Source organism: Streptomyces sp. NPDC055103 (assembly GCF_053607625.1).
In genome coordinates this window covers 77,464-121,602 of record NZ_JBSGTX010000001.1, presented here as the reverse complement: position 1 = coordinate 121,602, position 44,139 = coordinate 77,464, and the positions used below count along the sequence as shown (strand labels likewise).

Below are 44,139 nucleotides of genomic sequence, written 5' to 3'. Positions count from 1 at the left end.
GGAGGGCCTGGAGGGCCTGGAGGGCCTGGAGGGCCTGGAGGGCCTGGAGGGCCTGGAGGGCCTGGAGGGCCTGGAGGGCCTGGAGGGCCTGGAGGTCATCGAGGGCGGGGAGGTCCTCGTGGGTGAGGGAGGTGAGGAGGGGCGGTCAGGCCGTCAGCAGGCGGGAGAGCACGCGGCAGGCCGCGGGGATCGGGGCGACGAGCTCGACCGCGCACCGGGTGCGCAGCTCCTCGGCGGCCTCGCCGAGCGGGCCGCCGCCGATGACGACGGCGCGCGCCCCGTCCCGTTCGGCGCAGGCCAGGACCGCCCGTTCCAACCGGTCGAGGAGCAACGACGGGTCGGCGGAGAGGCGTTCGGGGGCGCCGGCGGTGAGCCGGATGCCGGTGTACCGGCCGGCGAGGCCGAGCGTCTCCACCCGCTCGGCGATGGCGTCGGCCAGGAGCGGTGTGGTGGTCGCGATGCCGAACGGCCTGCCGCCGACGGCGGCTTCCAGGAGGGCCGCTTCCCCGAGGCCCGCCACGGGGAGTCCGGTGGCGGCGCGCAGCGCCTCCAGGCCGGGGTCGCCGAAGGCTCCGACGAGGAGCGCCGCGCAGTCGCCCGCGGCCGCGGCGCGGAGTCCGGCGGCGAGCACCTCGGGGGCGGCGGCGCGCAGGGCGGCGGGGTCGGTGAGCATGCCGGAGCCGCGGGGCACGGTGACGCCGCGGACGGAGAGGGCGCCCGATGTCGCCCCCAGTGTCCGGCGGGCGATGGCGGTCATCATCGCGGTCGTCGCCGTCGAGGTGTTGGGGTTGATCAGCACGACGGCCCCGGGCCCCGCGGCGTGCGCGGGGACCGGGGCGGTCGGTGGGGTGACGAGCGGGCTCAGTGGACGTGCGCCGCCTTCGCGGTGGCGCTGCCGGAGATGTCCTCGCCCGGCTCCATGGGCGCGGTGACCTCGTCGTCGTCCCGGCCCCGGCCCAGGTGGTTGAAGACCACGTTGAGCAGGACGGCCGCGACACAGCCGGTGGATATGCCGGAGTCCAGGATGATCTTCGCGGTCTCCGGGAAGGCGTGGTAGAACTCCGGCGCCGTGATGGGGATGATGCCGACGGCCAGCGAGACGGCCACGATCAGGACGTTGTTGTCCTTCTCCAGGCCGGCCTTGACGAGCGTCTGGATGCCGCTGGCGGCGACCGAGCCGAAGAGGACGACACCCGCGCCGCCGAGGACCGGCCGGGGCACGACCGAGATCAGCGAGGCGGCGACCGGGGAGAGCCCCATCAGGACCAGGAAGCCACCGCCGCAGGCCACGACGAAGCGGCTGCGGATCCTGGTCATGGCGACCAGACCGATGTTCTGGGCGAAGGCGCTGCACATGAAGCCGTTGAAGAGCGGGCTGATCGCCGAGCCGAGGGTGTCGGCGCGGAGGCCGGCCGCGATGGTCTTCTCGTCGGCGGGGCGTTCCACGATCTCGCCGAGCGCCAGCATGTCGGCGGTGGACTCGGTCATGGAGACGAGCATGACCACGCACATGGAGATGATCGCGGCGAGCGCGAACTGCGGGGCGCCGAAGTGGAACGGGGACGGGAAGCCGACGATGTCCGCCTCGGTCACCGGGGAGAAGTCGGTGACGCCGAACGGTATGGCGATGAGCGTGCCGATGACGAGGCCGACCAGGACGGCGACCTGCTTGAGGAAGCCGCGGGTGAAGCGGCGCAGCAGCAGGACCACGACGAGCGTGATGGCGGCGAGCGTGAGGTAGGTCGTCGAACCGTAGTCCTCGGCCCGGGGGTTGGGCCCCTGGGCCCAGCCGAAGGCGACCGGGAGGAGGGAGACGCCGATGAGGGTGATCACGGTGCCGGTGACGACCGGCGGGAAGAACCGCACGAGGCGGGAGAAGAAGGGGGCGGCGAGGAAGCCGAGCAGTCCGGCGACGATGATCGCGCCGAAGATGACGGGCAGCGCGTCGCTCTTGTCGTCCGTGGTGTCGACGATGGCGAGCATCGGGGCGACACCGGCGAAGGTGACGCCGTTGACGAACGGCAGCTTGGCACCGATCTTCCAGACGCCGAGGGTCTGGAGGAAGGTCGCGAGTCCGGCGGTGAAGAGGCTCGCGCCGGTCAGGAAGGTGAGTTCGGTGCCGGAGAGGCCGACGGCCGCTCCGACGATCAGGGGCGGCGCTACGACGCCCGCGTACATGGCGGCCACGTGCTGGAGGCCGCTCGTGAGCATCTTCAGTGGGGGCAGCGTCTCGTCGACCGGGTGCTTCTCGCGGTCTTCGGGGGCGGAGCCTGCGTCTTGTGCATTGCGAACCTGGGGCTTGGCGGCCACGGCGGTTCCTCCGGTCGGTTACACGTCGGCGGTGACGCGGGGTTCAGGGAGGTGGTGCGATGCGGTGCGAAGTACAGGAGGTGCGGCTCGTTGCGGGGCGGAGCGGTGCGGGCGCCGGGTGGAGAGGTGCGCACGCGGGGTGGGGAGGTGTGCGCGGGGAGGAGGCGCTGCGTGGGGACGGTGCCCGGTGGGGGTGCGGGCAGGTTTCACCTTCCCGGGAGGTGCCGTACGTCTTCTGCGTACGGCACCTCCCGGTCGGGCTGCCGCGGGCCCCGCTCGGGTCCGCGGCGACCGACCGAGGGCCGTCCCCCTCGGTCGGACTCCATGGGGAGGGTCAGCTCTGGGCCGTGATCCGGGCCAGGCGCTGCGCCTCCGCGCGCGCGTCACGCGCGATCTGCTCCTCGTCGGCGAACAGCAGTCGGTTGTTCTCGACGATCTGCTTGCCGTTGACGAAGGAGGCGGTGACCGGGGCCGCGGCGCCGAAGACGATCGCGGTGACCGGGTCGGCGATCGAGGAGTGGCCGAGGCCGTCGATCTTCCAGAGGACGAAGTCGGCGAGCTTGCCGGCTTCGAGGGAGCCGATGTTGTCGGCGCGGCCGAGGACCTGCGCGCCGCCGTAGGTGCCGAGGCGCAGGGCCTGGCGGGCGTTGAGCGCGGCCTCGCGGTGGGCGCCGAGGCGGTTGATGAGGAGCGCGTTCCGCAGCTCGGTGTGGAGCTCGCCCGACTCGTTGGAGGCGGTGCCGTCGACACCGAGGCCGACCGGTACGCCCGCCTTCAGCATGTCCGGTACTCGGGCGATGCCTGCGGCGAGGCGCGCGTTGGAGGACGGGCAGTGCGCCACACCGGTGCCGGTGCGGGCGAAGGCGGCGATGTCGGAGTCGTTCATGTGGACGCAGTGCGCCATCCACACGTCCTGGCCGAGGAAGCCGGTGGACTCGAAGTAGTCCGTCGGGCCCATGCCGAAGAGCTCGTGGCAGAACTTCTCCTCCTCCACGGTCTCCGAGCCGTGGGTGTGCATGCGCACCCCGAGCCGGCGGGCCAGCTCGGCGCCCTGCTTGAGCAGCTGGGTGGAGATGGAGAAGGGGGAACAGGGTGCGACGGCGACCTGGGTCATCGCGTCGAAGGAGGCGTCGTGGAACTTCTTGACGGTCTCCTCGGTCGCGGCGAGCGCGCCCTCGGTGGTCTCGACGGCGAAGTCGGGCGGCAGGAAGCCGTCCTTCTCGCTCATGTCCATCGAGCCGCGGGCGAGGGTGAAGCGGACGCCCATGTCGGAGGCGGCGCCGATGATGGCGCCGGACAGGTCACCCGAGTTCTTCGGGTAGACGTAGTGGTGGTCCATGGCGGTGGTGACACCGCCGCGGGCCATCATCGCCAGGGAGCCCTGGGCGGCGACGCGGACCATCGACTCGTCGATCCGCGACCAGGTCGGGTAGAGCGCGACCAGCCAGTTGAACAGGTTGTGGTCGGTGGCCAGGCCCCGGGTGATCCACTGGTAGAAGTGGTGGTGGGTGTTGACCAGGCCGGGCGTCACCAGATGACCGGTGGCGTCGATCCGGCGGACCACGTTCTCCAGGCCCTCGGGCGCCTTGCCGGCACCGATGGACTCGATCCTGTTGTCGGCGACGACGAGGTAGCCGGAGGCGTACTCGGTGTCGTTCGCGTCGACGGTCGCGATCGCCGCGTTCTCGATGACGATGCGCTGGGCTGCCGAAGGTGCTGCCATGGCGGTGCTTCCTTCATTCCTCGGGGGTGGTGTGGGCACGGCAGGACCCTAGGAGGATTTGAGTGCCGGAGCCGTGTGACGGCTCCGGGTGCCGAGATGGTGAAAGAACAGGTTGAGCAGGACGGCGACGAGCGCGCCCGCGCTGATGCCGGAGCCGAGCACGGTCTGCGCCCAGGCCGGGAAGCCGGCGTAGAAGGTGGGAGCGGCGAGCGGGATGATGCCCGCTCCGAGCGCGACGGCCACCAGGATGATGTTGGAGCTGTCGTCGAGTCCGGCTTCCGACAGGGTCCGGATGCCGCTGACCGCGATCGAGCCGAAGAGGACGATTCCGGCGCCGCCGAGGACGGGCATCGGGACGGTGGAGACGACCGCGCCGAGGACCGGGAAGGCACCGAGGACCAGCAGGGCGCCACCGGCGACGGCGACGACGTACCGGGAGCGGACCCTGGTCAGCGAGACGACGCCGACGTTCTGGGCGAAGGCCGAGGTCGGGAAGCCGCCGAAGACGGGACCGAGCAGCGTCGCGATGCCGTCGGTGCGCAGACCGCGGGTGATGGTCTTCCCGTCGCTCGGCCGGTCGCAGATCTCGCCGAGGGCGAGCATGCCGGCGCTGGACTCGGTCATCAGCACCAGCATCACGATGCACAGGGAGAGGATGGCAGCGGGCTGGAACTCGGGTGCGCCGAAGGCGAAGGGTGCGGGCAGGGCCGCGACGGGTGCCTCGCGCAGCGCGGCGAAGTCGGCCATCCCGAAGGGGATCGCGGCGAGGGTGCCGATGAGGAGGCCGAGCAGGAGGGCGATCTGCTTGACGAAGCCCTTGCCGAACCGCTGGAAGAGCAGGATGACGACGAGCGTGAAGGCGGCCAGCGCGAGGTACTTCATGGCGCCGAAGTCGGCGGCGTTCTTGTCGCCGCCCTGGGCCCAGCCGACCGGCACGGGCATCAGGGTGACCCCGATGAGGGTGATGACGACGCCGGTGACGAGCGGCGGGAAGAAGCGCAGGAGCTTCCCGAAGAAGGGGCCGACGGCGAGGCAGAAGACTCCGGCGACCATCACCGCGCCGTAGATGGCGGGGAGTTGGTGTCCGGGGGCACTGGTCTCGGCGATGGCGAGCATCGGGGCGATGCCCGCCGAGGAGGCGGCGTTGACGAACGGGAGCCGGTTGCCGGCGAAGGTCCGGACGCCGAGGGTCTGCAAGATCGTGGCGCAGCCGGCGATGAGGAGACTGGCGGCGATGAGCCGGGTCATCCCCGCCGCGTCCAGGCCGACGGCCTGGCCGATGATGAGCGGAGGGGTGACGACGCCCGCGTACATCGCGGCGATGTGCTGGAGTGCCGCGGGGACGAGCCGCGAGGCGGGAAGCTTTTCGTCCACCGGATGGACCTGGTGTGTGGGGTCCGGTGGGGTGGAACACGGGCCTTCGGCGGTTGCCGGCCCCCTTGCAGACTGTGCCATGGGTCCCTCCGGGCTGGTGCGGGCCCCGCCCGACTGCGGGCGGGCGGGGCCGTCACTCAGATGGCGCTTAGAGGTTGGTCATGTCGACCGGGATCTGCGCCGTGGCTCCGTCACGCAGCACGGTGGCCTCGATGAGGCCGTACATGCGGTCGGCGGCGTAGTAGACCTCGTTGTCGTTCTTCAGACCGAAGGGCTCGAGGTCGACCAGGAAGTGGTGCTTGTTCGGGAGCGAGAAGCGGACTTCGTCGATCTCCGAGCGGTGGTTGATGATGCGCGTGGCCATCTGGTACAGCGTCTGCTGGAGGGAGTACGAGTACGTCTCCGAGAAGGCCTCGAGCATGTGCTTGCGCGTCTGCTCGTAGGACCGCTCCCAGTTGGGCATGCGCTGGTCGTCGTCGGTCCAGTTGAACCGCCACCGGGCGGACACCTGGGTCGCCAGGATGCGGTCGTACGCCTCCTGGAGCGTCGTGTACTTGTCCTTGATGTAGCCCCAGAACTCCGAGTTGGTGGAGTTCATGACGACGAGGTCCTTGAGGCCGGAGATGACCTCCCACTTCTCGCCGTCGTAGGTGACCTGCGTGACGCGGGTCTCCTGGCCCTTGCGGGCGAAGGAGTGGTTGACCTCTTCGGCGCCGATGAACTTGGAGTTGGCGTCCGAGGAGGCGATGCGCTCCCAGGAGTACTCCTCTATCCGGATGCGCGCCTGCTTGATCGGCTCCTGGCTCGTCACGAAGTGACGGGCAAGGTGGATGCCGAACTGCTCGGCGGACTCGATGCCGTACTCCTTGGCGAACGCGAAGATGGTGTTCTTCGTCGTGTCGGTGGGGAGGCAGTGGGCGTTGGAGCCGGTGAGGTGGACGTCGTCGAGGTCGCCGGAGAGGGCGACGGAGACGTTCAGGTCCTTGATGTGGTGGGTGTCGCCGTCCCGCGTGATCTTGACGACGCGGTTCTCTGCTTTGCCGTACTGGTTCTGGCCGAGAATCGTGGGCATGTCTGCTAGCTCCCTCGGTAAACGGAGTAGCCGAACGGGTTGAGCAGCAGCGGTACGTGATAGTGCTCGCCCGGCTTGACGGCGAACGTGATCGCCACCTCCGGGAAGAACGCACCGCTGTCCCTTACGCGGGGGGCGTCCTGCTGCGCCTCGGCTTGCTTCTTGGAGAAGTACTCCTCGACCTCGAAGTCGAGTCGTACGTGGGTGGTTTCTTCCGGCAGGGCCGGCAGGTCCTTGCAGCGCCCGTCCGCGTCGGTGGCGGAGCCGCCGAGCGCGATCCACTCGCCGTCGAGGCCCTTGCGGGCCGCGAGCGTGATGGCCACGCCCTCGGCGGGGCGGCCGATGCTGGTGTCGAGGATGTGGGTGGACACCGAGGCCGTGGTGTCGGTGCTCATGCGGAGCTCTCTTCCTCGGAGGTCTCTACGAGACGGGTCAGCCGGATGCGGTTGATCTTGCCCAGTTCGGTGCGGACGATCTCCCGCTCCTCCTCGGGCGAGTTGCCGATCCGCTCACGGACCGCGTCCCGCATCTGCTCGCCGGTCAGGCCGGTGGCGCAGATGAGGAAGACATGACCGAACCGGTCCTGGTAGGCCAGGTTGAGTTCGAGCATCTCGGTCTTGAGCTCCGCGGAGGCGCCGGCCATCCCGCTCTGTTCGCGGGAGGAGGTCGGGTCCCCGGCCTTCGGACGACCGATCGGCGGGTGGCCCGCCATCGCGTCGGCCAGGTCCTCGGCGGTCAGTTCGGCCATGGCGGCGTCGCTGGCGAGGAAGAGGGCTTCGGTGGTGGCGTACGGGCGCTGGGCGAGCAGTTTGCTCCCCCACGCCGAGCTGGAGCACACCTCGTGGAGCGCGGCGAGGGCCTCGCTGTCCGCCGAGGTGTTGAACCGGGTGAGACCCGGTGTCGTACCTGAAGTCACGGGAAGCCTCCGTGGCTGTTTTTCGCTGTGCGTCGGACGGGCTGCGGATAGCTAACGCCCTCCGCAACACAACGTCAACACTTTGTTGAAAACTCGGCCACACAAAAGCCGTCGTCCCGACATCTGGACGACGGCTTAGGGCCCAAGCAAGATCAACTAGCTGCTCTCGGCAGCCTTTTCCCTGTTCAGGGCGGTTTCTCTGTTCAGGTAGTTGTACACGGTGAAGCGGCTGACACCCAGCGCCCCCGCCACCGTCTCCACCCCGTGGCGCACCGAGAAGGCACCGCGTGCCTCCAGGAGGCGCACCGCTTCCTGCTTCGCCTTGCGGTCGAGTTCGGCCAACGGCATCCCGTGCCGTCGTTCCATCGCCGCGAGGATGTGGTCCAGGGAGTCCGACAGCTGCGGCAGCCGTACGGCGACCACGTCCTCGCCCTCCCAGGAGAGGACGACGTCGTCGCCCTCCGCCTGAGCGGGGCCGAGCAGCTCGGCCCCCATGGCGTCGACCAGCGGCTTCACTGCCGCGACCAGCGGGTGTTCGGTCACTTCTCGCCCTCCCCGATCACATTCACCTGGAGGGAGACCCGGGTGGCACCGGCCGCGAGCGATCTCCGCAGCAGCGCGTCGACGGCGGTGAGCACCTCGTCGGCACCGCCTTCCGCCGTGTTGCCGAAGGGGCCGACATCGACCGCGTCCAGTTCGGCCGACTGGATGACCTCTCGGGCCACGACCGCGTGCGCCGGCGCCTCGTCGAGGTCGAACGGCTCGGTCGTGAACTCCACTCTCAAACGCACCATGGACCCAAAGTACGGCCCCGCTCCGGCCGGCGGGAGCCCCGGACCTACGGGGACCTCTTGACAAGGAGGACAACCTGCTTGCAACATTCCGTCAGACAGAAACTTACTTCCGCGATACGGAAGGAGCGCACCCCTCGTGGGATTCTCGGACCAGCGCTTCGATGTGAACCTGTCGATCCTCTTCACGGAACTCCCGCTCCTGGAGCGCCCCGCGGCCGCCGCCGCGGCGGGCTTCACCGCGGTCGAGCTGTGGTGGCCCTGGATCGACACCGCCACCCCCGAGCAGAGCGAGCTCGACGCCCTCAGGAAAGCCCTTGAGGACGCCGGCACCCAGCTGGTCGGCCTGAACTTCTACGCCGGACAGCTCCCCGGCCCGGACCGCGGAGCCCTCTCTGCGCCCGGGGACGAGTCGGACCGCTTCCGCGCCAACATCGAGGTGGCCGCCGACTTCGCCGCCTCGGTCGGCTGCAAGGCCCTCAACGCGCTCTACGGCAACCGCGTCGAGGGCGTGGACCCGCAGATCCAGGACACCCTCGCCCTGGAGAACCTGGTCCTGGCGGCCCGCGCGGCCGACCGGATCGGCGCGATCCTCCTCGTCGAGACCCTCAACAAGCCGGAGTCGCCGCTCTACCCGCTGGTGAGCGCCCCCTCCGCGATCGAGGTCATCGACAGGGTCAACGCGGCCACCGGCCTCGGCAACGCCAAGTTCCTCCTCGACATCTACCACCTGTCGATGAACGGTGAGGACGTCGGCCAGGTCATCGCGGAGTACGCGGCCAAGACCGGCCACGTGCAGATCGCGGACAACCCGGGCCGTGGCGCGCCGGGCACCGGCGACCTCCCCCTGGAGCAGTTCCTCGACGAGCTGAAGAAGGCCGGCTACGACGGCTGGGTCGGCCTGGAGTACAAGGCCGCCGACGCCGCCGCGTCCTTCGAGTGGCTCCCGGCCGAGGCACGCCCTCCCCGCTGACCAGCGACTTCTCCCCGTACCACCTTGTTTTGAGAGGCACCCTCACCATGAGCACTCTTCCCAAGATCGCTTGGATCGGCCTCGGCATCATGGGCTCCCCCATGTCCGAGAACCTGATCAAGGCCGGCTACTCGGTCACCGGCTTCACCCTGGAGCAGGACAAGCTGGACCGCCTCACCGCGGCCGGCGGCACCTCCGCCGCGTCGATCGCCGAGGCCGTGAAGGACGCCGACGTCGTCATCACGATGGTGCCGGCCTCCCCGCAGGTCGAGGCCATCTCCTACGGCGAGAACGGCATCCTGGAGAACGCGAAGTCCGGCGCGCTGATCATCGACATGTCGTCGATCACCCCGCAGACCTCGGTCGACCTGGCCAAGAACGCCGCCGCGAAGGGCATCCGCGTCATCGACGCCCCGGTGTCCGGCGGCGAGGCCGGCGCGATCGAGGCCGTGCTCTCGATCATGGTCGGTGGCGAGCAGGCCGACTTCGACGAGGCCCTCCCGATCCTGGAGACCCTCGGCAAGACCATCGTGCTCTGCGGCCCGCACGGCTCCGGCCAGACGGTGAAGGCCGCCAACCAGCTGATCGTCGCGGTCAACATCCAGGCCTGCGCCGAGGCCGTCGTCTTCCTCGAGAAGTCCGGCGTGAACCTCCAGGCCGCCCTGGACGTCCTCAACGGCGGTCTGGCCGGCTCCACGGTCCTGACCCGCAAGAAGGACAACTTCCTGAACCGGGACTTCAAGCCCGGCTTCCGGATCGACCTCCACCACAAGGACATGGGCATCGTCACCGACGCCGCCCGCAACGTCGGCGCGGCCCTCCCGGTCGGCGCCGTCGTGGCCCAGCTCGTCGCCTCCCTGCGCGCTCAGGGTGACGGCGGCCTGGACCACTCGGCCCTGCTGCGCGCCGTCGAGCGCCTCTCCGGCCGGCAGGTCTGATCCCCGCCCCTCTTCAGGGGCCCCTGAATTCCGGTCGGCGGCGGCGCTGACAACTGTCCTGTCGCGCCCAGGCGTCGCCGCCGACCGGAACACCCACACTTCATTTTCAACAAACTGTTGACGTTACGTTCCAGCCGAATTTACGCTCCTCGGACCGTCAGCAGAGTTCCCGTACGGAAGGTCACGATGTCGAAGCGCGTGCTTACGACCGAGTCCGGCGCCCCCGTCGCCGACAACCAGAACTCCGCCACCGCCGGCGTCGGTGGCCCCATCCTCCTGCAGGACCAGCATCTGCTGGAGAAGCTCGCGCGCTTCAACCGTGAGCGGATCCCGGAGCGTGTGGTGCACGCCCGCGGTTCCGGTGCGTACGGCTACTTCGAGGTGACCGACGACGTCACCGCGTACACCAAGGCGGACTTCCTCGGTGAGGTCGGCAAGAAGACCGAGACCTTCATCCGGTTCTCGACCGTGGCCGACTCGCTCGGCGGCGCGGACGCGGTCCGCGACCCGCGCGGCTTCGCCCTGAAGTTCTACACCGAAGAGGGCAACTACGACCTCGTCGGCAACAACACCCCGGTGTTCTTCATCAAGGACCCGATCAAGTTCCCCGACTTCATCCACTCCCAGAAGCGCGACCCCTTCACGGGCAAGCAGGAGGCGGACAACGTCTGGGACTTCTGGGCGCACGCCCCCGAGGCGACGCACCAGATCACCTGGCTCATGGGCGACCGCGGCATCCCCGCCTCGTACCGTCACATGAACGGCTACGGCTCGCACACCTACCAGTGGACCAACGAGGCGGGCGAGGCCTTCTTCGTCAAGTACCACTTCAAGACGAACCAGGGCATCCGCAGCCTCTCCGCCGACCAGGCCGCCGAGCTCGTCGGCAAGGACGCGAACTCGCACCAGACCGACCTGCTCCAGGCCATCGAGCGCGGTGTGAACCCCTCGTGGACCCTGTACGTCCAGGTCATGCCGGCCGCCGAGGCCGCGGAGTACCGCTTCAACCCGTTCGACCTCACCAAGGTGTGGCCGCACAGCGACTACCCGCTCCAGCGCGTGGGCCGCCTGGTCCTCGACCGCAACCCGGAGAACGTCTTCGCCGAGGTCGAGCAGGCCGCCTTCTCCCCGAACAACTTCGTCCCGGGCATCGGTCCCTCGCCGGACAAGATGCTCCAGGGCCGCCTCTTCGCCTACGCGGACGCCCACCGCTACCGCCTCGGTGTGAACCACACCCTGCTGCCGGTGAACGCCCCCAAGGCGACCACGGCCGAGAACTACGGCCGCGACGGCTTCATGGCCACGCGGAACGGCTCGCGCCACGACAAGAACTACGAGCCCAACTCGTACCAGGGCCCGGCACAGACCGACGCCGCGCTCTCCGCGCCGCTCGCGATCCACGGCTGGACCGGCACCCACGAGGCGCCCGCGCACACCAAGGACGACGACTTCTTCCAGGCCGGTGAGCTCTACCGCCTGATGTCCGAGGACGAGAAGGGCCGCCTGATCGCCAACATCGCCGGCGGTCTGTCCCAGGTGTCCCGCGAGGACGTCATCGAGAAGAACCTCGCGCACTTCGCCGCCGCCGACGCGGAGTACGGCAAGCGCGTGGCCGAGGCGGTCCGCGCCCTGCGCGAGGACTGATCCTCCAGCACCACCCAGACTGCGTACGGCACCTGACGGGAGGTCAGTGCCCTACGCGGTCCGGATCGCCGGCCCGGATGAGGGGTGGTCGGCGGACCGGACAAGCGTGAGGACCGCGGCGGCGTCGAGCCAGTGCGGTGGTAAGGGCTTCGGGCCCCTCTTCTTGACCTGAAAGAAGAGGACAGCCTGCACGCCCGTCGCCGCCGCCGCGGTCCTATCGCCCAGCCCCCTTCCCCTCGGGGCCCCCAGACTCCGTCCGGCGGCGCGAACGTCCTGTCGCGCCAGCCTCGTGCCGTCGGACGGGCACAACGGGAGAGCGTGGAACCAGGTTTACGGTCCTTGGTTCCACGCTCTTCTTCGTCCGTACGGAGCTCCGCTCCGCACGGCGGCGGCCAGCGCATCGTTTCTGCGGTGAAGATCCGCACCCGCTCGGAGGAGCGCACCGCGATTCTCCGCCCGTGCGCCCCGCGACCGCCGCTATCCATCGGTACATGATCAAGAACCTGATGCGCGGTCTCGCGCCGCTCGCGCTGATCCTGTCCCCGCTCGCCGTCCCCTCCCCCGCCCTCTCCGCCGGCGTCGTCCTCTTCCCCGACGCGCTCGCCGAACTCACCGAGGCCTCCGAGGACCCGGACGGCTACAAGGAGTCGGCGTTCCGCCACTGGAACCAGGGCCTGGACGCGGCGGACGGCTGCGACACCCGCTCCGAGGTCCTCATCGCCGAGGCGGAGGACGCCCCGAAGTCCGGGAAGGACTGCGCGCTGACCGGGGGCCGGTGGACCTCGTACTACGACGGCCAGAGCGTCTCCGACCCGGCCGTGCTCCGCGTCGACCACATCGTCGCGCTGGAGGAGGCCTGGCAGTCGGGGGCCTCCGGCTGGACGGCCGCCCGACGGGAGCAGTACGCCAACGACCAGGGGGCCGCCGCGACCCTCGTCGCCGTCACCGCCCGCAGCCAGAAGGAGAAGGCCGGTCGCGACCCGAGCGAGTGGGTACCGGCCGAGGACTCCCGCTACTGCCGCTACGTCGGCGACTGGGTGAGCACCAAGCTGCGCTGGGGCCTCTCCGTCGACAAGGACGAGATGGAGGCGCTCAAGCTGTTCGCCGACGGCCCGTGCGAGCAGACGGTCGTGATGCGCTCGACGGCGCCTCGGTAGGCAGTGCCTTCGGCCCGCCGGTCCTCCGGTCGGCACGGGCGAGCGCCAGGGTCACGGTGAGCGAGGCGAGCGCGAGCAGCACCATCCCGGTACGCGCTGACGTGTACTGGGCGAGAGTGCCCGCGAGCGCCGCGCTCACCCCCTGGAGGGCGAGCATCCCGGAGGTGTGCAGCCCGAGCGCGTGACCGGCCAGTTCCTCCGGCACGAGGTCCATCAGCCGTTCCTGGTGCAGGAGGCTCGCCCCGTACCCGACCGCCGAGACGGTCACCGCGAGGAGCGCGAGCGGTGGCGCCGGGTCCAGGGCGAAGAGCAGGAACGGGGCCGCGAGCAGCGCCTGGAGCGGGAAGCGGAGCCGTCCGCGCAGCCGCGCCGGTACGAAGCGGCCGACGGCGGTGTCCCCCACCAGCATCCCGAACGCCGCGAACGCGAAGAGGAGTCCGGCGCGCTCGGGGGCGTACGGCACGAAGAGCGACTCGCAGCCCACGATCAGCCCGTTGGGCAGCCACAGCGCGAGGTAGCAGCGGCGGCGGGCGGGCGAGGAGAGCAGGCGCGCGTTGGTGCGCCAGGTCTCGGCGACCGAGGCCCGGCCGGCGGCCCGGGGCGGCCGCGCCCCGAGGCCCAGTCGGGCGAGGAGCGCGGCGGCGAGGTAGAGCCCCGCGCCGACGAGGACCGTGCCGCGCGGCGAGAGCAGGGCGATCAGGACGCCGCCGGTCGCGAAGCCGCCGATCTGGCAGACGCCGACGGCCATGTTCGTCACGGAGCGGCCGAGGAGGAAGTCCTCACGGGCGAGGATCTGGTTCAGGAGGCCCTGGCGGACGCCTCCGCCGAGTGAGGCCGCGAGCCCTTCGGCGAGCAGGATCGTGAAGACCGCCCAGGTCGGCAGCCCGGGGAGCGCCAGGACGGCGGTGCCCAGGGTGAAGAAGAGCGCGATCCCGGCGAGCGCGGTACGCGGCGGCAGCCGGTCGGCCGCCGAGAGCAGGGTGGTCGCGCCGATGAGCTGGGCGAGCGAGGGCCCGAAGAGGGCCAGGGCGGAGAGGACAGGGGAGCCGGTCGCGCGGTAGACGAGGGTGGCGAGCCCGAGCCCGGCGACCGTCTGGGCGGCGGTGTGCGCGGCGCCCGTCAGGAAGAGCGGGGTGAACTCGGGGGTGCGGAAGACGTCGCGGTAGCGGGGCATGCCGGGAGTCTCGGGGGCGCCCGGCCAGGGGGATAGTGTTTCGCTCGGGGGCGAAACCGACGGGACGGAGTGGCCGCGTGGGCTGGTGGCGGATCGGTACGGACTCGCTCGCGGGCAGCCGTTTCGTCGTCTCACCGCTGGCCGAGACCGTCGCGGCGCTCAAGATCCTGCACGCGGCGGCGGGCTCCCACCCCGGCGAGCGGGCCTGGCTGGACCGGCACCTCCCCGCCTACCGGGCGCGCCTGGCGGCCGAGCCGCTCGACGGGCTGCTCGTCGGTGCCGCGATCGGGCGGACGTGGAACGCGGACTTCCTGACCCCGACGCCGCTCGGCGAGGGCGAGCGGTCCTTCGAGGAGGAGGTCGAGGCCGTTCGCGCGGCCGATCCGGTCGCCGCCGTACCGCAGTTGGCCGTCGCGCTCGGCGGTCCCGTACCGGAGCCGCTGCGCTCGGCGCGCGACCTTCCGGAGCGGCTGGCCGGGGTCCTGACGTGGGTGTGGCGGGAGACCGTGCTGCCGGAGTGGCCGCGGCGCCGGCGGATCCTCGAAGCCGATGTGGTGGCGCGCACCGCCCAGTTGGTCCGGGGTGGCTGGGCGGCGGCCCTCGACGAGCTGTGCCCGGGGAAGATGCGCTGGCTCGGCGACGGCCGGCTCCAGGTCAACTCCCGTGATTATCCGCCGCGTTCGGTCGACGGCGGCCGCCTGCTGTTCGTGCCGGTGACGGCGAACACGGGATGGGTGTCCTGGGAGGGTACGGAGCGCTTCGCGGTGGTGTACGCGTGCGCGGGAGCCCTGGCGGACGGGGCGGGGCCGGTCGTCCCGCAGGCCTTGGGCACGCTGCTCGGGGCGGCGCGCGCGGGTGTGCTCGTACGGCTCGAATCCCCCAAGTCCACCAGCCAGTTGGTGGCGCTGACCGGGCAGGGGCTCGGGTCGGTGGGCCGGCATCTGAAGGTGCTGAAGGACGCCGGGCTCGTCCAGCGGGGGCGGGCGGGGCGTTCGGTGCTGTACGGGTGGACGGAGGCGGGCGCGGTGCTGGTGCGGGCGCAGCGGCCCGACGGGTCGTGACGTGAAGCGGCCCCCGTCCCGGTGCTCCTCGGGACGGGGGCCGTGTCACGGCACCCGGGATGGGACCTGGACCGTGAGGTCTTCAGGCGTTCGGGTCCGTCAGACCTTGAGCGGCTTGATCGCGGTCGGCGCGTGGCCGGGCTCGGTCGCGAGCTCCTCGAACTCGGTGACGTCGCTCATGTCGACCGTCTTGCTCATCGCGATGTTGGTGATGCGCTCCAGGATGGCCTCGACGACGACCGGGACCTGGAACTCCACCGCGAGCTTCTTCGCCTCTTCGAGGGCCTCGCCCAGCTTGTCCGGGTCGGTGACGCGGATGGCCTTGACGCCCAGGCCCTCGGCGACCTTGACGTGGTCGACGCCGTAGACGCCGATCTCCGGGGTGTTGATGTTCTCGAACTCGAGGTTGACCTCGAAGTTGATGCCGAGGTTGCCCTGCGCCTGGCGGATCAGGCCCAGGTAGGCGTTGTTCACGAGGACGTGGACGTAGGGGACCTTGTGCTGGGCGGCGACCGCCAGCTCCTCGATCATGAACTGGAAGTCGTAGTCGCCGGAGAGGGCGACGACCGGGGTCTCCGGGTCCGCGGTGGCGACACCGATCGCGGCCGGGATGGTCCAGCCGAGCGGGCCGGCCTGGCCGCAGTTGATCCAGTGGCGCGGCTTGTAGACGTGCAGGAACTGCGCGGCCGCGATCTGGGAGAGGCCGATGGTGGTGACGTAGCGGGTCTCCGGGCCGAAGGCCTTGTTCATCTCCTCGTAGACGCGCTGCGGCTTGATCGGGATGTTGTCGAAGTTCGTGCGGCGCTGCAGCGTCGCCTTGCGCTCCTGCGCGGAAGCGGTCCAGGCGGAGAAGTCCGGGAGCTTGCCCGCGGCCTTCCACTCCTTGGCGATCTCGACGAAGAGCTCCAGCGCGGCCTTGGCGTCGGAGGCGATGCCGTAGTCCGGGGCGAAGATCTTGCCGATCTGCGTGGGCTCGATGTCGACGTGGACGAACTTGCGGCCCTTGGTGTAGGCGTCCATGTTGTAGCCGGTGTGGCGGTTGGCCCAGCGGTTGCCGATGCCCAGGACGAAGTCCGACTCCAGGAAGGTCGCGTTGCCGTAGCGGTGCGCGGTCTGGACGCCGACCATGCCGGCGGCCAGCTCGTGGTCGTCCGGGATGGTGCCCCAGCCCATCAGAGTGGAGATGACCGGGACGTTGATCAGCTCGGCGAACTCGACGAGCAGGTCGGAGGCGTCGGCGTTGATGATGCCACCGCCGGCGACGATCAGCGGGTGCTCGGACTCCAGGAGGAAGCCGAGGGCCTTCTCGGCCTGGGCACGGCTGGCCTGCGGCTTGTAGACCGGCAGCGGCTCGTACGTCTCCGGGTCGAACTCGATCTCCGTGAGCTGGACGTCGATCGGGAGGTCGATGAGGACCGGGCCCGGACGGCCGGAGCGCATCAGGTGGAAGGCCTGCTGGAAGACGCCGGGGACCTGCGCGGCCTCCAGGACGGTCGTCGCGGCCTTGGTGACCGGCTTGGCGATCGAGGCGATGTCGACGGCCTGGAAGTCCTCCTTGTGGAGCTTCGAGACCGGGGCCTGGCCCGTGATGCAGAGGATCGGGATGGAGTCCGCGATCGCCGAGTACAGGCCGGTGATCATGTCGGTGCCGGCGGGGCCGGACGTACCGATGCAGACGCCGATGTTGCCGGCCTTGGCGCGGGTGTACCCCTCGGCCATGTGCGACGCGCCCTCGACGTGACGAGCGAGCGTGTGGCTGACGCCGCCCACGTTCTTGAGCTCGCGGTAGAAGGGGTTGATCGCCGCGCCAGGCACGCCGAACGCGTTGGTGACGCCTTCGCGCTTGAGGATCTCAACGGCCGCTGCGGCGGCGGTCATACGAGGCATGGGAGTGCTCCTGCTTCGGCCGGTCGGAGGCAAGCCCGCCCGGCGACTCGGGGAGGCCGGGAGGCTTGTTTCCGTAATGCGGAAATACTGTTCTGCTATACGGAAGCAATGTAGGTCGGCTCGCGGAGAACCGTCAAGAGAAGTCCGCCCCACGGGATCAGCGAAGTGGCCGAACTCCCTCCCCCGAGGTGGCCGATGGGTGGACGATGGGCTCGGAACGACAGGGGGTAGGGGTTGTGGGTGAGTCGGTACCGGTGCGCTGCCCGGAGTGCCAGCGGACGCAGGCGTACGCGGCGCCGGTCTTTCCCTGCGCGTGCGGGAGCCCGGTGGCCCCGCCGGTGACGGCGGGCGTGACGGCGGAGCGGATCACGCACCGCAACTGGACGGACGAGTGGGTCACCGTCCGCTGCGGCGCCTGTGGCCGCGAGGACGACTGGCCCCACCCCGAGCTCGGCTGCGCCTGCGGGACGGTCCTCCGGGTCCCGGTCCAGCCGGTGGGCACGGAGCCGGGCGCGAGCGGGGCGGGCGGCGGGGGCCGTGGGGCGGGGGCGGCGCGACCGGCAGAGGGCCGCGGTCAGGCGCCGGCTGCGGCCGGTGACCCGATCCCGACGCCGCAGGCGCCGACTCCGACGCGGGCGTCGACGCCGACTCCGGCTCCACAGACTCCTTCTTCACCGGCGGCATCCTCGGCCTCTTCCGCTTCCTCCTCCCCCTCCCCTTCTCCTTCCCCCTCCCCTCCCCCTTCCGGTTCTCCGTCGCCCGCCTCCGGCCGGGGGGTCGGCTCGACCTCCGGTACGCCGTCCGGTACGCCGTCGGGGACCGACCCGCGCGGCCAGGGCGCGGCACCCCGTGACCCCGGCGTTCCGGGGCTCACGCCGCCGACGGCCGCCGGCGAGACCTTCGGCGCCCGGACGGAAGGGGCGCCCGTCCACCCCGGTGCGAGCGGAGCCGGCGGGCCGGCCGGACCCCGGGCGTTCGAATCCGGCTCGGAGTGGTTCGGTACGGGACCCACCGGCCAGGACGACGGCGCTCCTGGCGGCCAGGACGTCCCTCCCGGGGCGCGCACCCACCGCACGTTCGCCGAGCGGTACCCCGCGCACATCCCGCTGCCGCCCACGGCCCCACGCCCGGAACCGGTGCGGGGTGCCTTCCGACCGGTGACGATCCGGACCGCACGGGACGCGGTGGCCGCTGCCGCCGGATATCTGCGCTGGCTCGGATTCCGGGACGTGGTCCAGCCCGAGGACCACCCCACCTCCGGCGTGGACCTGCGGGCGCCGGGGCTCGTCGCCCAGGTGGATCCGAGCACGCGGCCCGCCGGGCTGCGGGCCGTCGAGTGCCTCTGGCTCAACGGACTGAGCACCCCCTCGACGAGCGTGAGCGTCTTCTTCTCGCTCGCCGGCTACACCCCGGAGGCGCGTCAGCGCGCCGCCGAGATCGGCCTCCCGCTCTTCGTCCTCGATCTGACGGGCACCCCGCAGCCCGTCAACCTCGCCGCCGACGAGCTGGCATCCGGCGGTGCCTGACCCACGCGCCGCACGTCACCCCCGCACGCCCGACCCACCGCCCCACGCCCGCGGCACCCCGCCCACCTCACCGCCGCACACCGCCGCCACCCCGCCCACAACACCTCGCCATGCGAAACCGGCCATTCACGCGTGACGATCACGCTCCCCCGGGCACAACACCCTCGGGGGTGGCGTCATGTCGACGGCGATGTGGTGGTTCATCGGGGTGGCCTGCGCGGAACTGGCGCTCGCCACGGTGCTGTTGCGAACCCGCAGCCAGGAAAGGGAACCGTGGCCCACGGGCGGCGAGCCGCCGCCGCAGGCCCTCGCGCTGCTGCGGGGAGGGCGCCGGGCGGCCGTCACGGTCGCGCTCGTGGCGCTGCACCAGCGCGGGGCGGTCGCCGCGGGCCGCAAACGTACGATTCGGGCCAACGGCGGTCCTGGCCGCACCCGTGACCCCGTACAGCTCGGCGTGCACGGGGCGCTGCACCGGGCGCTGGCGCTGCGGGACCTGACCCTGCGCCCCGAGGCGCGACGAGCCGTGGACGCCCTGCGGGGCGAGCTCGGCCGGGCCGGTCTGCTGCGGCCGCCCGCCCGGCTGCGGGCCGCGCGCGTACTGCTCGCCTGCGTACCGCTGACGGTCGCCGCCGGGCTGCTCGCCACCTGGGCGCGCCCCGGGCGCGGCGGTGCGGGACTCGTCGTGGTCGTGGCGGTCGCCCTGCCGCCGGTCATCGCCGCGGTGGCGCTGCTGCGCCTGCCGCCGGCCACGCGGGCCGCGCGGCGCCTGCTCGCCGGCCTGCGGGAGCGGCATCCGCTGCCGGCCCACCGGCGGGAGGTGACGGACGGGCGTCTCGTGCAGTTGTACGTGGCGCTGTACGGGGATCCCGCGCTGGCCCTGTTCCTGCCCCGCTTCTCCCGGGACGGCGGCCTGCTCGACCGCCCGCGCGAGGCGGACGAGAACCGGCCGCCCCCGGAGCCGGGTGGGGGGACGGGCCGCACCGCTCCCTGACGTCGCGCCATACTGGCGTATGCGCATCAGAGCGGCCGCTCCGGCCGAACTCCCGCTGCTCCAGGACATCGAACGGGCGGCGGGCGAGCCGTTCCGTTCTCTCGGCATGGCGGCGATCGCCGACGACGACCCCCTGCCCCTGGACGTCCTGGAGGCGTACCGCTGCGAGGGCCGGGCCTGGGTGGCGGTGGACGCGGCCGACCGGCCGGTCGCCTATCTGCTCGCCGACACGATCGACGGCTCCGCCCACATCGAGCAGGTGTCGGTGCACCCGGACGCCGCCCGCCGGGGCGTCGGACGCGAGCTGATCGAGCACCTGGCGGCGGCCGCCAGGGAGCAGGGCCTGGCGGCCCTGACCCTGACGACGTTCACCGAGGTCCCGTGGAACGCGCCGTACTACACCCGGCTCGGCTTCCGCCCGCTCACCGAATCGGACCCGGCGCTCACGGACGGTCTGCGCGCGATCAGCCGCGCGGAGGCGGACCACGGCCTCTCGGTCTGGCCCCGGGTGTGCATGCGCCGAGAGGTCTGCTGAAGCGGGCCGGTCAGTCGGTCCCGTACCGCCGGCGCAGCTCCACCTTCCGCACCTTGCCGCTGACCGTCATGGGGAACTCGGCGAGGATCTCCACCCTGCGCGGGATCTTGTAGTGGGCGAGGCGGTCGCGGCAGAAGGCGGTGAGCTCCTCCAGGCCCGGCGGGTCGGCCGGGTCGCGGGGAATCACGCAGGCCAGGATCTCCTCGCCGTACCGCGCGTCGGGCACGCCGACGACCTGGACGTCGGCGATCTTGGGGTGCGCGTAGAGGAACTCCTCGATCTCGCGCGGGTACACGTTCTCGCCGCCCCGGATGATCATGTCCTTGATGCGGCCGACGATCTGGACGTAGCCGTCGTCCCGCATCACCGCCAGGTCCCCGGTGTGCATCCAGCGGCCCGCGTCGATCACCTCGGCGGTCCTCTCCGGCTCGTCCCAGTAGCCGAGCATCACGCTGTAGCCGCGGGTGCACAGCTCGCCGGCCGTGCCGCGCTCCACGGTCAGCCCGGTCACCGGGTCGACGACCTTGACCTCGACGTGCGGCAGGACGCGGCCGACGGTGCCGGTGCGGCGCTCCAGGTCGTCGTCGCGGCGGGTCTGGGTGGAGACGGGCGAGGTCTCGGTCATGCCGTAACAGATCGACACCTCCGCCATGTTCATCTCGGCGACGACCCGCTTCATCACCTCCACCGGGCACGGCGAACCGGCCATGATCCCGGTGCGGAGGGTGGAGAGGTCGTACGTGGCGAAGTCGGGGAGGCCCAGCTCGGCGATGAACATCGTCGGCACCCCGTACAGCGAGGTGCAGCGCTCGTCCTGCACGGCGCGGAGGGTGGCGGCGGGATCGAAGGAGGGCGCGGGGATCACCATGCAGGCGCCGTGCGAGGTGGCCGCCAGATTGCCCATCACCATGCCGAAGCAGTGGTAGAAGGGAACGGGGATGCAGATCCTGTCCTGCTCGCTGTAGGCGACCATCTCCCCGACGAAGTAACCGTTGTTGAGGATGTTGTGGTGGGAGAGGGTGGCTCCCTTCGGGAAGCCGGTCGTCCCCGAGGTGTACTGGATGTTGACCGGCTCGTCGCAGGCGAGGGGCTCGGGGCGCAGGTCTCCCGCCGTACGGTCGAGGAAGGCGTCCCAGCCGGGGTCCCCGAAGTGCATGACCTCCCTCAACTCCGCGCACTCCTGCCGCACTTCCTCGACCATGGCACGGTAGTCGCTCGACTTGTGGGTGAGCGTGGCGAAGAGGAGGGAGATGCCCGCCTGGTTCAGGACGTACGCCAACTCGTGCGCCCGGTAGGCGGGGTTGATGGTGACCATGACCGCGCCGATGCGGGCGGTGGCGTACTGGACGAGGACCCACTCGGGGCAGTTCACCGCCCAGACGCCGACCCGGTCGCCCTTGCGGACGCCGCTGCCGAGCAGCGCGTCGGCCAACCGTGCGATGTCGGCGCCGAGTTGAGCGTAGGTCCAGCGCCGGCCGCTGGGGACGTCGACGAGCGCCTCCCGGTCGGGCCAGGTGGCGACGGCGCGGTCGAGGTTGGCGCCGACGGTGTCGCCGAGGAGGGCCGTGCCGGACACTCCGTGCGCGTACGAGAGCGGCTGGGGCGCCGTCGTCATCGCAGCTCTCCTTCCGCGTACTCCTTGCCGCCGCCCTCGGCGGTGAGCCGGCGCAGTTCCACGCGCCGGATCTTGCCGGAGACCGTCTTGGGCAGTTCGGCGAACTCGATGCGACGGATCCGCTTGTACGGGGCGAGGACCGCCCGCGAGTGGTCGAAGAGGACCTTCGCGGTCTCCGCGTCCGGCTCCCAGCCCGCCGCGAGGACGACGTACGCCTTGGGGACGGCGAGCCGCAGCGGGTCGGGGGCGGGGACGACGGCCGCCTCGGCGACGGCCTCGTGCTCCAGGAGCGCGCTCTCCAGCTCGAAGGGGCTGATCTTGTAGTCGGAGGCCTTGAAGACGTCGTCGGCCCGTCCGATGTACGTGATGTACCCGTCCTCGTCCCGCGAGCCGATGTCGCCGGTGCGGTAGTAGCCGCCTGCCATCGCCTCGGCCGTACGCTCCGGGTCGCCGTGGTAACCGGTCATCAGGCCCACCGGGTTGACCGACAGGTCGAGACAGATCTCGCCCTCCTCGACGTCCGCCCGGCCGCTCACCGGATCGACGAGCGTGACGCGGAAGCCGGGGCTCGGGCGTCCCATGGAGCCCTCCTTGAGCCGCTGGCCCGGGCTGTTGGAGACCTGCACGGCCGTCTCCGTCTGGCCGAAGCCGTCCCGGATGGTGACGCCCCAGGCGCGCCGCACCGACTCGATGACCTCGGGGTTGAGGGGTTCGCCGGCGGCGACGACCTCACGCGGCGGCGTCGCCAGCCGGCTGAGGTCGGCCTGGATCAGCATCCGCCACACGGTCGGCGGGGCGCAGAAGCTGGTGACGCCGTACCGGTCCATCTCGCTCATCAGGCGGGCCGGGTCGAAGCGCGTGTAGTTGTGGATGAAGACGGTCGCCTCCGCGTTCCACGGGGCGAAGAGGTTGGACCAGGCGTGCTTGGCCCAGCCGGGCGAGGAGATGTTGAGGTGCACGTCCCCGGGCTTGAGGCCGATCCAGTACATCGTCGCGAGGTGGCCGACCGGGTACGAGGTGTGGGTCTGCTCGACGAGCTTCGGGCGGGCTGTCGTGCCGGACGTGAAGTACAGCATCAGTGTGTCCTCGGCGAGGGTCACGCCGTCGGGCTCGAAGTCGGCGGACTCCCGGTCGGCGAGCTCGTAACCGAGCCAGCTCACCCCGTCGCCGCCGATCGCGATGCGGGTGTAGTCGCCGGGGACGTCGTCGAACTTGGCGGTGTCCTCGGCGCGCACGACGACATGGCGGGCGCGGCCCCGCTCGACGCGGTCGCGAAGGTCGGCGGGACCGAGGAGCGGCGTGGCGGGGATGACGACGGCGCGCAGCTTCATCGCGGCGAGCATGGTCTCCCACAGCTCGGTCTGGTTGCCGAGCATGACGATGATCCGGTCGCCGGCGCGGACGCCCTGGGCGCGCAGCCAGTTGGCGACGCGGTTGGAGCGCTCGGACATCTCGGCGAAGCTGACCTTCGCCTCGGAACCGTCCTCCTCGACGATGTGCAGGGCGGTTCTGTCGTTGCCGGCGGCGATGACGTCGAACCATTCGAGCGCCCAGTTGAAACGGTCCGGCCGGGGCCAGTCGAAGCCCTCGTAGGCCGTCTGGTAGTCCTCGCGATGGTGGAGCAGGAAGTCCCGGGCGGCCCGGAACCTCTCCGTCGCGCTGGCCGCGCTCGCTGCCGTCATGTGTCCTCCTCGTTGCGGGACCGGTCCAGGACATCGTGTAATCGGTGACCCAGGTGTCACTACCCCCGTTCGGGGGTGAACCAGCCGACCAGCCAACGGACGACGGGGAGAGAACGGTGCGCGAGCACGTCGAATCGGTGGAGCTGCGCGGCGGGCTGCTGCGGCTGCGCCGCACCACCGGTCTCCCGGTCGTCTTCGGAGGGCTGTTCCAGGACGGCCGCGCGCTGCGGATCGCCGAGCTGAACGGTGCGGTGACCCTGGCCCTGCGCGGGCTCGCGGTCTCGGCCGGCTCGGGCCTCGGCGGCAAGTGCCTGGCCCTCTCGCGGCCGTGCGCGGTGACGGACTACCCCGCGGCCCGGCACATCACGCACGAGTACGACGTGCCGGTCTCCGCGGAGGGGCTGCGCTCGGTGATCGCGGTGCCGGTCGTGGTCCGCCGCCAGGTGCGTGGGGTGATGTACGGGGCGCTGCGCGACGCGCTGCCGATCGGCGAGCGGGTCTTCGACGCGGCGGTGGCGGCGGCCCGGGACGTGGAGCAGGCACTCGCGGTACGGGACGAGGTCCGTCAGCTGCTGGCCCCGCCGCCCTCGGTACCGTCCTGGGAGGAGGTGCGGGAGGCACACGGTGAGCTGCGCGCGCTCGCTCCGCGGGTGGCGGATCCGGAGCTGCGGGAGCGGCTGCTCGCTGTGTGCGGGCGCCTGGAGTCGGCGGCCTCGGCGACGGCCGCCGCCGGACCGCCCGTACCGGGGGTGTCGCTGACCCCGCGCGAGACGGACGTCCTGGCCGCGGTGGCCTCGGGGGCGACGAACGCGGCGGCCGGGGCACGGCTCGGGCTGCGACCGGAGACGGTGAAGGGCTACCTGCGCTCGGCGATGCGGAAGCTGGGCGCGCACACCCGCCTGGAGGCGGTGGTGGCGGCCCGCCGGGCGGGGGCGCTGCCGTAACTCGCCTCCCTCCCCCGTCTCAGCGGTCCGCGACCTCCTTGTGCACGATGTCGTACGGGGTGCCGGCCGGCGTCATGATCCGCAGCGTCCGCTCGGCCTCGGCGGCGAGCTCGGCGCGCTGGGCGCGGGACACCGGAGCGAAGGGCTCGATGGTGAGCGTGGTGCGGTGCGTGCCGTCCTTCGTCCCGTCGAGGTGCCAGAGCCCGGCGAGGAGGCCGTCGAGGAGGAAGACGGAGAAGGCGCGGTTGCCCTGCCAGGTGCGGGAACGGTCCGCGGGCGTGACGACCCGGGTGCGGTCGGCGTGCGACAAGAGCAGGTTGTCGAACTCGGGCAGGAAGCGGGGCGGGGCGGGGGTGTCCTCGTCGGGGCGGGGCGCGTCGGGAAGGTCGAAGAGCTCGGTGCCGCGCTCGTCCTGGAAGACGAGCAGCCGGGGCCGGAGGCGCTCGAAGGCCTCGCGGAGGCGGGTCAGGCCGCACCAGGTCTGCATGTCCTTGACGGAGGCGGGCCCGAAGGTGCCGAGGTAGCGCAGCACGGTCTCGTCGGCGTCGGCGGTGGCCGCCGGGACGGCGTCCCCGAACCAGACGTCGGTGGTCGTGAGGGCGACCTGCCCGCCGCGGCCCCACAGGCCGCGCGGGGTGACCTGGACCAGCGGGAGGAGACAGCGGGCGGCGAGGGAGAGGGACTGCGGGTCGGCGTGGGGCCACTCCTTGAGGAGCTCGTCGCGGAGCTGCTTGGGGGTACGGGGCCGGTCCTCGACCAGCGCGCGGGAGAGCCCGGCGAGCCGCTCCAGGTCGACGCCGTCGAGCCCCTTGCGGCCGACGAAGGCGGCGAGCTCCCGGTCGATGGCCCCGGGCTGCACGAACCGGCGCAGGGCGACGGCGTCCCGGGCGGTGTGGGTGTGGACGGTGGAGCGCATGGTCACGATGCGGGCGACGGCGTGGGACTCCATGAGCGCGGACAGCTGCTCGGGCCGGAATCCGTCGAGGCGGGCGGCGAGCGCGTAGTACGGCGGCTTGGTGTTCTGCGCCTGGAGGCCGAGCAGATGGGCGACGGCGTCCTCGACGCCGAGCGGGACGCGGCGGAGAAGCAGCTGACGGTCGAGGGTGGCGCGGTTCAGGGCGCGGTGGCTGAGGACCGGGTGCTTCGTCGTGGAGGCCATACGAGGACGCTACCGACCCTTGCGGACAGATCCGGTCCGCAAGACCGAAGCGAAAGCCGAGCCGCCGCGACACCCCGCAGATATCATGCCAAAGTGCCACACCACTCACATCCCCGCACCCGCTCCCCGACGCTCACAGGAGGCGAAGGCCCGTGTCCGACCGCCGTCCCCGCGCGGCCTGGCGCCGCCACCCGGAACCGCCGCCCGGCCCCGCGTCGGAGCCGCACCCCACCGACCGGCCGAGCGTGGTGCAGGCGAGCCTCTACCGCGACGGGCGGCGGGTCTCCTCCCCCGCCACGCTCGCGGACACGTTCCGCCAGCTGCGCGAGCACCCCGACGGCACGGCGTGGATCGGCCTGCAACGCCCGACCGAGGCGGAACTCCACTCCCTGGCGGCGGAGTTCGACCTGCACGAACTCGCGGTGGAAGACGCGCTGGAGGCCCACCAGCGCCCCAAGCTGGAGCGGTACGGGGACACGCTCTTCGTCGTGCTGCGCGCCGCGCGCTACCTCGACGCCCAGGAGGAGGTCGAGTTCGGCGAGCTCCACATCTTCGTGGGCCCGGACTTCCTCATCACGGTCCGCCACGGCGCCGCCCCGGACCTCTCCACGGTCCGCCGCCGCATGGAGGAGAACCCCGACCTCCTGGCCCTGGGCCCGGAGGCGGTGCTGTACGCGATCCTGGACGCGGTGGTCGACGGCTACGCCCCGGTGGTGGCGGGCGTCCAGAACGACATCGACGAGATCGAGACGGAGGTCTTCGGCGGCGACCCGGCGGTCTCCCGCCGCATCTACGAACTCTCCCGCGAGATGGTCGAGTTCCAACGGGCCACACGCCCCCTGGTGGGCATGCTCCACGGCCTGATGGCGGGCTTCGCCAAGTACGGCACGGACGAGGAACTCCAGCGCTACCTCCGCGACGTCGCCGACCACGTCACGCACACCAGCGAACGCGTCGACGGCTTCCGCCAGGCCCTGACGGACATCCTCACGGTCAACGCGACCCTGGTCACCCAACAACAGAACGCGGAGATGCGCGCGTTGGCGGAAGCCGGCTTCGAACAGAATGAGGAGATCAAGAAGATCTCCTCATGGGCCGCCATCTTGTTTGCACCCACGTTGGTGGGAACGATCTACGGCATGAACTTCATCGCGATGCCGGAGCTGGACTGGGCTTTCGGCTACCCGTTCGCGATTCTGCTGATGGCAGCGGTGTGCACAGGCCTGTACTTCATCTTCAAGAAGCGCGACTGGCTGTAGACAGCGAGCCGGATCCGCCGATCGACTTCGCAGTCGCGAACGATACGGAGGGCTCATTTCGAGGCCCTGGGGAGAATCTGGGGAGAATGCGCGGCGCTGGGGAGCGAGCGACTACCTCCCCCGCCTGCGGTTCCATGCCTCGTGTCGCGGGTTTCCGGACGTCGAGCCGCCATCGCGACAGTCACTGAGAGTGGCGAATCCGGCCACACCAGCGGCCGTCGGTGCGTGTGGTCGCAGAACGAAAGCGGGTGGCACAGCGTCTGCTGTGCCACCCGCTTCTCACGCAAGGGCGAAGTGTTCAGGGACGTACTCTGGGACCACCCCAAGCAACCTATCGACGGCTGCGCGGCCCTTACCGCCAGCCTCGGGCATGAAGTGCGCGTAGTGGTCGAGGGTGATGGTCGGGCTGGAGTGGCCCAGCCAGCGGGCGAGGGTGACGACGGACTCGCCGGCCTCGAGGATGATCGAGGCGTAAGTGTGGCGCAGCACGTGAAAGCCGTCCTTGCGGGACGCCTTCCAGCCCTGCCCCTTCTCCCGCATGGGGATGACGCCGGCCTTCGCGAGGGCAGGCTTCCAGACCTCGACGTTGAAGATGTTGGCGCGGATTGCGTTGCCGTACGTGGTGGTCAGGATGAGCGGGAAGGACTGCTTCTCCCGCTCGGGCTCCGGACCGCCCCAGGGCAGCTCGACCTCGACAGCTGGGTGCTGGAGGAAGTAGGAGGCCAACTCGGCGGCGACCGATCGGGGCATGTCGACGACGCGCGTCCTTCCGCCCTTGGGCAGGGTGAAGAACAGCCGACCACTGAGGAGTTGGACTTGACGGCGCACGCGGATGACGCCGCGCTCGAAGTCGATGTCGCGGGGCGAGAGTCCGAAGACTTCGCCTTGGCGGAGCCCGCACCCCAGGGCGATGGCGACTGTGATCCGGTAGCGCGGATTGATGACGTCCCGTACCCGCTGGGCGGTCTGCAGTGGCCAAGCCTCGCGCTGGTCCTCGGGCGCCTTGGGCCAGCGCACCGACTTGGCGCGCATGGGGTTGCGGACGAGTCGCTTGTCGTCGATCGCCGTCTCGAAGATGTTCGACAGGGTGGTGAGGATCTGCCGCGCGTAGCGAGGCGCACATTCCCCTTCGAGTGCCGCGATGTACCCCCGAAGGACGGTCGCGGAGATGTCCCTCAGCGCCACCTCCCCGAGGTGGGGAAGGACGTGGAGGCGCACACGCTCGTCGACGCGCTTGATCGTGCCTGGCGCACCCCGCACGCCCTTCTGCCAGTAGCGGGTGACATAGTCGGCGACGGTGATGGAACCATCGCGAGGGTCGACGAACTCGCCCCGTTCGCTGTCGGTGCCAGCCCTGCGCAGCCACGCCTTGGCATCCTCCAGGGTGTCGAACGACATGTCCCGGACGCCGGGGATTCCGGAGACTCGGTAGCGGGTGCCCTTCCCGTAGCGGGCGGTGCGCTCCCGTTTGCCGGTGACGGGGTCCTTCTTCTTGTTGATCCAGCGGTCTTCTATGTAGCCGGCCAAGTATTTCCTTGCAGTAGGGGATCGGGAGCCGTCGGCCTGGCGGCGTCAGGCGGTGGCTGACGAGCCAGCGCGGCGCTGCGGCGCAACACTCAAGGGGTTCAGGGCGGGGTTGGAGCGCGAGTCCGCCTGCTCCTGCTCGCGTACCCAGGCGTCAAGGGAATCGAGCCTGTACGTCACACGCCCACGGGGACCCATGCGGAAACTCGGCGGCCCCTGGCGGCGGTGCCGCCAGACGTACAGCGTGCGGGGCGACAGGCCGAGGTACGCGGCGGCGTCCCCAACGGTCAGGAACGCCTTACGGACAGCACTGTTAGGGGTACCAGTGGTGGCGTAGGCCGTCATCAGACGTGTAGGCATGGGAGGTCCTCCAAGGGACATGAGAGCCGTGGACAGTTGGTGCATGTGACGCCGGGCGTGCGGCGCAGGGTGACGGCGCATACGAACCGTTCTGGATCCAGAGACCGGTGCCCGGCTGCTCGTCGCACTTGCCTCTCTTGCTCACGCCACACCACCGCCAAGGAACAGGGCGATCGGGCTCGCATCTGACGTGATCACCGTCAGGTGAACGCCAGAGGGGGCACGGCCGAACGGCCAGATGCCCTGCTTTTGGGTAGGAGTATCGCGACAAGACGCATTGGGGACTTCCTCATTCGTGACGCCGCGCCCGCCGCGGTCTTCCGTGGAGGCGCACTGTGAATAATTCTCTCGCCGCACTCGGACGAACGCGGTCTCCCGAAAGGAAGCGGCGGGAGGCCCACGCAGGCACGAGGACAGAGCCGTCCGCTCCAGGTCCACCGCCAAGCAGCCGGTGCGAACGAGGTCTATGGTCCAGAGAATCCCCGGTTAGGCTAACCGGGGATCATGGGGTATGTTCACGCCCGCAGATGCGCCGAACCTCGCACCCTGCCTTCTATGCGCCTCACCGAATGAAGCCAGGCGATACCCCCGGGCTGCAGCGGATCCAGTGTCATCGGCAAGCGCCAGGCGCCCGCCCTCAGTCAACCGGTGGAGACTTCGAGCATCACGCTCTGGAAGGCTGGCGGCTCGGGCCACACCCCTTGCCCCCGTTTCGGAGTGCGCAGCCACGTGAGCAAGCACTAGACGATCTTTGCGGTAGTCGCTCTGCGAGTTGCTCGCCAGGCAGTTCGGCCGCACAGGCGCACAGGCGCACAAGCAGAGTGCGGTCGACAGGACCCCGTAATCGCCATCGCCGCGCTGCCGTGCGGTTCTCGGCGTTCCTGGCTCCGAGTACGAACAGGCTAGGAGCGGTGAACGGGGTGGATCGGATAGAGGCTTTGGCAGATGATCTCCTTCAGTTCGGGATCCATCTATGCATCAACCCGTGGACACGGCGCACCCCAGGTGGATCCAAAGTTTTTCGGGACGCTGTACGTTGACATGCTTTCGGAGAGACTTCCAGCCTTGGAAAGAAATGTCATGTCTGCCGTGGGCGAATGCGCCCTACGCGATGCATCGGCAGTGTTGTCCTTACGGAAAGAACGACCCCCGGCTCTCCCCAAATTGCACCAGCGGACATGGCATGCCGGGGTGCGACCCCGCGCACCTGCTCGGCCACAGCTGGAATTCCAAAGGCCATGAGGCCTCGCACGCACTCACCTCATGCACGGTAAAAGACCTCACACGCAGACCGTCACAAGATCTCCGGCCGTAGTACCGCTATCTCTCCTCGCCCCAACCCCTGGTGTCGCCTGGCGGTCCGTGGGCGGCGGTCTGGAACACCTACGCGCGTACCGTCACACTCGTGTAGATGAAGATGGGGAGTCCATCGCACCTGCCCCGCGTTCCGTGTCGCGCTCACCCCCCGTAAGACGACGGTGGGGCTCGGTCGGCGCCCCGCGAAGCCGGCCGCGGGTACTGTTCTGTTGTCGCAGCAGAACAGGAGCCGGTATGCACGCTCTGCCCTCGGAACACATCGGTAGGCGAATCGCGCGCCTCCGCAAGGCGCACGGCCTCACCCAGAAGCAACTGTGCGAGATCGCTCCGTCGATCTCGTACAGCACCCTGACCAAGACCGAGCAGGGCGTCCTCCCTGCGACCCCCGCGCTGATCGCCATGACCGCGAAGGCCCTACGGATCCCTGTAGCGCAGATCACCGGCCAGCCCTACGAGGATGCTCTGCGGGCCGACGAGGTCGACGTACTGATTCGGCCGATCCGCGAGGCCCTCGACTGTTTCGACATCGGTCCGGACTCCGACCTCCCTCCCCGCACCACAGCGGTACTCCATGCCGAAGCCGAAGAGTTGTGCGCGGCCGTACGGGCTGGCGAGATCAAGCACGCGGCCACGCGTGTGGCCGGGCTGATCGAGGAAGCGACCGCCGCAGCCCACACCAACGGGACCAGCGAGAACTGGGCGAATCTCGCGAGTCTCTATCGCACGGCGTACGACGTGGCGACCAAGCTCGGCTACGCGGATCTGGCCCAACTCTCCATCGCACGACTGGAATGGGCCGCGGAGAAGGGATCGAACCCGATCCTCGGCGGCATGGCCCACTACCTGCGCTCGCTCACGTACCTCCGCGAAGGAAACTTCCGGACCGGACAGCGGCTCATCACGATGGGCCTCGGCCGACTGGACCAGGCCGACGAGGTCCGAGAGCGAAATGTCGTGATCGGACAGCTCCACCTTGGGGCATCCGTAATGGCCGGCCGCGCTCGCAACAGCGAGTTGGCGCACGAGCACCTCGCCGAGGCTGAGCAGATCGCCAGCCAGACTGGGGAAGCGGTCAAGGTCCACTGGCTCGCTTTCGGCCAGACCAACGTGCAGGTGCACCGAGTCGCGGTGCTGGCCGAACTGGACAAGTACGCCAAGGCAGTTCAGGCGTCTCGGAGCATCGTCATCCCCAAGGACTGGCCGAAGTCTCGCACCAGTCACCATTTCGCCGAAGTCGCCAGAGCCCAGCTCTGGACGGGGCAGCTCGATGGGGCCTTCGAGAACCTGGTGAAGGCGCGCAAGGTTGCCCCACAGCAGGCCAAGCACCACCCGACCGTCCGTGAGACATACGCCGGGCTGGAGGCTGCCCACCGCCGGCTGCCCGACAGCTTCCTGTCGTACGGCACCTGGTTGGGCGTCCCGACCTCCTGACATGACAAGCAGTCAAGCTCTGGCCCTAGCTATCACGAAGCCGTGATAGTTAGGGCCTTGTCGTGGGTCCACCATGTCGTCAACCGCCCTTCCGACATGGAGCCGACCATGACGACGAAGCCCCGATTCACGGACCAGCAGCGCGCCCGTCGAAGCGAGATCGCTGCTGCCGCAGCCGGATTCCCGACCCCGGCGCCCACCTATCCCCCGGCGCTCCCGCCCGTCGCTTCGAAAGCGACGGAAGCGGGGACGCCGTGAACGTCACGTCCCCGGCCCTGGCACGGGCGATGCTGGACGGGAGCTTCGAGCTCCCGTCACTCAAGCGCCACGCCTCTTCGGAGCCCGAGGCCGTACGCGGGTGGCCCCGGCGAATGCGTCTCGCGGCTGTGGAGGTGCTGCGCGACTGGGGCCTTGCTGACCTCGCGGACGACGTTCAACTGGTCGTCTCGGAGCTCGCCACGAATGCGGTGCTCCACACAACGGCCTCTGAAGCCACCGTCCGGCTCCGTCGACACGAGTCGGCGTTACGGGTCGAGGTCGAGGCGACAGGTTCGAGTCGCAGGGCACCGGAGGACGCCCGCTCCGACGAGGAGCGCGGCCGGGGGCTGCTGATCGTCAAGAAGCTCGCCATCCGCTGGGGTACGAACTCGGATGGAAGCCTGGTGTGGTGCGAGATCGGCTTCCAGCCGGCCGCCCGGGAACTACCTTCCCAGCAGGCGCTGACGTTCCTCCGTACGGAGCTGCCGCCGAACGTCGACGCAGCACTTCGGCAGGCGAGGGCGTTCGTACGCAGCACGGCCACAGCGTTGGGATGGCGAGGAGACGTCGAGTCTGCGGCACACACCGCCGCCGCCCTGACTCGAAACTCGGCCGACCGCACCGCGACGTCGTTCTGGCTCGGGCTCGCCGTGGACCAGAAGGGCAGCCTGATCATCGAGATCGAGGACGACCAGCGCGCCTTCGACGGCGCCGACCACGTGGCACGGCTCCTCAGCTTCGTGACGGGCGCCCACGTCTCCTGGAACCCGACCGCCGAGGGCAGGGCCGTGCGTGCCGCTCTGCCGGTGCAGCAGGTCGAGCGGGTCGGGGGCGCCGCGTGAAACTCGTACTGCGGGATGCCGCCTCCCAGCAAGTCTTCCCCATCGACCCTACGCGCGAGAGCATCACGGCCTCGGTCGCCCCGGTCGGAGGCTTCTCGGCCGGCACGGACGTGCTCCTGCGCCTGCGGGCCGCCCTCGACCCACACGCCGAGGTATACGCCCTCCTCGACCAGCTCGACGACACGCTGCCGGAAGACGAGCTCCGCCGGTACGCCGAGGAGCTGGGCACGGTGCTGCTTCGGCTCGCGGACGTCGCGCGGGGGAAGGACATGCCGGCCGCCGTAATCGCCGCTCTGCTAGAGCTGGCCACCGAACCCCTCCCTTCCGCCCGTGGGCTGATGGCACTGCTGCGCCGACCGCCGTCCGCTCGCGGCTTGCTCACCCGTCGTACCGCCGCGACGATACGCGTCCTCGACCTCGTCGACCCTTAGACCGTCCTCCCCGTCGCTTGCTCGTCACAAGGCGCGGCGGGAAGGACCTCCAGTCGGCCCCCTGCAGGCCGGTCCCGATCCAAACCCGGCCCGCAGAAGGCGGCGCACCGTACTTCGCACACCCCGGCAGCGGCCTTACTGCGAGCTGCGGCCGGCCCCAACTCCCGACCACATCCCTGCCCACTCGTGAGGACACCTGTCGTGACCATCACCCGGCTCCCGGAGTACTGGGACCACGTCTACAGCCAGCCGATCGGCTGGCAGCCGGTTACCGAGGAAGAGGTCTTCCGCTTCCAAGACCGCACCGGTGCCGCGCCGGGACAGGTGGCCATGGACATCGGCACCGGCCGGGGTGACTTCGCGTGCCGACTGTCCCGGCTCGGGCTGTTGACCACTGGCTACGACCACTCCCAGGTGGCGATCGACTACGCCCGGAAGGTCCACGGACAGCACGGCGGCACCCTGGCGTTCCGCCGCCACGACTTCGACGTCGATCCCATCCCCCGCCACCTCGCGCCCGACAGCATCGACATCGTCACCTGCCGCCTGACGCTTCCGTACCTGGACCGCGAGCGGTTCATCGCCGACGTACGGCGGTGGCTCCGCCGTGACGGCGTGCTGCACATGACCACAGACGTCATCGAGAAGCAGCCCGACGGGGCACGACGCGGCCTGTCCGAGGACGTGATCAAGGGTCTCGCCCACGGTTGGGCCTCGTACGAGCGGTACGACCTCGACCCCGACGGGGTGATCACCGCCGTGGCCCTCCGCGGCCCCTACGGCTGACCCGGCCTCGCTCCCGAATACAACACCCCTAAGCCGCCCTCCGCCACGCCGGCCGTGATCGCCAGTCCCCCGCTGGAATCGAACGGACGTGGCGGAGGGCTCCATCCCCATCACCGTGAGGAGGACACCGATGACCCCGTTCGGAACGGCCCTGATCAGCGTGTTCGTACTCATCCCGGTGGTAGGACCCCATCTTTCCGGCCGATGTGCGGCCTTCCAACGAGCGGTGAGGGCAGTGAACGACGAAACCCTTGAGCCCGTGGCCGAACCGGCGGTCACGCCCAGCGCCGACTTCGACCGACTCCAGCACGCCCTGCGCGACGCGGACGGCGATCACATCGCCAGCATCGCCGCCGACCGCACGGTCTACGTGGCCTCGTTCGGCGGTCCGGTGCCGGTGGCTGACGGGATCCATACCCACCAGAAGGACGCCGACGTTGCAGTGCAGGCCGTGCTCGCCGACGCCGGGATCCCCGCCAAGGTCTCACTCCGCGACGGCGTCTCGTGGACGCTCCAGATCGACCTGCGGACGGCTCAGGGGGCGGGCATGCTCGCTGACCTTGTCACCCGCACTCTGCCCCCTGAGGCTCATGCCGCCCGTCGGCTGAACACGGCTCTGGCGCATTGCGAGTTCGAAGCCAAGCCCTCCGTCAGCGTCATGGGCGGGAAGCTCGGCGAGTTGACGCTCACCCCGGACGACGTGCGGAAGCTGCAGCGCGCACTGGGCCGGCCCGAGGATGAGACCGTGCTCTGTGATCCGGTCCTGCTCTACCCGTACGCAGAGCGGTTCGCTCGAATGATGGAGGAGGTACTCGGCGGCGAGGTCGAGACGAGCGCGTACCCCTTCCGGCCAGACTGCAGGAACTGCGAGTCGTGCGGCCACGACCTGATCGTCATCGAGTGGCTGACGTTCGACCAGGCCGACCGCCTCAGCTCCGCGCTGGAGGCCCAGGCCGGAGCCGGAGCGCCCTCGTGACGGACGCAACTCTCGTCAGCGCCACGGCCCGGTGCCCCGTCATCGGCCCCCGGCCGACACCCGAAATCGTGATGCGGTCCGGTCAGCACATCACGGTCCCGCCGCTCGCCTTCTCCTCCGCCGCCGGCGGCATCGCCTACACCGACGAGCTGAGCACCGACCGGGACACGGAAGGCATCCTCTGGCCTCGCGTGACGGGCACTCCAACGGGCACGGCGCTGTACGCGGTGATGAACCGGCCAAGTCCATGGAGCGGAAGTACCCAGCGCCACGCGCAATCACTGTCTGAAGCCGGATCGCAGCTGCTGCTCTCGGAGGGCAACCACCATGGAGACAAGGACCCTGTTACACGTCCTACTGGAGGCGCCAGAGCTCAACTGCGCCTCCTGGCCGAAGTTCCAGGTGCTGTGGACCCGTATGGCTGCAGCCGCGGCCGAGCGTCACGGTGAGCCGCGCCTCGCACGGGTCCAGGTTTCGCAACCGACGTTCAAGCGGTGGCGCGCCGGCCTGAACATGCCCCGAGGCGAGATGCGGCTCATCCTGGAGAGTTTCTTCGACAGGAGCGTCGAGGAGCTCAGCCGTCTCGTTCCGGTGCGGAAGTTCGTGGTGCCCCGACCGGCAGATCGCCGCACGCGTACCGCTGCTCGGGCCCTGGACCACTCCTGGGGCACATCGCGGCATGTTCCCGGCTCCCCGGAGGCCGGTGTCGACGGGGTCTGGCAACTCAGCGGAGGACGTCACTTCGACGGAACAACAATCGGTGTCCAGCTCTACGAGGCCGAGCCCCGAGGCCGATTGCTGGAGCTCGGCGAGGCGGACCTCGCGCACCTGCGCACCTTCATCCGTTCCTCGCGACGAGGTGTACTCCTCGCCTCTCCCGGTGCTGCCGGCGGCAGTGGCCTGTACGTCCTGGACGCCGCGATCGCCCGTCAGAGCCTCGCCTCGGGCCAGACCCCGCATGTTCCAACGGCCTACCGTCTCGACGACCTGACCTACGCCATCACATGGGCGCTACACATCCTGGACGACGGTCTCCTCGCCGACGACAGTGCCCTGGCCGACCGGTCCGAAGAACTGACGCACTACGCGGCGATCCGCACCTCGGCACCGTCGCGTTCGGAGATGCCCGACCTCTCCCGTGTCGGGGCGGCGTGGCTCGGATCCAGGCTGTGCGCGAAGTTCATCGTGCGGCACCTCGACCACGTGACCGAGGTGCCGGCCTTCTGGACCCGCGAGACCACCGGGGAGGAATGCGCGCCGTGGCTGCTGTTCCGCCACAAGCACGACTACCTCAAGTCCCTCTCACAGCGCTTCACCGGCAACGCCGACCCGCTCGGCCGCGCGTTCTGCATCCCGGAGGCGGCAGTGAGTTCGAGCGAGACCTACGAGAGGATCCTGCTGTTCCTGACCGTGGCCATGATGCAGATGCACGGCATCACGGTCTGGATGACCGCAGCCCCTGAACTGCAGCAGGTCGACGGGTTCGTCCTGGCCAAGGACCGGGCGATCCTGGCCAACTGGGTCCGGGAGGAGGCTGTATGGCGAGTGTCGACCACCAGCGCACGCCGCGACGTCGCCCCGTATCAGGAGGCGATCGGACACGCCCGAACGCACAACCTTCTCAACTCTGAGTCGTCCACTGGGCGCCTGCATGCCCTGGCCGAGTACCTCGGCCTCGACTGGGCCTGGCTGTCCGAACGATGCCGAGGCCTTGCCGAAGAAGGCATCGACCACATGGTGCGGCCCCGCAGTCGTCTGCTCACGCTCACAGCCCTGGACGAGACCCTGCGGTACGTCGGCGGCCTGGGCAGACAAGATCACGAACGATAGGCTGCCCGCGCCCTGTCCCCGGCGACATGAGGATGCCGTGTTGACGAACCAGAGCCGCCACTCCACGGTCCTCGTGGTCAGCCTCGGCGGCACCATCGCCATGACCCCGACCGCTGAAGGCGGAGCAGCACGTCCCACGCTGGCCGCCGAGGACCTCCTGGCCGCAGTGCCTCAGCTCGCGGACACCGGCGTCGCCGTCACCACGCTGACCGTGACCGAGCCCAAGCCCGGCGCCTCCTTGTCGCTCGAGGCCATCGCCGACCTCGCCCGCCGCCTGCGCAGCATGGCCTCCGACAGCGCGTTCGATGGCGTCGTCGTGACCCAGGGCACCGACACGCTGGAGGAGACTGCCTTCCTGCTGAGCCTTCTGTACGACGGAATCGCGCCACTCGTGGTGACCGGGGCTATGCGCGCCCCGTACCTCGCCGGCGCCGACGGCCCGGCGAACCTGCTGGCCGCGGTGACCGTCGCTGCCAGCGAGCAGGCCCGCGGGCTCGGCGTCCTCGTCGTCTTCAACGACCAGGTCTTCGACCCCGCCCGCGTCCGCAAGACCCACGCCACGAGCACCGACGCCTTCACCGCCCCCGACACCGGTCCGCTCGGCGTCATCGCAGAGGGCCGCCTCCGGCTCCTCGCCGCCCCGGCGCACAAGCCGCTGCCGCTGACCGCCGACTGGAACGGAAGCGCCCGGGTCGGCCTGTACACCGCCTCACTCGGCGACGACGGCTCCCTTCTCGAACCGCTCCTCGACCAGGTCGACGGCATGGTCATCTCCGCGTTCGGCGTCGGTCACGTCCCCGAGACCTGGGTCGGCGTCCTGGAGAGCGCTGCGAAGCGCATCCCGGTAGTCCTGACCACAAGAACCGGCGGCGGCACCACCCTCACCAGCGCCTACGGATTCCCCGGCTCGGAGAAGGACCTCCTCGAGCGCGGCCTCATCGGAGCCGGGCACCTGGACCCCTACAAGGCGCGCCTGCTGCTTACCGTTCTACTCCGCACGGGTACCGATCCGAACATTATCCGTGCCACGTTCGCGCCGGCCGGGACGACGACGCAAGGACGCGGCTGATGCGGCACGCCGAGCTGGCCATGGGCCGCAGCTTCATGCTGGCCTTCGATGACGGCGACGATTTCCTTGCTGAACTCGATCGCTTCTGCATCGAGATGAGGATCCGGCAGGCGATCATCCCCATGTTCCTCGGAGGGTTCCGTCGGATCAGCCTCGTCGGCACCGACGGCCCACTAGATGATCTTGAGGCCCCAGTGTGGGACGAGACCGTCCTGCACACCGTGGAGGCTGTCGGGGCAGCCACCCTTGCGTGGGATCCCGACCGGGGCGCCGTTTCTCCTCACGTGCATGTTGCGGTCGGCCGCAAAGACCTGAACGCTGCTGGCAGCGTGTCTCACCTGCTGTCCGCCGATGTGCAGTTCATCCAGGAGATGTACCTGCAGGAGGTCCTCGCCCCAGAGATGACACGCCCGCGGTGCGGACCACACCGCGTTCCGACGCTCACCTTCTGACACGGCAGGCCTCCCAGACCGACAAGAGACCTTGTATCGGGCTGGTGGGTGTGGGGGTGAGGCCGTAGGCGGCGAAGAAGGAGTCGAGTTCGCAAGGCGTGCGGCGGATGTAGTAGCGGTTGTCGCCGTGGGCCCGGAAGGGCTGCTGGGCCTCGCTGATTACCAGCTGGCACTGGCCGAGCAGAGGCGCGAGCTGCGATTCGAGGTCGGGGATGTGGTCGAGGGTGTCGACGATCCACACCACCTGCGGCGCGAGGGCGGCGGGCAGGGCGTCGGGCTGGTACACAGTGTCGTCGAGGCCGGCGCGCCGCAGCCGCCAGCGGGCGAAGTGTGTAGAAGGACTGTCGTAGTCGATGGGCACGACTGGGTGTCCCATCCCGGCCAGGGTGAGGGTGTCGCTACCGATGCCGCAGCCCACATCGGCGACGGTCGCCCCGGGGCGGGAAGCCAGCAGGGCGCCGGCCGCGGCCAAGTAAGGCGGGCGGTGGCCGCTCGCGTGCCATATCGCCAGGTTGTACAGGTACGCCTCACTGCTGCGGAAGAATTCAGCCCGGCTGCCTTGCGTGTCGGCCTGCCGCTTCCAGGATTCGGCGAGCTCGCGGCTGGAGTCCCGCATCGGTGTGAACGACCGGCCGATGCTGTGGAGGTAGGCACGCAACTCGTCCATGAGCGTTGTACTCAGGGACCGGTCCCAACGGAAGAGGTTCCACCGTCCCCAGCAGTCGGAGCAGGCGTCGAGATGATCACGTACGGCCGCCTGCTGCCGCGGTGGGAGCGTCCGGTGCAGGTAGGGGCCGAAACTCTTCCCAGCTTCGGTACACGCGTTCACCGGCCGGCTCCCGTGGCAGGGACAAGCCTGGAGTCGGCGAGGGTGAGCGCACGCATGCCGGCTCTGTGGGCGGCGGCCAGGCCGTCGTCGGCGTCGTCTACGGCCAGGCATTCCTCCGGCGCGACGCCGAGACGGCGGGCGGCCTCAAGATAGAGGTCGGGCGCGGGCTTGCCGCGGGAGACGTCCTCCCGTACGACGACGGTCTCGAAGAGTCCTTCGAGGCGGAGCGTGTTGAGCGCCGGACGGACCAGCAGACCGGAGGCGCCCGAGGCGATCGCGCACGGCAGAGCGGATTCCCGGGCCGCGTGCAGGAGCACGAGTGTGGCGGGGATCGGCGTGAGGGTGTGCAGATTCCGCAGCAGGTAGGCGCGAGACGCGGCAACGACAGTGTCATGCGCCAGGTTCTCGGCGCCGGGGAGCCTGACAAGCAGATCGTGGATGGACAGGCCCACATGCTCTCTGTACCAGCGGGCGTCGAGCGCGACGCCGTAGGGGTCGAGGGCGTGCTGAAGCGCGACGCGGTGGCCTTCGGTGGTGTCGGCGAGGGTTCCGTCGAAGTCGAAGACGACCGCTCGGACCCCAGACAGGATCGGCTGGTACGGGGCGGCGGACTGGTCGCTCATGCCGGATCGGGTCCTCTCTGCCCCAATGCCGGGGCGGCCGGGTGTCGCCAGTGCGAGTGAACGGTTGCTTGTGGAAGGCGAGTTCGGTCAGCGCCACGGTGGTGGCTGTGGCAGGCTCGCGTGCAGCATGTGTTCTCGAAGGGGTTGTTGATGATCAAGCACGGCACGGCGTCCACGTTCGTTTTCGCGCGGGTGGACGGGTACTGGCGGCTCGGTCTGATCGAGCACCCCCGGTTGTCAATGGCGATGATTCCGGGTGGGCACATCGAGCAGGACGAGACCGCGGCCGAGGCCGCGTGGCGCGAAGTACGTGAGGAAACCGGGCTCGAGGTCCGCCCGCTTCCTGGGCCGGCTGCCCGGCTGCCCCACGGATACCCGCACCGAGTGGTTGAACAGCCGTGGTGGATCACCGAACTGCGGGTGCCGCGCGACAATCATCTGGCCGAGGACCACGTGCACATCGATCACGTCTTCGTCGCGGTGGCCGACAACCTCCAGCCGGTCCGGGAGCCCGAGCACCCGTTCACCTGGCTGAGCGAGGAGGAGGTTCTGACATCCGATGCGGTGTTTGAGGACACCAAGGTGCTCGCGAAGGACCTGTTCGCGCGGATCGGTGAGCTCGCCGGGACGAGCTCACACTGATCCTCGCCCTCCCAGGAGCGCAGCACCGGTCCTGTCGGCGAGCAGGGCGCAGGTGCCCGGCGGGCCCTGCCACGGCTCGGGCAGACAGCCGAGGCCCGTACGGGCTTCTGTGATCCAACTGCGAATCTGTTCGACCGCAGCCTTCTCCTCGACCTCTCGCCGGTCCAGGATACGGAAGCGCACCGGATCGGTGGCCGCCAGCTTCTCGTACAGGGTGCTGACGGCATGCTGCAGGCGCAGCTGGTCGGGGCTGTAGGCGCGCTGGTCACGCTTCTGGGCTCGGGCGATGGCGGCGGTGGCGTCGTCGGTGACGAGGATGGTCATGTCCGGGAGCGGGCGGAAGCGGGCGGCGAGGTCGACGATGGCGACCGCTTCCTCGAGGGCGGCGGCCGGGTCGTCCGGGTGCATGAGGAGGGCCTGGTAGACCGCCGTGGTGTCGATGCTGCGGCCTTCGACGACAGCGCGGCCGGAGGCGAGGACCGGGCGGATGGTGTCCAGGTCGTGGCTCTTGATCGCGAGCAGGAGCAGGGCTTCGGCCGCAGGGGTGCCGCCGCGCAGGAACGGGTCGTCGGCGCTGGCCTTCAGGAGCGCGGTCAGGAGGGCGCCGCCGAGGCCGGCACGGCCGTGGGCGCGTGCGGAGAACTCGTCGAGGAGTAGTGGTGCCTGGTGCTTCGTGCCGGCGGGGACGGTATTGAGGGCCTGGTTGGTCAGGTAGGTCTTGCCGACTCCGTTGATGCCTTCGGTGGAGATCAGCGGCCCTCGTCGCCCGCAGCTGTGGGGCGCGGTGCTGTCCATGTACGGACCCTTCGTGTCGGTGCGCCGGGGCGGTGCGGTTCAGAAGAGCGAGTTCTGTACGGGTTCGTTCGCTTTGGCGCGACGTCCTGCGACCCGCGTGAGGTGGTGGAGCGTGGTGGGGGTGCCGGTGGTCTCGGCTTCGGTAAGCAAGCGGGCGAAGAGGTCGGCGGTCACCCGGACGTCGGCCATCGCCCTGTGGCGGTCGACTGGCTTCGCGATGCCGTAGTGGTCAAGGAGGGTGTCAAGGCGGTAGTCCGGCTTGCCGGGGAGCACACGCTTGGCGAGCGGGATGGTGTCGATCAGGTCCGTCGCGGCCAGCCGGGGGCAGTGATCGCGGGCGAGGTAGATCAGGTTGCCCTCGGTGCTGGCGTGGTGGGCGACCAGTAGGTAGGGGCCGCCGGTCAGGCGGGAGTCAAGGGCGGCCATGGCTTGCTCCGGGAGCGGAGCCTGGTCGAGCATGGCCGGGGTGATGCCGGTCTGTTGAGTGTCGAACGGGGTGAGGGGGGCAAAGTCCGGCGGGCGCATGAGCGACTCGAATTCACCCTCGGCGCCCCATCGTCCGTCGCGGCAGGTCAGGGCGAGGGCTGCGACCTCGATCGGCTGGGCCGGGTGGCCGGTGGGGGTGGTGGCCTCGAAGTCGATGACGACGAAGGTTGTGGCCGTGAAAGCGGGGTCGGCCATCAACGGTCCCATGCGGCGGCCTCCTTGGTGATGATGGCGGCGTACTTCTCGAGCCGCGTTTCGTCGTCATGTTCGGTGAGGATCACGGCGAGGGTGTGGTTGAGGATATGGGCGGCGCCGGGGCAGTCGGGCCCGTTTGACGGGGTGAGCATCGGCCGCTGGTCACAGGGGATGAGACGGAAGGTACCGGTGGAGTTGGGCACGCCCGCCTCAGCGAGGTGTTCGGCGAACGCGCGCGGCCCGGGAAGGGCGAGGTTCAGCAGCGGAGCGTAGTGGTTCCACGTCTCGTCCGCTGCCGGCTGGAGGGGCGTGATGTCGCGGACGTCTTCCAGGGCGTGGAGGAGATGCGCGGTCTGTGAGCGGCGGCGCTCCAGCAGGGCGGGAAGCCTGCGCAGGTTGGCCTGGGCGAGCGCGGCGAGCGGTTCGGCCAGGCGGCCGTTGATGGCGATCCGTTCCTGGGGGCGGCTGCCGGGTGGGGGCTGTAGCCAGTGGCTGCGGAAGGCTCGGGCGTGTGCGGCGAGGTAGGCGTCGTCGGTCAGGATGTAGCCGCCCTCACCGCTCCACAGGATCTTGCCGTCCTTGGTGCTGAAGCATCCGGCGGCGCCGGCGGTTCCGGCCTTGATTCCGGCACGCGAGCTGCCTGCGGCCTGGGCGGCGTCCTCGATCACGGTGAGTCCCTGCGCGGCCGCGAACGCACGCAACTGGGCCGGGTCTCCCATCCTGCCCCACAAGTGAACGGGGACGATCGCCTTGGTGCGGTCCGTGACCTTGCGGGCGGCATCGGCGTAGTCCAGGTCGAGGGTGTCGGCGTCGCTGTCGACGAACACCGGCGTGGCGCCGAGCAGCACGATGGGTGCGGCGGTCATGACGACGGTGAGGGCCGGCACCAGGACTTCGTCGCCCGGTCCGATGCCGATCGCGGACAGCGCGGCGTGCAGGGCTGTGGTGCCGGAGGCAACCGCCACAGCGTGTCGGCTGCCGAAGGAGGCTGCGAGGCCGTGTTCGAGCCGGGTCGTGAAGGCGGCGCCGGCGGGGTCGGGCATCCCGGCCAGCGCGGCCGCCATGTCTGCGGCGAGGGCCTCCCCACCGGGGATCGGCGGCAGGCTGGTCATGCAGACTCACGGGCGAGCAGGCGGGGCATGCCGAGCACGAGGGGGCCCATGTTCACGCAGTCCCGGCTGAAGTGGGAGCAGTCCGTGCACGCCGGCCGGTCGGCGAACAGGGTCCGGGCATCCGCCCCGACGATCGTGCGCAGGGCGTGGGGCGGGGTGGCGGCGGTCCGCCGGTCGGAGGGGCAGTCCCACAGCGAGCCATCGGGCTGGATGAAGAAGAGCCGGGACCCGCCGAAGCAGTCCTTGACCCGTCCGCTGTCCTGGGTGGCGATCGAGGCGACGAACTGCCGCATGTAGGCGGGGTCCGGGATAATCAGGCCGCCAGGGTCCTGCTGAAGCTGGTGCAGCTGGTCGGCGACTGCCGGGGCCTCGTCGGAGGTGTGGCACAGCTCGTCGAAGAGCTTGTGATCGCGAGCGAGGGAGATCGGCTGCGGGACGTAGTAGTCGACGCCGAGTTCGGAGGCGAGCCGGGCGACTTCGGTGATCTCCTGGGGGCGGGAGCGCATGACCACGGTGTAGATGCCGACCCGGGGGCTCGGGCGGGGACCGCGCGCGTTCAGCAAGGTGCGGATGCCGGCCAGGACTTCGTGGTGGCCCACCCGCCCCGACCGGGAGGGGCGGAGCCGGTCGTTCGTGGCCGCGTCGGCGCTGTCGAGGGACACCGAGACTCCGTCGACTCCTAAGTCGACGAGACGCTCGGCGATGCCGGGACGGGTGAGCGGCACACCGTTGGTCGCGACGACGACCTGACACCCTGCGTCCTTGATCGTCTTGATCAGGGTGAGGGTGGGAAGCCAGTCCAGCGGCTCGCCGCCGGCGATGACCACGCGCTCGACCGGTGAGTCGGCCAGGGTCTTCGCGAACGCGAGCATGACCGTGTAGTCGAGGTCGCGGACGGGGATGTGGGACAGCACTCCCAGCCCTTCCGGGAGGGCTTCCTTGTGCTCCTTGAGCTCCCCGAAGTAGCAGTGGGGGCACTCGAAGGAACAGGGGGAGCGCAGGGCCCACAGCAGGGTGATGTCACGGGGCATGGTGGGCCTCCCGCTGGGTCGCGGCGGCGCGCACAGCGGATTCGACAGCCTGGGCGGTCTCGTCCGGGTTGTGGCCGGTCACGTCGATCACGGTGAACCTGCCAGGGTCGTCGGCGGCCAGGTCCTGGTAGAGCTGGTCTGCCTGCTCGATCACGTCCAGGTCTTCCTTGGTGAGGTCGCGGCCGATCCGGGTGGCGAACCGAGTCGCGCAGACCGCGCGGTCGCCGGTCAGCAGGATCGTGGCGTCCGGCAGCGGCCGCCACCGGCGGCCGGCGGTGAGGATCTGTTCGGCCACTGCCCGGGCGGGCGTCTGCCGGTGGTAGGTGTGCAGGATCGCGCCCTGGTAGACGGCCACGGTGTCGATGCCGCGGTCCTCGAGTATCACGTCGATGCCGGCCGGACGCGCGGAGCGGAGGCGT

42 protein-coding genes and 1 pseudogene (1 of these 43 only partly in view) are annotated in these 44,139 nt (G+C 70.2%); 19 read left to right on the top strand and 24 right to left on the bottom strand.

Going from position 1 to position 44,139, the window contains the following annotated elements; translation table 11 throughout:
- Positions 1-145: 145 nt before the first annotated feature.
- The 9 genes from ACWFR1_RS00630 to ACWFR1_RS00590 form a co-directional block, all read right to left on the bottom strand.
- Positions 146-799, bottom strand: coding sequence for an aspartate/glutamate racemase family protein (locus tag ACWFR1_RS00630; protein ID WP_453545002.1), 654 nt, complete (start codon positions 797-799; stop codon positions 146-148).
- A 62-nt stretch (positions 800-861) separates the two neighbouring features.
- A complete protein-coding gene (locus tag ACWFR1_RS00625; RefSeq protein ID WP_453545001.1) occupies positions 862-2,310 on the bottom strand; it encodes a nucleobase:cation symporter-2 family protein in 1,449 nt (482 codons plus the stop codon).
- A gap of 334 nt (positions 2,311-2,644) precedes the next feature.
- Positions 2,645-4,033: an 8-oxoguanine deaminase gene (locus ACWFR1_RS00620; RefSeq protein WP_453545000.1), complete on the bottom strand. Its 1,389-nt coding sequence runs from the start codon at positions 4,031-4,033 to the stop codon at positions 2,645-2,647.
- A gap of 48 nt (positions 4,034-4,081) precedes the next feature.
- Entirely contained in the window at positions 4,082-5,488 is a 1,407-nt protein-coding gene (locus ACWFR1_RS00615) for a nucleobase:cation symporter-2 family protein (RefSeq protein ID WP_453544999.1), read from the bottom strand.
- A gap of 67 nt (positions 5,489-5,555) precedes the next feature.
- Complete coding sequence (gene pucL / locus ACWFR1_RS00610; protein ID WP_314621909.1) at positions 5,556-6,479, bottom strand: factor-independent urate hydroxylase; 924 nt, start codon at positions 6,477-6,479, stop codon at positions 5,556-5,558.
- Between the two features lie 5 nt (positions 6,480-6,484).
- Positions 6,485-6,874: a hydroxyisourate hydrolase gene (gene uraH, locus ACWFR1_RS00605; protein ID WP_056647500.1), complete on the bottom strand. Its 390-nt coding sequence runs from the start codon at positions 6,872-6,874 to the stop codon at positions 6,485-6,487.
- Positions 6,871-7,395: a 2-oxo-4-hydroxy-4-carboxy-5-ureidoimidazoline decarboxylase gene (gene uraD / locus ACWFR1_RS00600; RefSeq protein WP_453544998.1), complete on the bottom strand. Its 525-nt coding sequence runs from the start codon at positions 7,393-7,395 to the stop codon at positions 6,871-6,873. The genes uraH and uraD overlap by 4 nt, the downstream gene beginning before the upstream one ends.
- Positions 7,396-7,551: 156 nt before the next feature.
- Positions 7,552-7,890 carry a helix-turn-helix domain-containing protein gene (locus ACWFR1_RS00595; protein WP_453545387.1) on the bottom strand — a complete coding sequence of 113 codons (339 nt, stop codon included), beginning with the start codon at positions 7,888-7,890 and terminating at the stop codon, positions 7,552-7,554.
- A 44-nt stretch (positions 7,891-7,934) separates the two neighbouring features.
- Positions 7,935-8,186, bottom strand: a complete 252-nt coding sequence (locus ACWFR1_RS00590) for a hypothetical protein (RefSeq protein ID WP_078627122.1) — start codon at positions 8,184-8,186, stop codon at positions 7,935-7,937.
- Positions 8,187-8,325: 139 nt separating this feature from the next.
- Between ACWFR1_RS00590 and ACWFR1_RS00585 the strand changes: the two genes are divergently transcribed.
- The 4 genes from ACWFR1_RS00585 (at position 8,326) to ACWFR1_RS00570 (ending at position 12,898) form a co-directional block, all read left to right on the top strand.
- Entirely contained in the window at positions 8,326-9,159 is an 834-nt protein-coding gene (locus tag ACWFR1_RS00585) for a TIM barrel protein (RefSeq protein ID WP_453544997.1), read from the top strand.
- Positions 9,160-9,206: 47 nt separating this feature from the next.
- The gene (locus ACWFR1_RS00580) at positions 9,207-10,097 is read left to right on the top strand and encodes a 2-hydroxy-3-oxopropionate reductase (protein WP_453544996.1); all 891 of its coding nucleotides are present in this window, start codon (positions 9,207-9,209) and stop codon (positions 10,095-10,097) included.
- A gap of 186 nt (positions 10,098-10,283) precedes the next feature.
- The gene (locus ACWFR1_RS00575) at positions 10,284-11,741 is read left to right on the top strand and encodes a catalase (RefSeq protein ID WP_453544995.1); all 1,458 of its coding nucleotides are present in this window, start codon (positions 10,284-10,286) and stop codon (positions 11,739-11,741) included.
- Between the two features lie 491 nt (positions 11,742-12,232).
- Positions 12,233-12,898: a GmrSD restriction endonuclease domain-containing protein gene (locus tag ACWFR1_RS00570; protein ID WP_453544994.1), complete on the top strand. Its 666-nt coding sequence runs from the start codon at positions 12,233-12,235 to the stop codon at positions 12,896-12,898.
- On the opposite strand, the gene ACWFR1_RS00565 is transcribed toward ACWFR1_RS00570, so the two are convergent.
- Positions 12,834-14,072 (bottom strand): MFS transporter, encoded by a 1,239-nt coding sequence (locus tag ACWFR1_RS00565; RefSeq protein ID WP_453544993.1) that lies wholly within the window; start codon positions 14,070-14,072, stop codon positions 12,834-12,836. The two genes, ACWFR1_RS00570 and ACWFR1_RS00565, sit on opposite strands and share 65 nt — an antisense overlap.
- A 77-nt stretch (positions 14,073-14,149) precedes the next feature.
- Between ACWFR1_RS00565 and ACWFR1_RS00560 the strand changes: the two genes are divergently transcribed.
- Positions 14,150-15,133 carry an ArsR family transcriptional regulator gene (locus ACWFR1_RS00560; protein ID WP_453544992.1) on the top strand — a complete coding sequence of 328 codons (984 nt, stop codon included), beginning with the start codon at positions 14,150-14,152 and terminating at the stop codon, positions 15,131-15,133.
- Between the two features lie 99 nt (positions 15,134-15,232).
- Here ACWFR1_RS00560 and gcl read toward each other — a convergent pair whose 3' ends face one another.
- The gene (gene gcl / locus ACWFR1_RS00555) at positions 15,233-17,020 is read right to left on the bottom strand and encodes a glyoxylate carboligase (RefSeq protein ID WP_453544991.1); all 1,788 of its coding nucleotides are present in this window, start codon (positions 17,018-17,020) and stop codon (positions 15,233-15,235) included.
- Positions 17,021-17,346: 326 nt separating this feature from the next.
- Here gcl and ACWFR1_RS00550 point away from each other — a divergent pair, with 326 nt between their 5' ends.
- From ACWFR1_RS00550 to ACWFR1_RS00540, 3 genes are all read left to right on the top strand, one after another.
- A complete protein-coding gene (locus ACWFR1_RS00550; RefSeq protein WP_453544990.1) occupies positions 17,347-18,546 on the top strand; it encodes a hypothetical protein in 1,200 nt (399 codons plus the stop codon).
- A gap of 178 nt (positions 18,547-18,724) precedes the next feature.
- The gene (locus ACWFR1_RS00545; protein ID WP_453544989.1) at positions 18,725-19,537 is read left to right on the top strand and encodes a TIGR04222 domain-containing membrane protein; all 813 of its coding nucleotides are present in this window, start codon (positions 18,725-18,727) and stop codon (positions 19,535-19,537) included.
- 19 nt (positions 19,538-19,556) lie between these two features.
- The gene (locus ACWFR1_RS00540; protein WP_453544988.1) at positions 19,557-20,072 is read left to right on the top strand and encodes a GNAT family N-acetyltransferase; all 516 of its coding nucleotides are present in this window, start codon (positions 19,557-19,559) and stop codon (positions 20,070-20,072) included.
- A gap of 10 nt (positions 20,073-20,082) precedes the next feature.
- Here the strand turns inward: ACWFR1_RS00540 and ACWFR1_RS00535 are convergent, their stop codons facing one another.
- Positions 20,083-21,687, bottom strand: a complete 1,605-nt coding sequence (locus tag ACWFR1_RS00535; RefSeq protein WP_453544987.1) for an AMP-binding protein — start codon at positions 21,685-21,687, stop codon at positions 20,083-20,085.
- Positions 21,684-23,369 (bottom strand): AMP-binding protein, encoded by a 1,686-nt coding sequence (locus ACWFR1_RS00530; protein WP_453544986.1) that lies wholly within the window; start codon positions 23,367-23,369, stop codon positions 21,684-21,686. The genes ACWFR1_RS00535 and ACWFR1_RS00530 overlap by 4 nt, the downstream gene beginning before the upstream one ends.
- 116 nt (positions 23,370-23,485) lie before the next feature.
- Between ACWFR1_RS00530 and ACWFR1_RS00525 the strand changes: the two genes are divergently transcribed.
- Positions 23,486-24,313: a helix-turn-helix transcriptional regulator gene (locus ACWFR1_RS00525; protein ID WP_453544985.1), complete on the top strand. Its 828-nt coding sequence runs from the start codon at positions 23,486-23,488 to the stop codon at positions 24,311-24,313.
- A 19-nt stretch (positions 24,314-24,332) separates the two neighbouring features.
- Here ACWFR1_RS00525 and ACWFR1_RS00520 read toward each other — a convergent pair whose 3' ends face one another.
- Positions 24,333-25,472 carry a winged helix DNA-binding domain-containing protein gene (locus tag ACWFR1_RS00520; RefSeq protein WP_453544984.1) on the bottom strand — a complete coding sequence of 380 codons (1,140 nt, stop codon included), beginning with the start codon at positions 25,470-25,472 and terminating at the stop codon, positions 24,333-24,335.
- A 152-nt stretch (positions 25,473-25,624) separates the two neighbouring features.
- Here ACWFR1_RS00520 and ACWFR1_RS00515 point away from each other — a divergent pair, with 152 nt between their 5' ends.
- Entirely contained in the window at positions 25,625-26,731 is a 1,107-nt protein-coding gene (locus ACWFR1_RS00515; RefSeq protein ID WP_453544983.1) for a magnesium and cobalt transport protein CorA, read from the top strand.
- Positions 26,732-27,010: 279 nt separating this feature from the next.
- Here ACWFR1_RS00515 and ACWFR1_RS00510 read toward each other — a convergent pair whose 3' ends face one another.
- Together ACWFR1_RS00510 and ACWFR1_RS00505 are read right to left on the bottom strand one after the other, a co-directional pair.
- The gene (locus ACWFR1_RS00510; RefSeq protein ID WP_453544982.1) at positions 27,011-28,258 is read right to left on the bottom strand and encodes a tyrosine-type recombinase/integrase; all 1,248 of its coding nucleotides are present in this window, start codon (positions 28,256-28,258) and stop codon (positions 27,011-27,013) included.
- Positions 28,259-28,303: 45 nt separating this feature from the next.
- Entirely contained in the window at positions 28,304-28,600 is a 297-nt protein-coding gene (locus tag ACWFR1_RS00505; protein ID WP_453545385.1) for a helix-turn-helix transcriptional regulator, read from the bottom strand.
- Between the two features lie 1,566 nt (positions 28,601-30,166).
- Between ACWFR1_RS00505 and ACWFR1_RS00500 the strand changes: the two genes are divergently transcribed.
- The 8 genes from ACWFR1_RS00500 to ACWFR1_RS00465 all read left to right on the top strand — a co-directional run bounded on the left by ACWFR1_RS00500 (position 30,167) and on the right by ACWFR1_RS00465 (position 38,007).
- Entirely contained in the window at positions 30,167-31,363 is a 1,197-nt protein-coding gene (locus ACWFR1_RS00500) for a helix-turn-helix domain-containing protein (protein ID WP_453544981.1), read from the top strand.
- Positions 31,364-31,617: 254 nt separating this feature from the next.
- On the top strand, positions 31,618-32,463 hold the full coding sequence (locus tag ACWFR1_RS00495) for an ATP-binding protein (protein WP_453544980.1): 846 nt from the start codon (positions 31,618-31,620) through the stop codon (positions 32,461-32,463).
- A complete protein-coding gene (locus tag ACWFR1_RS00490) occupies positions 32,460-32,894 on the top strand; it encodes a hypothetical protein (protein ID WP_453544979.1) in 435 nt (144 codons plus the stop codon). The genes ACWFR1_RS00495 and ACWFR1_RS00490 overlap by 4 nt, the downstream gene beginning before the upstream one ends.
- Positions 32,895-33,095: 201 nt before the next feature.
- Positions 33,096-33,680: a class I SAM-dependent methyltransferase gene (locus ACWFR1_RS00485; protein ID WP_453544978.1), complete on the top strand. Its 585-nt coding sequence runs from the start codon at positions 33,096-33,098 to the stop codon at positions 33,678-33,680.
- 235 nt (positions 33,681-33,915) lie between these two features.
- Positions 33,916-34,656 (top strand): hypothetical protein, encoded by a 741-nt coding sequence (locus ACWFR1_RS00480; RefSeq protein WP_453544977.1) that lies wholly within the window; start codon positions 33,916-33,918, stop codon positions 34,654-34,656.
- A gap of 327 nt (positions 34,657-34,983) precedes the next feature.
- Positions 34,984-36,486: a transcriptional regulator, XRE family protein gene (locus ACWFR1_RS00475; protein ID WP_453544976.1), complete on the top strand. Its 1,503-nt coding sequence runs from the start codon at positions 34,984-34,986 to the stop codon at positions 36,484-36,486.
- Between the two features lie 37 nt (positions 36,487-36,523).
- Positions 36,524-37,555 carry an asparaginase gene (locus tag ACWFR1_RS00470; protein ID WP_453544975.1) on the top strand — a complete coding sequence of 344 codons (1,032 nt, stop codon included), beginning with the start codon at positions 36,524-36,526 and terminating at the stop codon, positions 37,553-37,555.
- Positions 37,555-38,007: a PPC domain-containing DNA-binding protein gene (locus tag ACWFR1_RS00465; protein WP_453544974.1), complete on the top strand. Its 453-nt coding sequence runs from the start codon at positions 37,555-37,557 to the stop codon at positions 38,005-38,007. Before ACWFR1_RS00470 ends, ACWFR1_RS00465 begins: the two co-directional genes overlap by 1 nt.
- Here the strand turns inward: ACWFR1_RS00465 and ACWFR1_RS00460 are convergent.
- The 3 genes and pseudogenes from ACWFR1_RS00460 to ACWFR1_RS00450 all read right to left on the bottom strand — a co-directional run bounded on the left by ACWFR1_RS00460 (position 37,997) and on the right by ACWFR1_RS00450 (position 39,459).
- Entirely contained in the window at positions 37,997-38,674 is a 678-nt protein-coding gene (locus tag ACWFR1_RS00460) for a class I SAM-dependent methyltransferase (RefSeq protein ID WP_453545419.1), read from the bottom strand. The two genes, ACWFR1_RS00465 and ACWFR1_RS00460, sit on opposite strands and share 11 nt — an antisense overlap.
- A 63-nt stretch (positions 38,675-38,737) precedes the next feature.
- Positions 38,738-38,836, bottom strand: a pseudogene (locus ACWFR1_RS00455) (zf-HC2 domain-containing protein); the annotation flags it as partial.
- Positions 38,833-39,459: an HAD family hydrolase gene (locus tag ACWFR1_RS00450; RefSeq protein ID WP_453544973.1), complete on the bottom strand. Its 627-nt coding sequence runs from the start codon at positions 39,457-39,459 to the stop codon at positions 38,833-38,835. The pseudogene ACWFR1_RS00455 and the gene ACWFR1_RS00450, both read right to left, overlap by 4 nt.
- Positions 39,460-39,609: 150 nt before the next feature.
- Here ACWFR1_RS00450 and ACWFR1_RS00445 point away from each other — a divergent pair, with 150 nt between their 5' ends.
- Entirely contained in the window at positions 39,610-40,101 is a 492-nt protein-coding gene (locus tag ACWFR1_RS00445) for an NUDIX domain-containing protein (RefSeq protein ID WP_453544972.1), read from the top strand.
- Here the strand turns inward: ACWFR1_RS00445 and ACWFR1_RS00440 are convergent.
- The 5 genes in view from ACWFR1_RS00440 to ACWFR1_RS00420 are tightly spaced (at most 39 nt apart) and all read right to left on the bottom strand, a layout consistent with a single transcriptional unit that may run on beyond the window.
- Positions 40,093-40,896 carry a dTMP kinase gene (locus ACWFR1_RS00440; RefSeq protein WP_453544971.1) on the bottom strand — a complete coding sequence of 268 codons (804 nt, stop codon included), beginning with the start codon at positions 40,894-40,896 and terminating at the stop codon, positions 40,093-40,095. The genes ACWFR1_RS00445 and ACWFR1_RS00440 overlap by 9 nt on opposite strands.
- A gap of 39 nt (positions 40,897-40,935) precedes the next feature.
- Complete coding sequence (locus tag ACWFR1_RS00435; protein ID WP_453544970.1) at positions 40,936-41,589, bottom strand: 3'-5' exonuclease; 654 nt, start codon at positions 41,587-41,589, stop codon at positions 40,936-40,938.
- Positions 41,577-42,689: a DegT/DnrJ/EryC1/StrS family aminotransferase gene (locus ACWFR1_RS00430; RefSeq protein WP_453544969.1), complete on the bottom strand. Its 1,113-nt coding sequence runs from the start codon at positions 42,687-42,689 to the stop codon at positions 41,577-41,579. The genes ACWFR1_RS00435 and ACWFR1_RS00430 overlap by 13 nt, the downstream gene beginning before the upstream one ends.
- Positions 42,686-43,720, bottom strand: coding sequence for a radical SAM protein (locus ACWFR1_RS00425; RefSeq protein WP_453544968.1), 1,035 nt, complete (start codon positions 43,718-43,720; stop codon positions 42,686-42,688). The genes ACWFR1_RS00430 and ACWFR1_RS00425 overlap by 4 nt, the downstream gene beginning before the upstream one ends.
- Positions 43,710-44,139, bottom strand: the 3' portion of a protein-coding gene (locus tag ACWFR1_RS00420; protein WP_453544967.1) for a dTMP kinase. 293 nt of this gene lie beyond the right edge of the window; the window shows 430 of its 723 coding nt (coding positions 294-723); the start codon falls outside the window, past its right edge — the gene reads right to left on this strand; the stop codon is at positions 43,710-43,712. Before ACWFR1_RS00420 ends, ACWFR1_RS00425 begins: the two co-directional genes overlap by 11 nt.

Coding starts and splice junctions, on each gene's coding strand:
- uraH (WP_056647500.1), bottom strand. CDS start 6,874: ATGAGCACCGACACCACGGCCTCGGTGTCCACCCACATCCTCGACACC.
- ACWFR1_RS00450 (WP_453544973.1), bottom strand. CDS start 39,459: ATGAGCGACCAGTCCGCCGCCCCGTACCAGCCGATCCTGTCTGGGGTC.
- ACWFR1_RS00460 (WP_453545419.1), bottom strand. CDS start 38,674: ATGGACGAGTTGCGTGCCTACCTCCACAGCATCGGCCGGTCGTTCACA.
- ACWFR1_RS00435 (WP_453544970.1), bottom strand. CDS start 41,589: ATGGGACCGTTGATGGCCGACCCCGCTTTCACGGCCACAACCTTCGTC.
- ACWFR1_RS00505 (WP_453545385.1), bottom strand. CDS start 28,600: ATGACGGCCTACGCCACCACTGGTACCCCTAACAGTGCTGTCCGTAAG.
- ACWFR1_RS00535 (WP_453544987.1), bottom strand. CDS start 21,687: ATGACGACGGCGCCCCAGCCGCTCTCGTACGCGCACGGAGTGTCCGGC.
- ACWFR1_RS00615 (WP_453544999.1), bottom strand. CDS start 5,488: ATGGCACAGTCTGCAAGGGGGCCGGCAACCGCCGAAGGCCCGTGTTCC.
- ACWFR1_RS00500 (WP_453544981.1), top strand. CDS start 30,167: ATGCACGCTCTGCCCTCGGAACACATCGGTAGGCGAATCGCGCGCCTC.
- pucL (WP_314621909.1), bottom strand. CDS start 6,479: ATGCCCACGATTCTCGGCCAGAACCAGTACGGCAAAGCAGAGAACCGC.
- ACWFR1_RS00425 (WP_453544968.1), bottom strand. CDS start 43,720: ATGCCCCGTGACATCACCCTGCTGTGGGCCCTGCGCTCCCCCTGTTCC.
- ACWFR1_RS00620 (WP_453545000.1), bottom strand. CDS start 4,033: ATGGCAGCACCTTCGGCAGCCCAGCGCATCGTCATCGAGAACGCGGCG.
- ACWFR1_RS00465 (WP_453544974.1), top strand. CDS start 37,555: ATGCGGCACGCCGAGCTGGCCATGGGCCGCAGCTTCATGCTGGCCTTC.
- ACWFR1_RS00565 (WP_453544993.1), bottom strand. CDS start 14,072: ATGCCCCGCTACCGCGACGTCTTCCGCACCCCCGAGTTCACCCCGCTC.
- ACWFR1_RS00570 (WP_453544994.1), top strand. CDS start 12,233: ATGATCAAGAACCTGATGCGCGGTCTCGCGCCGCTCGCGCTGATCCTG.
- ACWFR1_RS00430 (WP_453544969.1), bottom strand. CDS start 42,689: ATGACCAGCCTGCCGCCGATCCCCGGTGGGGAGGCCCTCGCCGCAGAC.
- ACWFR1_RS00440 (WP_453544971.1), bottom strand. CDS start 40,896: ATGGACAGCACCGCGCCCCACAGCTGCGGGCGACGAGGGCCGCTGATC.
- ACWFR1_RS00595 (WP_453545387.1), bottom strand. CDS start 7,890: ATGGGGGCCGAGCTGCTCGGCCCCGCTCAGGCGGAGGGCGACGACGTC.
- ACWFR1_RS00540 (WP_453544988.1), top strand. CDS start 19,557: ATGCGCATCAGAGCGGCCGCTCCGGCCGAACTCCCGCTGCTCCAGGAC.
- ACWFR1_RS00475 (WP_453544976.1), top strand. CDS start 34,984: ATGGAGACAAGGACCCTGTTACACGTCCTACTGGAGGCGCCAGAGCTC.
- ACWFR1_RS00580 (WP_453544996.1), top strand. CDS start 9,207: ATGAGCACTCTTCCCAAGATCGCTTGGATCGGCCTCGGCATCATGGGC.
- ACWFR1_RS00520 (WP_453544984.1), bottom strand. CDS start 25,472: ATGGCCTCCACGACGAAGCACCCGGTCCTCAGCCACCGCGCCCTGAAC.
- ACWFR1_RS00545 (WP_453544989.1), top strand. CDS start 18,725: ATGTCGACGGCGATGTGGTGGTTCATCGGGGTGGCCTGCGCGGAACTG.
- ACWFR1_RS00530 (WP_453544986.1), bottom strand. CDS start 23,369: ATGACGGCAGCGAGCGCGGCCAGCGCGACGGAGAGGTTCCGGGCCGCC.
- ACWFR1_RS00445 (WP_453544972.1), top strand. CDS start 39,610: ATGATCAAGCACGGCACGGCGTCCACGTTCGTTTTCGCGCGGGTGGAC.
- gcl (WP_453544991.1), bottom strand. CDS start 17,020: ATGCCTCGTATGACCGCCGCCGCAGCGGCCGTTGAGATCCTCAAGCGC.
- ACWFR1_RS00575 (WP_453544995.1), top strand. CDS start 10,284: ATGTCGAAGCGCGTGCTTACGACCGAGTCCGGCGCCCCCGTCGCCGAC.